48 protein-coding genes and 2 pseudogenes (2 of these 50 running past the window's edge) are annotated in these 57671 nt (G+C 50.0%); 23 read left to right on the plus strand and 27 right to left on the minus strand.

Features of this window, described 5'->3' with window-relative positions; all coding sequences use genetic code 11:
• Window positions 1-895, minus strand: a pseudogene (locus MKQ68_RS19435) (NADP-dependent malic enzyme); it reaches 1417 nt to the left of the window's first position.
• Between the two features lie 110 nt (window positions 896-1005).
• Here MKQ68_RS19435 and MKQ68_RS19440 point away from each other — a divergent pair.
• The gene (locus MKQ68_RS19440; RefSeq protein WP_264280556.1) at window positions 1006-1455 is read left to right on the plus strand and encodes a DUF4293 domain-containing protein; all 450 of its coding nucleotides are present in this window, start codon (window positions 1006-1008) and stop codon (window positions 1453-1455) included.
• 112 nt (window positions 1456-1567) lie between these two features.
• Here the strand turns inward: MKQ68_RS19440 and uvrA are convergent, their stop codons facing one another.
• On the minus strand, window positions 1568-4384 hold the full coding sequence (gene uvrA, locus MKQ68_RS19445) for an excinuclease ABC subunit UvrA (protein WP_264280557.1): 2817 nt from the start codon (window positions 4382-4384) through the stop codon (window positions 1568-1570).
• A gap of 876 nt (window positions 4385-5260) precedes the next feature.
• Here uvrA and MKQ68_RS19450 point away from each other — a divergent pair.
• Entirely contained in the window at window positions 5261-5848 is a 588-nt protein-coding gene (locus tag MKQ68_RS19450; protein WP_490715592.1) for a sigma-70 family RNA polymerase sigma factor, read from the plus strand.
• An 83-nt stretch (window positions 5849-5931) separates the two neighbouring features.
• On the opposite strand, the gene MKQ68_RS19455 is transcribed toward MKQ68_RS19450, so the two are convergent.
• Window positions 5932-7137: an acetyl-CoA C-acyltransferase gene (locus tag MKQ68_RS19455; protein ID WP_264280558.1), complete on the minus strand. Its 1206-nt coding sequence runs from the start codon at window positions 7135-7137 to the stop codon at window positions 5932-5934.
• Between the two features lie 155 nt (window positions 7138-7292).
• Here MKQ68_RS19455 and rlmN point away from each other — a divergent pair, with 155 nt between their 5' ends.
• The 3 genes from rlmN to MKQ68_RS19470 are packed head-to-tail and all read left to right on the plus strand — an operon-like array spanning window position 7293 to window position 10884.
• Window positions 7293-8363 (plus strand): dual-specificity RNA methyltransferase RlmN, encoded by a 1071-nt coding sequence (gene rlmN / locus MKQ68_RS19460; protein WP_264280559.1) that lies wholly within the window; start codon window positions 7293-7295, stop codon window positions 8361-8363.
• A 43-nt stretch (window positions 8364-8406) separates the two neighbouring features.
• The gene (locus MKQ68_RS19465; RefSeq protein ID WP_264280560.1) at window positions 8407-10110 is read left to right on the plus strand and encodes a pseudouridine synthase; all 1704 of its coding nucleotides are present in this window, start codon (window positions 8407-8409) and stop codon (window positions 10108-10110) included.
• Between the two features lie 51 nt (window positions 10111-10161).
• Entirely contained in the window at window positions 10162-10884 is a 723-nt protein-coding gene (locus MKQ68_RS19470; RefSeq protein ID WP_264280561.1) for an RluA family pseudouridine synthase, read from the plus strand.
• 93 nt (window positions 10885-10977) lie between these two features.
• Here the strand turns inward: MKQ68_RS19470 and MKQ68_RS19475 are convergent, their stop codons facing one another.
• Together MKQ68_RS19475 and MKQ68_RS19480 are read right to left on the minus strand one after the other, a co-directional pair.
• Entirely contained in the window at window positions 10978-11613 is a 636-nt protein-coding gene (locus tag MKQ68_RS19475; RefSeq protein ID WP_264280562.1) for a peroxiredoxin, read from the minus strand.
• Window positions 11614-12048: 435 nt separating this feature from the next.
• Window positions 12049-12636 (minus strand): hypothetical protein, encoded by a 588-nt coding sequence (locus MKQ68_RS19480; RefSeq protein ID WP_264280563.1) that lies wholly within the window; start codon window positions 12634-12636, stop codon window positions 12049-12051.
• A gap of 141 nt (window positions 12637-12777) precedes the next feature.
• Here MKQ68_RS19480 and MKQ68_RS19485 point away from each other — a divergent pair, with 141 nt between their 5' ends.
• Window positions 12778-13782 (plus strand): helix-turn-helix transcriptional regulator, encoded by a 1005-nt coding sequence (locus MKQ68_RS19485; protein WP_264280564.1) that lies wholly within the window; start codon window positions 12778-12780, stop codon window positions 13780-13782.
• Window positions 13783-13831: 49 nt separating this feature from the next.
• Here the strand turns inward: MKQ68_RS19485 and MKQ68_RS19490 are convergent, their stop codons facing one another.
• Window positions 13832-14554 (minus strand): LolA-like protein, encoded by a 723-nt coding sequence (locus MKQ68_RS19490; protein ID WP_244842454.1) that lies wholly within the window; start codon window positions 14552-14554, stop codon window positions 13832-13834.
• 79 nt (window positions 14555-14633) lie between these two features.
• On the opposite strand from MKQ68_RS19490, the gene ade reads away from it, so the two are divergent.
• Window positions 14634-16262, plus strand: coding sequence for an adenine deaminase (gene ade / locus MKQ68_RS19495; RefSeq protein ID WP_264280565.1), 1629 nt, complete (start codon window positions 14634-14636; stop codon window positions 16260-16262).
• A gap of 57 nt (window positions 16263-16319) precedes the next feature.
• Here ade and MKQ68_RS19500 read toward each other — a convergent pair whose 3' ends face one another.
• Window positions 16320-17456 carry an anhydro-N-acetylmuramic acid kinase gene (locus MKQ68_RS19500; RefSeq protein WP_264280566.1) on the minus strand — a complete coding sequence of 379 codons (1137 nt, stop codon included), beginning with the start codon at window positions 17454-17456 and terminating at the stop codon, window positions 16320-16322.
• An 88-nt stretch (window positions 17457-17544) separates the two neighbouring features.
• Between MKQ68_RS19500 and MKQ68_RS19505 the strand changes: the two genes are divergently transcribed.
• The 3 genes from MKQ68_RS19505 to MKQ68_RS19515 all read left to right on the plus strand — a co-directional run bounded on the left by MKQ68_RS19505 (window position 17545) and on the right by MKQ68_RS19515 (window position 21376).
• Window positions 17545-19452 (plus strand): vWA domain-containing protein, encoded by a 1908-nt coding sequence (locus MKQ68_RS19505; protein WP_264280567.1) that lies wholly within the window; start codon window positions 17545-17547, stop codon window positions 19450-19452.
• Between the two features lie 131 nt (window positions 19453-19583).
• The gene (gene upp / locus MKQ68_RS19510; protein WP_244842457.1) at window positions 19584-20237 is read left to right on the plus strand and encodes a uracil phosphoribosyltransferase; all 654 of its coding nucleotides are present in this window, start codon (window positions 19584-19586) and stop codon (window positions 20235-20237) included.
• A 122-nt stretch (window positions 20238-20359) separates the two neighbouring features.
• Entirely contained in the window at window positions 20360-21376 is a 1017-nt protein-coding gene (locus MKQ68_RS19515) for a PorP/SprF family type IX secretion system membrane protein (protein ID WP_264280568.1), read from the plus strand.
• Here the strand turns inward: MKQ68_RS19515 and MKQ68_RS19520 are convergent.
• Entirely contained in the window at window positions 21373-21996 is a 624-nt protein-coding gene (locus MKQ68_RS19520) for a DNA-3-methyladenine glycosylase (RefSeq protein ID WP_264280569.1), read from the minus strand. The genes MKQ68_RS19515 and MKQ68_RS19520 overlap by 4 nt on opposite strands.
• Before the next feature lie 82 nt (window positions 21997-22078).
• Here MKQ68_RS19520 and MKQ68_RS19525 point away from each other — a divergent pair, with 82 nt between their 5' ends.
• Together MKQ68_RS19525 and MKQ68_RS19530 are read left to right on the plus strand one after the other, a co-directional pair.
• Window positions 22079-22843, plus strand: a complete 765-nt coding sequence (locus MKQ68_RS19525; RefSeq protein WP_264280570.1) for an EI24 domain-containing protein — start codon at window positions 22079-22081, stop codon at window positions 22841-22843.
• Window positions 22840-23547 (plus strand): SAM-dependent methyltransferase, encoded by a 708-nt coding sequence (locus MKQ68_RS19530; RefSeq protein ID WP_264280571.1) that lies wholly within the window; start codon window positions 22840-22842, stop codon window positions 23545-23547. The genes MKQ68_RS19525 and MKQ68_RS19530 overlap by 4 nt, the downstream gene beginning before the upstream one ends.
• A gap of 213 nt (window positions 23548-23760) precedes the next feature.
• Here MKQ68_RS19530 and MKQ68_RS19535 read toward each other — a convergent pair whose 3' ends face one another.
• Window positions 23761-24150, minus strand: coding sequence for a hypothetical protein (locus tag MKQ68_RS19535; protein ID WP_264280572.1), 390 nt, complete (start codon window positions 24148-24150; stop codon window positions 23761-23763).
• A gap of 15 nt (window positions 24151-24165) precedes the next feature.
• Window positions 24166-25539 (minus strand): M20/M25/M40 family metallo-hydrolase, encoded by a 1374-nt coding sequence (locus MKQ68_RS19540; protein WP_264280573.1) that lies wholly within the window; start codon window positions 25537-25539, stop codon window positions 24166-24168.
• Window positions 25540-25752: 213 nt separating this feature from the next.
• Between MKQ68_RS19540 and bshA the strand changes: the two genes are divergently transcribed.
• Window positions 25753-26874 carry an N-acetyl-alpha-D-glucosaminyl L-malate synthase BshA gene (gene bshA / locus MKQ68_RS19545; RefSeq protein WP_244842465.1) on the plus strand — a complete coding sequence of 374 codons (1122 nt, stop codon included), beginning with the start codon at window positions 25753-25755 and terminating at the stop codon, window positions 26872-26874.
• A 67-nt stretch (window positions 26875-26941) separates the two neighbouring features.
• Here the strand turns inward: bshA and MKQ68_RS19550 are convergent, their stop codons facing one another.
• The 7 genes from MKQ68_RS19550 to porU all read right to left on the minus strand — a co-directional run bounded on the left by MKQ68_RS19550 (window position 26942) and on the right by porU (window position 36843).
• Window positions 26942-28342 carry a murein hydrolase activator EnvC family protein gene (locus MKQ68_RS19550; RefSeq protein ID WP_264280574.1) on the minus strand — a complete coding sequence of 467 codons (1401 nt, stop codon included), beginning with the start codon at window positions 28340-28342 and terminating at the stop codon, window positions 26942-26944.
• A gap of 105 nt (window positions 28343-28447) precedes the next feature.
• The gene (lolB1, locus tag MKQ68_RS19555; protein WP_264280575.1) at window positions 28448-29281 is read right to left on the minus strand and encodes a lipoprotein insertase outer membrane protein LolB1; all 834 of its coding nucleotides are present in this window, start codon (window positions 29279-29281) and stop codon (window positions 28448-28450) included.
• Window positions 29282-29315: 34 nt separating this feature from the next.
• A complete protein-coding gene (locus MKQ68_RS19560) occupies window positions 29316-31073 on the minus strand; it encodes a tetratricopeptide repeat protein (RefSeq protein ID WP_264280576.1) in 1758 nt (585 codons plus the stop codon).
• A 1-nt stretch (window position 31074) separates the two neighbouring features.
• On the minus strand, window positions 31075-31518 hold the full coding sequence (dut, locus tag MKQ68_RS19565) for a dUTP diphosphatase (RefSeq protein WP_244842472.1): 444 nt from the start codon (window positions 31516-31518) through the stop codon (window positions 31075-31077).
• A 44-nt stretch (window positions 31519-31562) separates the two neighbouring features.
• The gene (ispF, locus tag MKQ68_RS19570; RefSeq protein ID WP_244842473.1) at window positions 31563-32060 is read right to left on the minus strand and encodes a 2-C-methyl-D-erythritol 2,4-cyclodiphosphate synthase; all 498 of its coding nucleotides are present in this window, start codon (window positions 32058-32060) and stop codon (window positions 31563-31565) included.
• Between the two features lie 135 nt (window positions 32061-32195).
• The gene (porV, locus tag MKQ68_RS19575; protein WP_264280577.1) at window positions 32196-33353 is read right to left on the minus strand and encodes a type IX secretion system outer membrane channel protein PorV; all 1158 of its coding nucleotides are present in this window, start codon (window positions 33351-33353) and stop codon (window positions 32196-32198) included.
• A 112-nt stretch (window positions 33354-33465) separates the two neighbouring features.
• The gene (porU, locus tag MKQ68_RS19580; RefSeq protein ID WP_264280578.1) at window positions 33466-36843 is read right to left on the minus strand and encodes a type IX secretion system sortase PorU; all 3378 of its coding nucleotides are present in this window, start codon (window positions 36841-36843) and stop codon (window positions 33466-33468) included.
• 230 nt (window positions 36844-37073) lie between these two features.
• Here porU and MKQ68_RS19585 point away from each other — a divergent pair, with 230 nt between their 5' ends.
• Entirely contained in the window at window positions 37074-38630 is a 1557-nt protein-coding gene (locus MKQ68_RS19585; RefSeq protein ID WP_264280579.1) for an SUMF1/EgtB/PvdO family nonheme iron enzyme, read from the plus strand.
• Between the two features lie 557 nt (window positions 38631-39187).
• Here MKQ68_RS19585 and bcp read toward each other — a convergent pair.
• The 7 genes from bcp to MKQ68_RS19620 form a co-directional block, all read right to left on the minus strand.
• Window positions 39188-39649: a thioredoxin-dependent thiol peroxidase gene (gene bcp / locus MKQ68_RS19590; protein ID WP_244842483.1), complete on the minus strand. Its 462-nt coding sequence runs from the start codon at window positions 39647-39649 to the stop codon at window positions 39188-39190.
• A 7-nt stretch (window positions 39650-39656) separates the two neighbouring features.
• Complete coding sequence (locus tag MKQ68_RS19595; protein WP_264280580.1) at window positions 39657-41357, minus strand: peptidoglycan DD-metalloendopeptidase family protein; 1701 nt, start codon at window positions 41355-41357, stop codon at window positions 39657-39659.
• Between the two features lie 56 nt (window positions 41358-41413).
• Complete coding sequence (locus tag MKQ68_RS19600) at window positions 41414-42217, minus strand: ABC transporter ATP-binding protein (protein WP_264280581.1); 804 nt, start codon at window positions 42215-42217, stop codon at window positions 41414-41416.
• Window positions 42214-42999: an ABC transporter permease gene (locus MKQ68_RS19605; RefSeq protein WP_264280582.1), complete on the minus strand. Its 786-nt coding sequence runs from the start codon at window positions 42997-42999 to the stop codon at window positions 42214-42216. Before MKQ68_RS19605 ends, MKQ68_RS19600 begins: the two co-directional genes overlap by 4 nt.
• Window positions 43000-43049: 50 nt before the next feature.
• The gene (locus tag MKQ68_RS19610; protein ID WP_264280583.1) at window positions 43050-44816 is read right to left on the minus strand and encodes an OmpA family protein; all 1767 of its coding nucleotides are present in this window, start codon (window positions 44814-44816) and stop codon (window positions 43050-43052) included.
• A gap of 102 nt (window positions 44817-44918) precedes the next feature.
• Window positions 44919-45905, minus strand: coding sequence for a PspA/IM30 family protein (locus MKQ68_RS19615; protein ID WP_244842494.1), 987 nt, complete (start codon window positions 45903-45905; stop codon window positions 44919-44921).
• Complete coding sequence (locus MKQ68_RS19620; RefSeq protein WP_244842496.1) at window positions 45905-46567, minus strand: coiled-coil domain-containing protein; 663 nt, start codon at window positions 46565-46567, stop codon at window positions 45905-45907. The genes MKQ68_RS19615 and MKQ68_RS19620 overlap by 1 nt, the downstream gene beginning before the upstream one ends.
• A gap of 500 nt (window positions 46568-47067) precedes the next feature.
• Here MKQ68_RS19620 and MKQ68_RS19625 point away from each other — a divergent pair.
• The 8 genes and pseudogenes from MKQ68_RS19625 to MKQ68_RS19660 form a co-directional block, all read left to right on the plus strand.
• Window positions 47068-47489, plus strand: a pseudogene (locus MKQ68_RS19625) (ATP-binding cassette domain-containing protein); the annotation flags it as partial.
• Between the two features lie 18 nt (window positions 47490-47507).
• Complete coding sequence (locus tag MKQ68_RS19630) at window positions 47508-47972, plus strand: AAA family ATPase (protein WP_264283661.1); 465 nt, start codon at window positions 47508-47510, stop codon at window positions 47970-47972.
• 57 nt (window positions 47973-48029) lie between these two features.
• The gene (gene eno, locus MKQ68_RS19635) at window positions 48030-49322 is read left to right on the plus strand and encodes a phosphopyruvate hydratase (protein WP_264280584.1); all 1293 of its coding nucleotides are present in this window, start codon (window positions 48030-48032) and stop codon (window positions 49320-49322) included.
• An 85-nt stretch (window positions 49323-49407) separates the two neighbouring features.
• Window positions 49408-49722 (plus strand): FtsB family cell division protein, encoded by a 315-nt coding sequence (locus MKQ68_RS19640; protein WP_264280585.1) that lies wholly within the window; start codon window positions 49408-49410, stop codon window positions 49720-49722.
• 186 nt (window positions 49723-49908) lie between these two features.
• Window positions 49909-50109 carry a hypothetical protein gene (locus MKQ68_RS19645; protein WP_264280586.1) on the plus strand — a complete coding sequence of 67 codons (201 nt, stop codon included), beginning with the start codon at window positions 49909-49911 and terminating at the stop codon, window positions 50107-50109.
• Between the two features lie 95 nt (window positions 50110-50204).
• The gene (gene nth, locus MKQ68_RS19650; protein WP_264280587.1) at window positions 50205-50873 is read left to right on the plus strand and encodes an endonuclease III; all 669 of its coding nucleotides are present in this window, start codon (window positions 50205-50207) and stop codon (window positions 50871-50873) included.
• Between the two features lie 94 nt (window positions 50874-50967).
• Entirely contained in the window at window positions 50968-52188 is a 1221-nt protein-coding gene (locus MKQ68_RS19655; RefSeq protein WP_264280588.1) for a nucleoside permease, read from the plus strand.
• Window positions 52189-52291: 103 nt separating this feature from the next.
• A complete protein-coding gene (locus MKQ68_RS19660; protein ID WP_264280589.1) occupies window positions 52292-53482 on the plus strand; it encodes a Gfo/Idh/MocA family protein in 1191 nt (396 codons plus the stop codon).
• Here MKQ68_RS19660 and MKQ68_RS19665 read toward each other — a convergent pair.
• The gene (locus MKQ68_RS19665) at window positions 53479-54066 is read right to left on the minus strand and encodes a DUF6134 family protein (RefSeq protein ID WP_264280590.1); all 588 of its coding nucleotides are present in this window, start codon (window positions 54064-54066) and stop codon (window positions 53479-53481) included. The two genes, MKQ68_RS19660 and MKQ68_RS19665, sit on opposite strands and share 4 nt — an antisense overlap.
• 107 nt (window positions 54067-54173) lie before the next feature.
• Window positions 54174-56024 (minus strand): 2-oxoacid:acceptor oxidoreductase subunit alpha, encoded by a 1851-nt coding sequence (locus tag MKQ68_RS19670; RefSeq protein WP_264280591.1) that lies wholly within the window; start codon window positions 56022-56024, stop codon window positions 54174-54176.
• A gap of 401 nt (window positions 56025-56425) precedes the next feature.
• Here MKQ68_RS19670 and MKQ68_RS19675 point away from each other — a divergent pair, with 401 nt between their 5' ends.
• On the plus strand, window positions 56426-56743 hold the full coding sequence (locus tag MKQ68_RS19675; RefSeq protein WP_244842508.1) for a carboxypeptidase-like regulatory domain-containing protein: 318 nt from the start codon (window positions 56426-56428) through the stop codon (window positions 56741-56743).
• Between the two features lie 141 nt (window positions 56744-56884).
• Here the strand turns inward: MKQ68_RS19675 and MKQ68_RS19680 are convergent, their stop codons facing one another.
• On the minus strand, window positions 56885-57671 hold the 3' portion of the coding sequence (locus MKQ68_RS19680) for a 2'-5' RNA ligase family protein (protein ID WP_264280592.1). 614 nt of this gene lie beyond the right edge of the window; the window shows 787 of its 1401 coding nt (coding positions 615-1401); the start codon falls outside the window, past its right edge; the stop codon is at window positions 56885-56887.

The following is a 57671-nucleotide window of genomic DNA, read 5'->3' on the forward strand; positions in this document are numbered from 1 at the left end:
TGATCGCGGTTTCGTACGGAATTTCCGGATCGGGGTTCGCCATCGCGAACACGATCGGGTGTTTGGCCATCAGCTTCACCATTTCAGCGGTTACCACGTTACCTACCGATAAACCCACGAACACGTCGGCACCTTTCAGCGCTTCGGTAAGATTGGTCGCTTTGGAGGAAGTGGCAAACACCTGTTTCATTGCGTCCAGGTCGGTACGGGCCTTGTTCAGCACCCCGTCCTTATCAAACATAATGAAGTTCTCCGGCTTCGCACCCAGCGCTACGTAGAGTTTTACGCAGGCCATGGCGGCGGCACCGGCACCATTGATCACGAACTTCGCTTTTTCTATTTTCTTTTTGACGAGCTCCAGCGCATTAAGCAGGGCGGCCGAGGAAATGATGGCCGTGCCGTGCTGGTCGTCGTGCATGATCGGTATTTTCAGCTCCTGGCGCAGGCGTTCTTCGATCGCGAAACACTCAGGACTTTTAATATCTTCCAGGTTAATACCACCGAAAGTGGGCTCCAGCGCTTTCACAACCTGTACAAATTCGTCCACATTACGGCTGTTCAGCTCAATATCAAATACGTCGATGTCGGCAAATATTTTGAACAGTACACCCTTTCCTTCCATCACCGGCTTAGACGCTTCGGGACCAATATCCCCGAGCCCGAGTACAGCCGTTCCGTTACTGATTACCGCTACCAGGTTGCCTTTCGCGGTATACTTGTACACATTCTCCACATCTGCATGAATCTCTTTACAGGGCTCAGCTACGCCGGGAGAATAAGCGAGCGATAGGTCCCATTGTGTTTTGGTGTTTTTAGTAGGAATGACCTCAATCTTCCCTGGCTTACCGTTTGCGTGGTAATCCAGCGCATCCTGCTTGTTTAGTTTTCTTGCCATAAATTCCTAATTGGGCGTGCAATATACGAAGTCTGGCACTACCGCCCGTAGAACGTTCGTGCTGGTTCGTAATATTTATTTACTTTTACATTATTAACTAATTGGAGATAATGATACAACGCATACAAAGCCTTTATCTTTTGCTGGCCGCCGGAGCGGGCGCCGCTACCTGGTTCTACAACCTTTGGAAAGCGAATGTAAATGCAGGCACATCGACTTATGTAAAGTACTTTAACGCACAGGAGAGCTATCTTGTTTTCATCGTGTACATGGTAATTGTAGCGCTCGCGCTGCTTTGCATTTTCCTTTACAAAAATCGTAAGCTGCAATTCCGCCTCACCGTGCTGAATGTTTTCTTAACCGCGGCAGCGATCATTTTACAATATTTCAAGGTACAGGCCACTGCTAATGCACTCGAACAAAAGGGCCAGCAGATCATTTCTTCGTCGTATCTCCCGGCAGCTTTCCTGCCGGTACTGATGCTCATCCTGCTGATACTGGCAGCACGAGGCATTTACAAAGATGAGAAATTGATCAAGTCCCTGGATAGGTTGAGGTAAAAAATGCTAATGATTAGTCAAAAAGTGTTAATAGATACGCCCGGCAGTTGCTGCCGGGCGTATTTTTTGTGGGGGGAAACAAAACGGGCGGTGTTAACACCGCCCGCCTCTATTACAAAAACTTACCTGTATAACTTTCTTTCACCTTCTTCAACCCGTCGGGCACCCCGGCGTACAACAGCGTTCCACCGCCCTCGCCGCCTTCCGGCCCCAGGTCTATCACCCAGTCAGCCGACTTGATCACGTCCAGGTTATGCTCGATTACCAGGATGGAATGGCCCTGGTCGATCAACGCATTGAACGATGCCAGCAACTTACGGATGTCGTGGAAGTGTAAACCCGTTGTCGGTTCGTCGAACACGAACAGGATGTGCCCCTGCGCCCGGCCTTTACCGAGGAACGACGCCAGCTTCACGCGCTGTGCCTCGCCACCGCTCAAGGTATCGGACGATTGTCCCAGTTTCACATAACCCAAACCTACATCACTTAACGGGCGTATCTTATTCACTACATCTTTCTCCTCTTTGAAAAACTCGATCGCATCGTCCACGCCCATTTCCAGCACATCATAGATGTTTTTGCCTTTGTAGGTCACTTCCAGCACTTCCTCTTTAAAACGACGACCACCGCAGCTTTCACATTGCAGGTGTACATCTGCCAGGAACTGCATTTCCACGATCACTTCGCCTTCCCCTTTACAGGTATCGCAACGGCCACCATCCACGTTAAAGGAAAAATGTTTGGGCTGAAACCCACGCATCTTACTCACCGGTTGTTTGGAGTACAGGTCGCGGATCTCGTCGTAGGCTTTAATATAGGTTACCGGGTTCGAACGGGATGATTTACCGATCGGGTTCTGGTCTACCATTTCCACCTGCGTAATATCTTCAACATTGCCTTTGATCGCCCGGTGCTGACCTACCCTGTCGGTAAACTCGCCTTTCATTTTCATCAACGCGGGGTACAACACCTGCTTTACCAGCGTGGTTTTGCCCGATCCGCTCACGCCACTCACCACACACATTACACCTAACGGAAACTTCACATCGATGTTTTTCAGGTTGTGTTGACGCGCGCCTTCCACCTCGATAAACTTCTTCCACTTACGCACCTGTAACGGCGGCTCTATTTGTAAAGCACCGCTCATATATTTACCCGTCAGACTCTTCGCATCTTTCAGTATCTCATCGTGCGTACCGGCAAATATTACCTCACCACCCAAATGACTCGCCAGCGGCCCCATGTCGATAATGTAATCGGCTTCGGCCATCAGCTGCTCGTCGTGTTCTACCACCACCACCGTGTTACCGAGGTCGCGCAGTTCTTTCAACACGCCGATGAGGCGATGGGTATCGCGTGCATGCAGACCAATGCTCGGCTCATCCAGGATGTACAGCGAGTTGGTAAGGTTACTGCCCAGTGTACGCGTTAACTGTATACGCTGACTTTCGCCACCGCTCAGGGTATTCGCCACACGGTTCAGGGTAAGATAACTCAAACCCACATCCAGCAACGTTTTCAGCCGGTGATTAATTTCCAGCATAATACGTTTGGATACCTGCTGCTCGTATTCATTCAGTTCAATGCTATCGAACCATACTTTTAATTTTTCCACCGGCATTTCTACCAGCCTGGCGATATCGGTACCGCCCACTTTTACATATAACGCTTCTTTACGAAGGCGTGCCCCATTGCAGGTCGGACAAACGGTACGACCGCGGTAGCGGGCCTGTAACACACGGTATTGCACCTTGTACAGGTTTTGCTCTACCATTTTAAAGAACTCGTTGAGGCCGTAAAAATGTTCGTTGCCCGTCCACAACAGCTCATACTGTTCATCGCTCAGCTCCGCAATCGGTTTGTGGACCGGGAAGTTGAACTTACGCGCCACTTTGATGAGCGCCTCTTTGTACTCTCCCATCTTCTCCCCACGCCATGGCGCGATCGCGTTTTCGAAAACACTCAGGCGTTTGTCGGGGATCACCAGGTCTTTATCAAGCCCCAATACCTGTCCAAACCCTTCACAGGTAGGACAGGCACCGTACGGATTGTTGAAAGAAAACAGGTTCGGTACCGGCTCCTCAAATTGTAATCCGTCCAGTTCGAAACGATTCGAAAAACGAGGTTGCAGCTGCCCATCCACCTCGAGGTGACATTCCCCTTCGCTCTCATAAAAAGCCGTCTGCACGCTATCCGCAATACGATGTTTTTCATCGTCGTCGAACTTACGCACCACGATACGGTCGATCAGCACGTACGCATCCTTCGGCACCTTTGGCTTTTTATCCTCCAGCAATTCTTCGATACGTTGCAGCGAGCCGCCTTCCTTTGCGGGCAGGTAAAGCCTCGAAAAGCCTTTCTGCATCAGGATATTCAGTTCTTCAGACACCTCACGTTTCGCGTGATGCGGGAACGGAACGATGATATGCACCTTGCTGCCTTCCTTGAGTTTGCTGATGAAGTCCACCACGTCTGCCACCTCATGTTTTTTCACGAGATTGCCCGAAACCGGGCTGTATGTTTTACCTGCTCTTGCAAACAGCAGGCGGAGATAATCGTAAATTTCCGTCATGGAACCTACCGTCGAGCGCGGTGTACGCGTGATCACCTTTTGCTCGATCGCGATGGCCGGACAAATCCCTTTGATGTAATCCACATCCGGTTTGTTCATTCGCATGAGGAACTGGCGTGCATAAGCGCTGAGGCTTTCCGCGTAGCGGCGCTGGCCTTCGGCGAACAGCGTATCCATCGTCAGCGAGGATTTGCCCGAACCGGACACGCCCGTCACCACCACCAGCTTATTCCGGGGTATCGAAACAGTCACATTTTTCAAATTGTGCGTGCGCGCACCCTTGATCAAAATATGGTCCTGCGGACTAACTATCTCCTCATCAATTAATTGCTCCTGGGTCTTAACTTTTGTACGCATAGAAATACAAATGTAACGATTGTTCAGCTCACGAAAACATCCCCTTTTCTACTCTTTTTTCACCGACTGGAGCGCCCTCTTCAGCCCCCGTTGTGTCACTCACTTGTACGGCAGTTTCGCTAGTCGGCAAAGCTTTTTGAACAAAGTGAAGCCACCCTCGTGTTCAGTCTTCGCAGAAGTAGTTCATGGCTGCCCTTATTAGCGCGGAGACTGAAGCGGAGGTTCGCTTCCTGTCAGTCGCAATGACGGCGGAAGCGATGCTCATCCACTTCGTGGATTCGCCTCATCAGCACAAATTTAAAGATCACATACTTGTACGGCAGTTACCCTGGTCGCCAGCGCCGAAGTAGCCAGCATATAGCAAAGATAAGGCCCGACTTGCGCCAGACGATTGGGATCTGTCGCAAAGTGCCGCCAGATGTCGCAATGGTCGTCAGATGTCGCAATTGCCGCAAAAAAAATTCGGTTTAAGTTATGTGAGAGTTATCCGAGAGTTATGTGAGAGTTATGTGAGAGTTATCTGAGCCGTTGTGTCACGTCCTAAAATTGGTTTACACCCGTGTGAGATAATCCGGATTAGGGTTTACACCTGTATTTGTAATCCATAGACTCCCAGGCGAACACAGCCTACCTACAGCTGACTCGGCCATGGCAGGCGTTTTATGATATTTTCGTGTCATTTTTGCGCAACAGGGGGCAAATTTGACCGGATCGCTGTTGTTTTATTCAACAATTCCTTTATATTTGCATTGACTGTAATTTATTACTCAAACCTGTAAACAAGTACGCTTATAGCATAAACCTCTACTCAAAAGTCTTTTAAACACCTACAGACTGTTACTGGTCCGTACTATTTAATAACCGCTATTTGGGAGAATGTTTATGCAAGTAATGTACAAACTCAACGACGAACAACTCATTACACTGTTCCGCAAAGGGCACTCCTCCGCCCTTGAAGAACTGGTTTACAGGCACAAAGACAAGCTTTATACCTCTATCGTATTGCTCGTAAAAGATGCATTCCTCGCGGAAGACATCTTCCAGGACACTTTCATTAAAGTTATTGATACCATTCGTGCCGGCCGCTATACCGAAAAAGGTAAGTTCCTTCCCTGGGCTATGCGTATTGCGCATAACCTCTGTGTAGACCACTTCCGGAAAATCAAACGGACACCGCTGATCAAAACCAGCGACGATAAAGATATTTTCAATGTACTCAGCTTCTCAGAGTCCAGTGCAGAAGAAAAGATGATCACCCGCCAGAGCCACGACAGCGTGCGCAAAATGCTGGACATGCTGCCTGAGGAACAGCGTGAAGTGATTATCCTGCGCCACTACGCCGAGTTGAGTTTTAAAGAAATTGCTGACCTCACACAGGTGAGCATCAATACTGCATTAGGCCGTATGCGTTACGGTCTGATCAACCTCCGGAAGATGATGACGGAGAAACAGATTTGTTTGTAAAACCCTTTTGCTTGCCATCAACGGGCGGCCTGATGCAAATCCGACCGCTCGTTATTCTCTTTTCCAGGTACGCCTGTCAGTTTCTACACTTTCTCCAGCACAATCGCAGCCCCCTGTCCAACGCCCACACACATCGTGGCCAGCCCCAGCTTCGCACCCGCATTCCGTCTCATTTCATGTACTAACGTCGTAACGATCCTCGCCCCGCTGCATCCCAATGGATGCCCGATCGCGATAGAGCCGCCATTCAGGTTGATCTTCTGCTGATCCAGCTGCAATTCATGTATACAAGCCAGTGCCTGTGCCGCAAAAGCTTCATTTAACTCGATAATATCCAGGTCTTTCACGCCAATACCCGCACGGGCAAGCGCCTTCTGCGTAGCCGGCACGGGACCAATCCCCATGATCGCAGGGTCCACACCGGCCACCGCCATCGAGCTGATGCGTGCCAGCGGCCGTAACTGGAAACGCTGGAGCGCTTCTTCCGATACGATCAATACAGCTGACGCGCCATCGTTGATGCCGGCGGAGTTGCCTGCGGTCACAGAACCATCTTTTGCAAAGGCTGGTTTAAGGCCGGCCAGCTTCTCGAGCGAGGTGTCACGTGGATGCTCGTCCCGCGAAAAGATCACCTGCTCCTGTTTGTTAGGGGTAATCTCCACGGGAATGATTTCGTCCTCCCACTTACCAGCCAGCAGCGCGGCTTTGTATTTTTCCTGGCTGCGCAGGGCAAAGGTATCCTGGTCGGCACGGGCAATGTTCCACTGCCGGGCCACGTTTTCCGCCGTTTCACCCATGGAATAAGGATGATACATAGCGGCCAGCCGTTTATTGGTAAAACGCCAGCCGATAGTCGAATCGAATACCTCGGCCTGGCGGCTGAAAGCTCCTTCGGCCTTACCCATTACGAAGGGTGCACGAGTCATACTTTCTACCCCACCGGCGATGTATACGTCGCCTTCGCCACACATTACGGCACGGGCGGCATCCATAATTGCCTGTAATCCGGAAGCACACAGCCGGTTGACGGTATTGCCTGCCACAGAAACCGGGAAACCAGCCAGCAGCGCGGCCATACGGGCTACGTCGCGGTTATCTTCACCGGCCTGGTTGGTGGCACCGGCAATAATGTCTTCAATGGCTGCCGGGTCCAGCCCGGGATTACGGTTGGCAAGCGAGGAAAGCATCAGGGCCAGCAGATCGTCTGGACGGATGGAGCTAAGGGCGCCGCCGTAACGGCCTATGGGCGACCGCACCGCATCGGCGATGTAAACAGTTTTTCGTAACATGCTGCTAAAGGTAGCATTTCCCGGCAAAACGTGATCAAAACGACTAACTTCATATAAATCAGCCGGTTACCTGCCTCATCGTTAAATAAAGATTACATTTGTATTAACAGCCCATTCACGGGATATTCCTTTTTTAGAACTACCTTTGCAGCGAAATGAGGAAGCAAAATATACGTGAGCTGAGCCTGCAGCAATTACAGGAATACTTTGTACAGATCAACGAGAAGCCGTTCCGCGCCAAGCAGGTGTACGAGTGGTTGTGGCTGCGCCATGCCCGTGATTTTGAATCTATGACCAACATTTCCAAGCAGTTACGCACTGCCCTGGAAGAACATTTTGAGCTGCCTGCGATCAAGATCGACCTCACGCAGCACAGCAGCGACGGTACGATCAAAACGCGCTTCAAAACGCAGGATGGCCAGCTGGTAGAAGGGGTACTGATCCCTACCGAAAGCCGCCAGACGGCTTGCGTATCTTCCCAGGTGGGCTGTAGCCTCAGCTGCAAATTCTGCGCTACAGGCTACATGAAACTCCGCCGCAACCTCAACCACGACGAAATTTATGATGAAGTGGCACTGCTTAACCAGCAGGCGCTCGAATCTTCCGGTAAAAAGCTTACTAATATCGTATACATGGGTATGGGTGAGCCTTTGCTGAACTATAAAAACGTGTTGAAGTCCATCGAAAAAATCACGTCCCCGGATGGCCTGGGCATGTCGCCCCGCCGTATTACGGTATCCACCGCCGGCGTGGCCAAAATGATCAAACAACTGGGGGACGACCAGGTGCGTTTCAACCTGGCCCTGTCGCTGCACGCAGCCAATGACCAGAAACGTAGCGAGATCATGCCGATCAACGATACGAACAATCTCAAAAACCTGGTGGAAGCACTGAACTACTTCTACAAAGCCACCAATAACGAGATCACTTTCGAATACATTCTCTTCCACAATTTCAACGACTCGTTGAAAGATGCGGACGAGCTGATCAAAATATACCGCCAGGTGCCTGTGGACCTGGTAAACATCATCGAATACAACCCGATCGATAACGCACGTTTCCAAAAACCTTCGGCCGAAACGACGCAGCGCTTTATGGAATATCTCGGGAAAAATCGCGTGAATGCTCGTCTTCGCCGCAGCCGTGGTAAAGACATCGACGCAGCCTGCGGTCAGCTGGCCAACAAGGACAACCAGTCCATGGCCGCCGAAGGCGAACTGGCATAAACAAAATTCTTACTGCAGGAATGCAGCATGCTAAACATACAACATGAAGAAAAACAAACCAGGCATTTCCAAAAGCACCGGTAAGGGCTTTTCACCATTCAAGGAAAACAAGTCAGATGCCCGCAAAACGGATAGCGCACGTCCTTTCGCAAAGTTCGAGAAGAAGCCGAAAGAACAGTTCCGCGACAACGACAGCGATGATGCATCCGACAAAAAGCCTTTCAGAGGAGACCGTAAGCCGTTTGAAAAGAAAGCTTCCGGCGACCGCAAACCTTTCGACAAGAAGCCATTCGGCGACCGCGACAAGAAACCTTTTGACAAATCCCGCAAGTCATTTGGCGACGACGACAAACCCCGCAGATCTTTCGGGGACCGCGACAAAAAACCATTCGACAAAGACAGAAAGCCATTCGGCGACCGTGACAAAAAGCCTTTCGACGGCGAACGTAAATCATTCGGCGATCGCGAGAAAAAGCCTTTCGACGGTGAACGTAAATCGTTCGGCGACCGCGAGAAAAAGCCTTTCGACGGCGAACGTAAATCATTCGGCGATCGCGAGAAAAAGCCTTTCGACGGTGAACGTAAATCATTCGGCGATCGCGAGAAAAAGCCTTTCGACGGTGAACGTAAATCGTTCGGCGACCGCGAAAAGAAGCCATTCGATAAAGACCGTAAATCATTCGGCGACAAAGACAAAAAATCTTTCTCTAAAGATAAAGATGCACGCAAAGGCCGCAAAGGCGCTGATGATAAACCTAAATCCTTCTTCGATGGAATAGACATCTGGGCCAGCGACAAACCTAAACGTGACGATCTGCGCGAAGATCTTCCAGACTTCAGCAAAACGATAGACGATAACTGGACGGATGACGCGCCTTATGGCAAAGAAGGCGAAAAGGCAGAGAAAGGCCGTCGCCCTGAGGGCAAAGAAACGCGTGGTACTATTTCCCGCAGGAAGAAAACGGAAGACGATCGCAAACCTGGGCGCAAACGCATCGAAGTAAGAGATAAAAATGCGCCTAAAGAGAGCAGCGACGAAATGCCGCTGAACAAGTACCTGGCACACTCCGGCCTCTGCTCCCGCAGAAAGGCGGTTGATTATATTAAAGATGGTAAAGTAACCGTTAACGGTGTACAGGTGCTGGAACCAGCCACCAAAGTGACGCCGCGCGATCTCGTGAAACTGAACGAGAAGAAGCTAACCATCTCCAAGAACCTCGTGTACGTGCTGCTGAACAAACCGAAAGGTTACATCACCACCACGGATGATCCGGAAGGCCGCCAGACCGTCATGGAACTGGTTGCCGACGCTACCGATGAAAGAGTGTTCCCTGTTGGCCGCCTGGACCGCAACACCTCCGGCTTGCTGCTGCTCACCAACGATGGCGACCTCGCCCAGAAATTGGCGCATCCTAAACACAACATCAAAAAGATCTACCATGTAGGGCTGGATAAACCGCTCACCAAAGCGGACTTTGAAAAGATCCTGCAAGGTGTTGAACTGGAAGATGGTGTAGCCAACGTAGATGCATTGGGGTATGTCGATAACAAAGACAAATCACAGATCGGCATCGAGATCCACAGCGGTAAAAACCGCATCGTACGTCGCATTTTCGAACACCTGGAGTATAAGGTGGAGAAACTGGACCGTGTGATGTATGCCGGCCTTACCAAAAAGAATATCAATCGCGGCAAATGGCGCTTCCTCACAGAAAAAGAAGTGATCCTGCTGAAACATTTTAAATAATCGCTAACAGTCCCGGCCACACCGGGACTGTTTTTTACTACATATCTCCTTATGCGCATTGAAGATATCATCCTGTTTGAGAACGATGACTTTATAGCATTGAATAAACCGTCCGGACTACTCACCATCCCGGACAGGCACGACAATGAACTTTCGTCCCTGCAGGGCATGCTAAAGAAGAAATACGAACAGATCTACACGGTACACCGCCTCGACCGCGATACCAGTGGCCTGATCCTGTTTGCCAAACACGAAGCAGCCCATAAATTCCTTTCCCAGTTATTTGAATCGAGAGGCGTACAGAAGTTTTACCTGGGGCTTATTAACGGCGAGCTTCCAAATGATAAAGGCAGCGTAGACCAGCCGATTATGGAACATCCCGTACAAAAGGGTAAAATGGTGACCAATGCAAAAGGCCGCCCGTCGCTTACCGACTACGAAGTGCTGGAAAACTTCAGCCTTTACAGCCTGGTGAAACTGCAGATACATACTGGTCGTACGCACCAGATCAGGGTGCATATGAAATACCTGGGTCACCCCATCGCGGTAGATGAACTGTACGGAACAGCGACGCCCATTAAACTGTCGGCTATCAAGAAGAAGTTCAAACTGGGGAAACATACGGAAGAAGAACGGCCGATGCTGAGCCGCCTGGCCCTGCACGCTTTCGAGTTGCGGTTTAAAGACGCTCACGGAACGGATCATGCGCTGCAAGCCCCATTGCCAAAGGATATGCAGGCAGTGCTGCAACAGCTCCGTAAACACAAGGCATAAAAAAAACGGGGAAAAATCCCCGTTTCGTAAAATCAAAAACCAACCATTAAAAAAACAATTCAGGGGGTGTTACGCCCCAATATTTTGTAAACCTTATTTGTTGGGCTGAGGTGTTGTTCTCAGGTAAGGTTTAATAATTTTATGTCCTTTCGGGAAGCGGTTCGGAATTTCTTCCGTTGGTACCGCAGGTACTACAATCACATCTTCACCATCTTTCCAGTCGGCCGGTGTGGCCACGCTGTATTTAGCGGTAAGCTGCAGGCTATCGATTACTCTCAGCACTTCTACGAAGTTTCTGCCGGTAGAGGCAGGATAAGTGAGGGTAAGTTTCACCTTTTTATCAGGACCGATCACAAACAGGGAGCGAACGGTAAATGTTTCAGAAGCATTCGGATGGATCATGCCGTAGAGGTTCGCTACGGTACGGTCTTCGTCAGCAATGATCGGGAAAGTAACGTCGCAGCTTTGCGTTTCGTTGATATCGCCTACCCATTGTTTGTGTTTGTCGAGTGGGTCAACGCTTAATGCCAGCACCTTCACATTGCGTTTTTCAAACTCGCCGTTCAGGAGGGCCGTTTTTCCCAATTCAGTTGTGCAAACAGGTGTAAAATCTGCGGGATGAGAGAACAGGATACCCCAGCCTTCGCCCAGGTAATCGTAGAAATCTATTTCGCCATTAGTGGTCTGAGCCTTGAAATTTGGAGCTATATCACCTAACCTTAAACTCATGTCATATCAGTTTTACGGTATCAAAAATACCAATTTCCTATAAATATTATAGACTTATCAGCCTTTTTTTCCAGTTTTTTTTGATGAATGGAGCCATGATATTGCAGTGTAGCCAACCACCCCTTGCCAGCAGGGCGTTTCAGGGCGACTTCACCTCCAAAAAGGAGGTATTTCAAGCAAAAAAACTTTCAGATATTTTTATGGCTAATGCTTTCCCGAAAAAAGCGGCCCCGGACTTTGTAGCAGTAAAAAAAGAAGAATTTTGGGGTACGTTCATATGATCGTCCGGGGCCGGATAAGCTGATGATTGCGGAACGTGGTGGTCTTTAGAGGGCTTCATTGGGTAACAAACAAGGGCATTTTGGGGATGAACAAACAATGCCACGCACCGCAATCATGTTACTATTTTTAAGTTCTTTAGTGTCAGGTCAGCGATTAGTTCCCTTCCTGCTTCCAGGCGTAGTAAGCAAGGGTGAACTTCACATCGTCGGTCAAAGCGGCGTCCTGGCGGGCAGACGCTTCGTCAAACTCCAGTTCCAGGTAACCGAGGTACAGTGAATAACACTGTGCCAGCTGACTCATGCAGTTACCGATTTCCTCCGTGTAAGGTGCGGCAGGCGCTGGCAGTACTTCGGCACTGTCGATATAAAAACAATATTCATTTACATAATCAACCCACTCATCTTCGCGGGTATAGTGTGGTTTGGAAAGGCTGAAGCGGATGTTATCGAACACCACTGGTGCGCCGAACTGTGCTTCGAGATCGATCAGTTCAGGACCATCCTGCATTTGTTCCAGCTTCTGAACGATCGCCATTTGCACGGCTTCGCTCTTTTCTTCCATCGCGCGGAACATGTTATTGAGTACCTCGTAGTTGGTTACGAAATCACAACGCTTCCAGCCATCGGCTGTTTGCAGGTAACCCCATATCGTAAGATAATGGGAGTTGTCAAGTATGATCTGGCCTACAGAGATGGCCGCTGCTTCCTGAACCCTTGCTATTTGTGTTGTTACCTTTTTCATATTCATTTCGATTAAGAACAATACAAAAGTATAGGGTCGTTACGCACAGGATTTGCGTGGTAAATTCTCATCAGAAAAAATTGAAAAAAAATACGCTCCCGGTCAAATTGCCTTACTTTTAGACTTCAAATTTTAGCCTGTATGCCTAAAAACAAGGACGCCCTTTCCCGCTACAGATGGATAGACGAGCGCCTGCGCAACAAGCGCCTCCCCAGGCCTACCCTGGAAGACCTTATCAGGTACGTATCCGACAAAATGGATTCGGACATCTCTATGCGCACGATGCAGAAAGACATCCAGGATATGCGCAGCGACAGGGAACTCAATTACATGGCCCCTATCGAATACGACCGCAAAACCAAGGCTTATCATTATACAGATGACAGCTTTTCGATCAGCAGCATCCCTATCGATGAAGCAGATCTGCAGGGACTGGAAATCGCGATCGGCATACTGGAGCAATTTCGCAGTCTGCCCGTTATTCAACAGTTCGAAGACGCTATCCTGAAAATCGCCGCAGGCCTTAAAATGAACAGGGAGAACCTGGAAAACCAGGGTCTCATCAAATTCAGCCGCGCGAATCAATATAAAGGAGCCGAACACATCGCCACGATCGTGGACGCGATCAAAAACCTGGAGGTAATCCGCATCGCATACCAAAGCTTCGGCCGCAACGAACCGAAAGAACATTGGGTGGAACCATATCATGTTCGCGAATACCAGCATCGTTTCTACCTGATCGGTAAAAGTCAGAAAGAACGGGAAGGCGTATTGCTTACGTTTGCGCTGGACCGCATGGTAGAAATATGGCCGACGAACAAACACTTCGACCAGAAGAATTTCGACGACGCCAGTTATTTCCAGCACGCTATTGGCATTACGGTGCCTGTAGGCGCGCCCGAACTGATCGAGCTGTCGTTTACACCGTTGCAGGGTAAATATGTGAAGTCACAGCCTTTACATCCCACACAACAGACTACGATCGATAACGAGGAAGAATGCAGGGTAACGTTAAGTGTGGTGATTAACCCGGAGTTGCAGATGCTGCTACTCAGTTACGGGGCGAATGTGAAGGTATTGCAGCCAGCCTCGCTCGCACAGCGAATGGCAGCAGAAGCAGAAGCAATGCAGCAATTATACAAATAAAAAACGGCCGGTATATACACCGGCCGTTTTCATATCTATTTGTTCCAGCTTACGCAGGCTTCTTGAAGATAGCCTCGTCGATGGGTTTGTTGATTTCCACTTTAGAAATGTTGAAGTTAACCGCCGGACCTACAGACTCCTGTGTGGTTACGTAAGGAAACACATATCCTTCGGGTGTTTTGCGGTAGTCGCTGGAAGTTACTTTCAGCGTGATGCTCTGTCCACCGGCGCTGATGTTTGTTTCGCTGCGCACTACGTAATAAGTGCTGGCATCGATGAAGAAAGTAGTAACGGTGCCGTCGGCATCGGTAACTTTTAGTTTAAAAGCTTCCTGGCCGTTGGTGGTTTCTTTACCAAGCAGTTCTACCTTTTTGTTTTTCTCTTTGTAATCCAGCAGTTCACCGCCGAGTGACAGGCCGCGTTTGGCTATTTTGTGCTGATCGGCGGGCATGTCCATAGGTGAGGTCATGTTCTGCACGGGCAGCAGCATCCAGCCGCCATCGGCTGTTACTACCTGTATATTTTCCGTACCGTTGAATTCAAAATCGATGCGCATCGCCTTATTGTTGATCTGGCGAAGTTTAAGCGGCAGTTCTGCGCCGGGAACTTCCATGTTACCTTCGAAATAAACGGAGTTCAATGCTTTCAATTTTTCAACGCCGCCCATTGCCTGGAGGTTTTTGGCAATCACTTCGTCGGCGGTCTGTGCTTTTGCTCCGATCACCGTAGTTAGTGTTACCAGCGAAAGGGCTAACATTTTAAGAGCTCTCATAAATTCAATTTTAGAATGGTTTAATCAGGATGACGATGGCCATCCTGTTAAAGATAAGCAAAACCATTAGATTTACGCCATGAACACTTTTACGCTTACCGCCAACCTGGTGGACATTCCGGGAAGAAAAACCTATCCTGCCCACATCTCCGTTGAAAATGGCCTGATCCGCCATATTACTGCAGCAGAAAGTGCGACGGGATATGTATTGCCCGGCTTCATCGATGCGCATGTACACGTGGAAAGCTCTATGCTCATACCGTCGGAATTTGCACGTTTGGCGGTGGTGCATGGCACGGTAGCCACCGTATCGGACCCGCATGAAATAGCAAACGTACTGGGCGTAAAAGGCGTGGAATATATGTTGGAGAACGGTAAACAGGTACCTTTCAAATTCTGGTTCGGCGCACCTTCCTGCGTACCGGCTACCACCTTTGAAACCGCCGGCGCGGCAGTAACATCGGCGGATGTAGACGCGCTGCTGCAGCGGCCGGACATCGTTTATCTTTCGGAAATGATGAATTTCCCTGGTGTGTTGTTTGGCGACCAGGAAGTGATGGCCAAGATTGCCTCCGCAAAAAAGTACGGCAAACCCGTAGACGGCCATGCACCCGGATTGCGTGGCGAAGACGCCCGTAAATACATCTCCGCCGGCATCAGCACCGATCATGAATGTTTTACTGCCGAAGAAGCGCTGGACAAACTGCAGCACGGCATGAAAATACTGATCCGCGAAGGCAGCGCCGCCCGCAACTTCGAGGCATTGATACCGCTGCTGGATGAGCACTATGCCAATATCATGTTTTGCAGTGACGATAAACACCCGGACAATCTCGAAGAAGGACATATCGACGTACTGGTAAAACGTGCGCTGGCCAGGGGCAAAGATGTGTACAAGATATTACAGGCGGCCTGCATCAACCCCGTTAAACATTACCAACTGGACGTAGGCCTGCTGCAACCCGGCGACCCGGCAGATTTTATCGTGGTAGATGATTTACAACAATTCAACATCCTATCTACTTACATCAACGGACAAAAGGTGGCCGAAGCTGGCAAAACGCTCATCAACAGCGTGCCTTCGGAACCTGTCAACTACTTCGACGCGAAGCCGCACCAGCCGTCTGACTTCATCCTATCCGCCACAGGCGAATGTATCAAGGTAAAAGTAATGGAGGCTCTGGAAGGGCAGCTGATCACCAATTCGCTGGAAGCCACGCTGCCTGTCATCAACAATGCCATCATCTCAGACGTTACACAGGACGTGCTGAAGATAGCCGTCGTGAACCGCTACAAACCTGCGCCTGTCGCACTCGGCTTCATCCGCAATTTCGGTTTGAAAGAAGGGGCCATCGCGTCGTCGGTGGCGCACGACAGCCATAACATCATTGCAGTGGGTACGAACGACGAAGCGCTGTGCGAAGCTGTAAACGAGATCATTCGTTGCCAGGGCGGTATTACGGCTACAGGCGGCGCATCTACCCAAACACTACCTTTGCCGGTAGCCGGGTTAATGAGCAACCTGGACGGGTACGAAGTAGCGCGCCGGTACAGTGAGCTGGACAAAGCCGCCAAACAACTGGGCAGCACGCTGGACGCACCTTTTATGACATTGTCGTTCATGGCGCTATTGGTAATTCCGCACCTGAAACTCAGCGACCTCGGGCTGTTCGATGGCGATAAATTTGCCTTTACACCCGTGTATTAAAATAAAACCGGGCTGCGGTTTAATCCACAGCCCGGCTACTATTAATTTGTTATGTAATCAGGATTGCCCCATCCACAAAGCACCGCCCACACTGCTGCGTGATGCACCTGTCACGGATGACAGCACATTTTCCTCCTGCCTCCAGCGTAATGCGCCGATAAGGGCCATGATGATGGCTTCCTTGTAAGCGACCGTCTGTTCGTCCGGCACCACCACATCAATGCCCAATTGTTCCAGTTTATCGTGGATCCGTTGTACCAGGAAGGTGTTAAATGCACCGCCGCCTGTAATCAGCAGTTTCCTGGCTGGCGTGGCAGGCGTTATACCTGGATGCACTTTCAGGATAGCTTCGTATACCTGTTGCGCGATATGCTCCACGTAGGTGCGCAGTTTACCTTGTATGGAGATCGAATGCTCCGCGATCATGGGCAGCACTACGTCTGTCCCGAACTCGTTGGCGAGCGATTTAGGGTAAGATTGTCCGTAATAAGGCAAGGCATTCAGGCGGGCAAGCAAGGCTTCATCTACCACCCCATTTGCTGCCAGTGCGCCATTCTCGTCGTAAGCACGGCCGAGTTGCGACGCCAGGGCATTCAGCACCCGGTTAGCCGGACAAATATCAAAAGCAACAAAGTCGCCTACAGCTGTTTCGGAAGATATATTGGCGATACCGCCCAGGTTCAGCCAGGCGGCAAAGCCGGGCAGCAGCAGCTTTTCACCGATTGGAACGATAGGCGCACCTTGTCCGCCCAGCGCTACGTCCATCGCACGCAGATCGCTGATAACAGGCAGGCCGGTTACCGCGCTGATCGCCGCACCGTCGCCCAGTTGGGCCGTCATGCGTTGAGCGGGTTGGTGAAAAGTGGTATGGCCGTGCGAAGCGATGAAATGTACCTGGTGGTCCAGCTGATGTTGCTGAATGAAGGCGTTTACCTGCTCGCCCAGGTAGTGACCGTACGCGCTGTGCAACAGCATATAGTCCTGCGCCGGCAATTGCGTGGCGTTAGAAAGGCGTTGCAGCCATTCGGGGGAATAAGGCAGGCAGTCGGCTGCCAATATCTGGTAAGTCCATTGCCCGCGCACTTCCGTCAATTCTGCGAATACCACATCTAATCCATCGAGCGAGCTGCCAGACATTAAACCGATCACCTTATATACCATTACTGTTCTTTTTTGTGGCAAAGGTAAATTCATTGGCGGAAGAAAGTTTGAAAAAAATGACCACGGTTTATGGAATACGCCCTTTCGCCTGCATCCTGCTCACAGATCAAAAGAACATTCCATGAAAAAGTTACTCGCCACCCTGCTGGTCATCAGTGCTGCCTGCGCCTCTTTTGCGCAAAGCCGTCCTGCTGCCAATACCTCGCAACCGCTCACTCGCGTAGTGACGGGCATTGTTTACGACGAACTCGGGCAGCCTATAGCCGGCGCTTCGGTGCGCATTAACGGCACACAATCGGGTTCCACTACCAGTCCGACCGGAGGGTACAAACTCACGGTGCCACGGAAACGCACCATCCTGGATGGCACTTTCCTCGGTTATAATACGCAGTCCATTACGTTGCCAGACGGTAAGCGGGATACCACGATAAACTTCACACTCAGCCCTGCCACCCAAATGTTGCAGGATGTGGTGGTGGTAGGCTACGCCACGCAGCCCAAAAGGGCGATCACCGGCAGCGTAAGCACTATCGCAGCCGCGGAAATGAGCCACAGCCGCAAGAGTAAACAAATGGCGCCCCCCGCGCCGAGGTTTAATACAGAAGATTACAGCGGCATCCAGGAAAACATCTTTCACCAGGTGAAGAAGCAACCATTAAGCACCTTTTCGTCTGATGTGGACAGGGCATCCTATTCCAACGTTCGCCGTTTCCTGAACCAGGGCATGATGCCACCTATAGATGCGGTGCGCACCGAAGAACTGATCAACTATTTCGATTACAAATACACGCCTCCCACCACCGCCGATCCGGTAGCGATCCATACAGATATGGCTATATGTCCGTGGAACAGCGACAACCGCCTCGTGCGCATTGGCATACAGGGCAAAATTGTAGATGTAAAAGCGCTGCCTGCCTCCAACATTGTATTCCTGCTCGACGTATCCGGCTCCATGTCGGACCAGAACAAGCTGCCGCTGGTGAAACAGGCGTTGACCGCGCTGGTAGGACAATTACGCCCGAAAGACAAAGTGGCGATCGTCGTGTATGCCGGGGCGGCCGGGCTGGTATTGCCTTCGACTTCCGGTGACGAAAAGATGAAGATCCTGGATGCATTGAACCGGCTGGAAGCAGGCGGCTCTACCGCCGGTGGCGCAGGTATCGAACTCGCTTACAAAGTAGCAGTCGAAAACTTTATCGAAAAAGGGAATAACCGCGTAATCATCGCGACCGACGGCGACTTTAACGTAGGTGCCTCCAGTGATGGAGAGATGCAGCGACTGATAGAGGCCAAACGGGAAACCGGCATATTCCTGTCTGTACTGGGCTTAGGCATGGGCAATTACAAAGACAATAAGCTGGAAACCCTGGCGGACAAAGGGAACGGCAACTATGCCTACATCGATAACTTCGAAGAAGCACGTCGCATTTTCGTTACAGAGTTTGGGGGTACACTGTTTACCATTGCGAAAGACGTGAAACTGCAGGTGGAGTTCAACCCGGTGATGGTACAGTCGTACCGCCTCATTGGCTACGAAAACCGCGTGTTGCAGGACGAAGACTTTAACAACGACAAAAAAGATGCGGGTGATATGGGGGCAGGGCATACCGTTACGGCCTTATACGAGATCGTGCCCGCCGGGGGCAGAGTGGCACCGAATGAAATTGACCCGCTGAAGTACCAGGAGTACATCCCCACGAAAGCCAGGGACGCCAGGAACGAGGTGCTGACTGTAAAGGTGCGTTACAAACAACCAGAAGGGCGTAAAAGCATCCTTTTAAGCAAAGTACTCACCAGCAATATGCAAAGGATAGACGCTGCACCGGCAGACTTTCGCATGGCGGCAGCAGTAGCCGAGTTCGGGATGCTGTTGCGTAACTCCGAATTTAAAGGTAAATCAAGCTACGAACATGTGCTGCAGCTAGCTACCACGGCCAAGGGCGAGGATACGGAGGGATACCGTGCCGAGTTTATTCAGCTGGTTAAAAAGGCCGCTTTGCTGAAACCAACAGTGGCCATGGCAGATTAACTTTTTCCGTTAGGATGTGTCTTCTATATACCGGGGCGGCCTTCAGGCCGCTTCTTCTTTTTAAAACAACACGTATTTTGCAGCCGAATTGGCAATAAAGTGGTATTTTGAAACGGTAAAACGGTGTTAGCATGATCATTAATCTCAGCGAATTAAACTCTCTCGTAGGCGACTGGCTGGCAGATATACGCGATGTAGAAGTACAAAATGACCGGATGCGGTTCCGCCGCAACCTGGAAAGACTAGGTGAAGTAGCGGCCTATGAGATCAGTAAGATGCTGACTTTTGTGGACAAGGAAGTGCAGACGCCGCTAGGCACTGCCAATTGTATGGTCGTAAAAAATCAGCCGGTAATCGGTACAATATTACGGGCGGGGTTAGCGTTACATCAGGGTTTAGTAAATTATTTCGACCGTGCCGACCACGCTTATATTTCTGCTTACCGGAAACACAACCGCGACGGCTCCTTCGATATCAGCCTGGAATATGTTTCGTGCCCGGCTTTAGATGATAAAGTACTTATTCTTTCGGACCCTATGCTGGCGACCGGCGCCTCACTGGTGAAAACGATCGAACACCTCACCGTTTTTGGCAAACCGGCTCATATTCATATTGTTACCGCCATTGCGTGTACTATTGGCATCGAATACGTACAAAGAAATGCAGATGTGCCTTTAACTATCTGGGCAGGCGATGTGGATGATGAATTAACGGCTAAGGGATACATTGTTCCCGGACTGGGTGATGCAGGTGACCTGGCATTCGGGTCAAAAATGCAGCAGTAAGAGCCAATTTTTAGTATAAAAATCGAAGCGTATTATATAATTTTAATTTGAAATATGACATTATTCGTGTAATTTCACATTGTATAGTGTCTAAGCGTGTCTACCCTATACGAATAACCTGTATGAAACGATTACTACTATCTTTAGCCATAATCTTTTTCCTGATACGGCCTGCCAGCGCACAGGACCCTCACTTTACGCAATTTTTTGCGTCGCCGCTGACATTTAACCCGGCCTTTACGGGCTATTTTTCCGGAGACTTCCGTTTGGCGGCCAACTACCGCTCCCAGTGGCGTAGTATTGCCTCCCCTTTTATCACAGGCACAGTATCCGCCGACTTTTCTATTCTAAAAGATGTAATTGCCTATAACGACATCTGGGGCGTTGGGGTGATTGGTTTGTACGATAAAACCGGGGCCGGCGCACTCACGTCGAACTACATTGGTTTAAGTACAGCATACCATAAAGGTCTTGATCCGGAGGGACTGCATACATTGGGACTGGGCGTACAGGTGGCCTGGGTATCCAAACGAATAGATCCTTCCAAACTGATTTTTGAAAACCAGATTGATAATACCGGTTATAATCCAACGATTCCCAGCAACGAAAATATTCCGAACCCGAGCATCAGCTACCCCGATTTTAACGTGGGCCTGCTGTACAACGGCCTGGTGGGTGAAAACTCTAACCTGTACCTTGGTGCTTCTTATTACCATATTACACAGCCTACTGAAACTTTCATGAGCCAGAACAACAATCGCCTGAGTTACCGTTACACGTTCCAGGCGGGCGGTTCGTTCCCGGTAAATGGCAACAACCGTATTCACATGAGCGGTCACTACATGCGCCAGAACGAAGCAACGGAAACGGCCTTCGGCGGTGCTTACGGCTTTTTGCTGAACGGCATGCCCGAAACGCCCACCACTTTTTATATCGGCAGCTGGTATCGTTTGAAAGATGCGATCAATCCTTACGTAGCGTTGGAGCTGAATGGTCTTACAGTTGGCATGAGCTACGACCTGAACGTATCTACACTTAAGCCCGCTTCACAGTACCGCGGTGGTTTTGAGCTGTCACTCATTTACATTCGTCGACACAACGAAAACGCTAAGTATAAAACATTATGTCCACGCTTCTAAAGCGGAAGACTGTCTAAGCCTTTGCCCCTGCTAACCCAGGGGCTTTTTTTTACGGAGAAACGATAGGGCAGCAGCGCATCTTCCTTTGCATAGGCAACGCCAACGCGGGTGCCGGCCACTATTTGAGAGGCGGGCAGTTTTGACGGGCCGTCTTCTATCCAGATCTCATTGCCGGTTAAATCTATGCCTGTATAATTCGTTCGGATGCCAAGCGCTTTCGTAAGACTACCGGGGCCGGCCGTAAGCGTGTAATCCAGCTTATTTTTACCACATCTTTCCAGCATGATGTCGATACCTTCTACCGGTTCGAGCGCGCGTACCAGCACGGCATGCGGCACATCCTGTTTATTGGTGACTACGTTAAATAAGTGGTGAATGCCGTAGCACAGGTATACGTAAGCTACGCCGCCCGCCGCATACATGATCTCCGTACGCGCCGTGCGACGGGCGTTATAAGCGTGCGAAGCTTTGTCTTTCACACCGGCATAAGCCTCGGTTTCCACGATGATACCAGCTGTTCGCATACTGTTAAATTCTGTTACCAGCAGCTTTCCCAATAATGATTTTGCTATCTTACACACGTCCTGCTGTTCGTAAAAGTCGCGGGCGATTTTAGCCATCCTGAAAAAATGATTTAATTTAGAATACTGATCTAAGTTACTGGTAATGCACATTATGTCACATATAAAAATTTAATCGGTTTTGTTTTCGTTTAGAGAGTTCCTGGGCGCGTTGCAGGCTTATGGCAAGGCGCATCAATTTATCATTAAGCACAAGCTGTGGAAGTGGATCATCATTCCCGGTGTGATCTACTGTTTGCTGTTCATACTGGGTATTATTTTCGTGTGGAGTTACTCCGGCGACTTCGTGGAGTTCCTGTTTAACCTGCTGCCGTTAAAGATGTGGATGGCCGAGCTGGAGAACAGCTGGGTGAATTTTATATTCCTGCTGCTGGGCTTTTCGGTGCGTATTATCCTGCTGCTACTTTACTTTTCCTTCTTCAAATATTTATTCCTGATCGTCGGCTCGCCGGTATTTGCTTACCTGTCCGAAAAAACGGAAGCTATCATACAGCATAAAGATTTTCCTTTTAGCTGGAAGCAGTTGCTCGAAGACATTGCACGCGGTATCCGTTTATCGTTCCGTAATCTCTTGTACCAGAGCATGTACATGGCAGCGATATTCCTGCTGGCGTTTATCCCGGTAGTAGGCTGGATTACGCCGCTGGTCGCGCTGATCATCGAATGTTATTATTTCGGATTTTCGATGATGGACTACAGCTTCGAACGCCGCCGCTGGAGTATGCGGCAGAGCATTGTGTATATCGGTCAGCACCGGGGCATGGCCATCGGGAACGGGCTGGTATTTTATATCATGATGTTCGTACCCATTATCGGTTGGATCGTAGCGCCCTGTTATGCGGTGATTGCTGCTACTATTCACTTACAACAACAACGCCTGCCATGAGTACTATCGGAAAAGTATACCTGCTGCCTACTGTGCTGAGTCCTGATGCATTATTTTCCATTCCTCCATACATCACGGAGCGCGCCAGGCAGATCAAAGTGTTTTTTGTAGAGAACGAACGTACAGCCCGCCGCTACCTGAAAGCGCTGGACCGCCAGATCAATATCGATGAACTGGAACTACACCTGATGCACGAGAACCATCCACCCGACCTGAACGTTGCGAAGAAAGCATTACAGGCCGGTAAAGATGTAGGCATCCTGAGTGAAGCCGGCTGCCCCGCTATTGCGGACCCGGGCAACCTGGTGGTACAGGCGGCGCACAGCATTGGCGCCACCGTTGTTCCCATGGTAGGCCCCAGCTCGATCCTGCTGGCGTTGATGGCCTCTGGCATGAACGGGCAGAACTTCCAGTTTACAGGCTACCTGCCGGTGAAGTCACCGGAAAGGGGAAAGGCCATTAAGGAACTGGAACTGCAATCACAGAAGAACGGGCAAACGCAGATATTTATCGAGACACCTTACCGGAACGGGCAGATGTTGAAAGACGTACTCGCTAGCTGTAAAGACCAAACGATGCTCTGCATTGCTGCGGACCTTACCGCTCCGGAAGAATACATTCGTACCATGTCGGTAGCCGCCTGGAAGAAACTGCCGGAGCCACCGTTGCATAAGCGGCCGGCGATATTTTTGCTGATGGCGTAGATGTACTGGTGGAAATATTTTACTATAGCAAAGACAGTTGCGGAGGTTTGCTCCCTGCGGTAGCAATGACGGGCCTTTGATTGCTTCGTTTACGCCTACAGGTGATGATGGAACGTGATCCACCAATTGTTATTGCGAATGAAATGAAGCATACTTCCGCATCAGTTTGCACGCAAGATGCTCCAATTCATTCGCGACAAATCCATAATATAACTAAGGCAATGTTGTACCCGTCGGCGAATTGCTCACACTGATCACACTATCCACCACATACCTGCTCATTCCCCGCCACGGCAACGCCCCTTTGTACTCGCGGTAATGCACGTTTACCCATTTGCCGCTGTTGGCCATGAGTTGCCGGGCTACGCGCTCGTCCTCCACCGAAAACTGGAACTCGTTAGACTGAAAGGAACCTGAGCCCCCTTTGAAGCCAACCTGTATGATCTTGGCTTCGTAGGTCTTCCAGACGTAGCCTTTTTTCATGATGTAGTTAAGCTCGCCGGCGCGGGGGCCTTCGCCGAATACGAAGAAGAACTGGAACCACCCCCAGCTCACGATGGCCAGTACAATGACGGCTGCGATAATAAAAATGAAACGACGCATATAATGGCAAATGGTTTAAAGTCCGTGTTGATCTACCAGGTACAACAATGCTGCCATCGCCACGGCACCCAGCTCCAGCTCGCGTTTATTTACGGCTTCGAACACGTCGGACGCGGCATGATGTACATCAAAATAACGTTGCGAGTCGGGTGAAAGTTCACCCATGGGTGTTCCTATCGCGCGATGCAGGAAACCTACGTCCACACCGCCACCTGCTTCGTCAAAGTCATACAGGCCGTAAGGCAGCAACAGCGGTTTCCAGGAGATGATCTTCGCCCTTTTTGCAGGCTCCATTTCCAGCATAAAACCGCGCGGCGTAAAGCCACCGGCATCACTTTCGAGGGCAAATACATGCTGCTCATTTTTTGCCTTGGCTTCATCTGCGTATTTAGCAGCACCGCGGGCGCCGTTTTCTTCGTTGGCAAACAATACGACGCGCAACGTACGTTTGGGACGAATGCCTAGTGCTTTGTAAGCTCGCAGCACTTCAATAGACTGTACACAACCGGCTCCATCGTCATGTGCGCCTTCGGCCAGGTCCCAGCTGTCGAGGTGACCGCCCACTGTGATGTATTCATTCGGGAACTCACTGCCGCGGATGATGCCGATCACGTTATGGCCGATCGTATCGGGCAGCTTCTGACAATTGGTGTGCAGCGCGAGTTTCATGGACGGATCATTGGCGATGCGTTTACTGAAACGGTCGGCATCTTTCAGACCAATCGCCACTGCGGGTATCTTTGGCGCATCTTCCGCGTAATTGACAGAGCCAGTGTGCGGATGGTTATCGGTGCTATGCGTCATGGACCGCACCACTACGGCCACCGCGCCATACTTCGCGGCCCTGCTGGCACCCTGTCCGCGATACTTCACCGCATCGCCATAGGAATTAAAAGTTTTAACGTGTGTATCGATGAAGGGATAATTATAAAAGACGATCTTCCCCTTTACTTCGACTGCGCGCTGATCGAGTTCCTCGAAGGATTTCACTTCTATCACCGGCGCTGTAACACCCTTGGCACCCGTACCTACCGAGTTTCCCAATGCGGCGATGTTCAGCGGGGCCACCATGTCGCGGCGGTTGGAGATAATGCGGGCCTGCTCTTTTGTGCCCCTGATCCAATGAGGCACCATACATTCCTGCAGGTACACCGAATCGGCACCGGCGGCTTTGAGTGCGTTCACGCCCCATTTTTCGGCCTTCACCATGCCTTGTGAGCCTGCCAGGCGAGCGCCAATGGTTTTAGTGAGTACCCTTAAATCATCATAAGCTTTACTGTTGGAGAGAATTTCGTTGGCAATCCTTCGTATGTCCACGGAGTCCTTTGTTTGTGCAAAACTAAACTGGAAGGAACCGCAGGCCAGGATAAGTAATAAGTGCTTTTTCATTCAGCTGGTCCGGATTTTAAATTAAAGCTAATTAATTACCGCTGCTCCTGCAAATAGGGGCGATTTGAATTTTGTAGTTTACCTTCGCAGGCGAAACAGCAATTGTTGAGCGGCCGTATGCGGCCGACCGGAAAGGAACCAGCCAGAGCGATGTTTCCACGAAAGGCCGGCCTTGTGGGGCCGCAATTGTGTAATTATCTTAAAAACAACTTCATGCGTATAGGTATCGTGTGTTATCCGACCTATGGAGGAAGCGGGGTGCTGGCAACAGAACTCGGAAAGGCGCTGGCAGATAAGGGGCATATGGTGCACTTTATCACTTACCAGCAACCAGTACGTCTCAACGCCTTCCATGCGAATATTTACTATCACGAGGTACAGGTGCCCACCTATCCTCTTTTCGACTTCCCACCTTATGAATCTGCGCTTAGCAGCACCATGGTGGATGTGATCCTGAACCAGCAGCTGGACTTACTGCATGTACACTATGCCATTCCGCACGCCTCTACCGCATACATGGCGCAGCAGATCGTGGCCAAGCAAGGCAGACAAATACCGTTCATCACGACGCTGCATGGTACAGACATTACACTGGTGGGCAAGGATAAGACCTACGCCCCCGTAGTTACCTTCTCCATCAACGAGTCTAATGCCATTACAGCCGTATCCAACAACCTGCGCGAGGAAACGTTTAAGTCATTCCCGATCGATAAGGACATTGAAGTGATTTACAACTTCGTGGATACCGCGCGTTTTAAACGCCGCGAGCTGCCGCACTTTCGCCAGGCGATTGCGCCCAATGGTGAAAAGATACTGCTGCACGTATCCAACTTCCGTAAGGTGAAACGTGTACCCGATGTAGTGAAGATCTTTAAACAGGTACGTGAGAAGATGCCTGCCAAGTTATTACTGGTGGGTGATGGGCCCGACCGCCCGATGATCGAGTGTATGTGCCGCGAAATGAATCTCTGCGACGATGTACGTTTTGTAGGTAAACAGGAACAGTTGGAAGATGTGATGTCGATCGCCGACCTGTTCATCCTGCCTTCTGACTACGAAAGCTTTGGCCTGGCCGCACTGGAAGCCATGGCTTCTGAGGTGCCGGTTATTTCTTCCAATGCAGGCGGTTTACCGGAAGTGAACATCCACGGACAAACTGGTTATACTGCCGCTGTTGGCGATGTAGACCGGATGGCCGCGCACGCGATAGAAGCATTGCAGAACGAGGACTTATTGACTCGGCTGCGTAAGGGCGCGCTGGAACAGGCACTTCGTTTCCACATCGATAATATCATTCCGCAGTACGAGAAATTGTATGAAAAGCTGATCAGCTAATCAGCCTGCGTTAAAATAAAAATCCCGCAACGTTTACCGTTGCGGGATTTTTTATGTCGTTTATATCTTATCTCGGTGCGAGCCATGAACGTGGGTTCAGGCTGTTCTCACCGCTGTCTTTATAGATCTGGAATTCCAGCAGGTTCTTATTTTCTTCTGCATTGAACTGCACTGTTCCGAGCGACTGGCCGGTTTTTACCTTGTCGCCTTTCTTTACGGAATAAGAACTTAAGTGTACGTAGTTAGTGAAGTAACGGCCGTGTGAAATGATCACACTCCAGCCACTGCCTCCTCCCGCATTGTACACTGCCAGCACCTCACCATCGAAGGCGGCACGTACCGCGGCACCTTTCTGCGTAACGATCTGGATACCCATCGACTTCATCCTGATCTTCAGCTCATCTACCTGCTGCTCGCCCCACTCCGCTACTACTGTGCCCGAGGTCACCGGCCATGGCAGTTTACCGCGGTTATCTTCGAAGCGCCCCGAGAGATTAGCGAACTCGGAACCATCATTAAACATCGTAACCGGCTTTTCTGCAGCGGCAGGTTTAGCTGGAGGCGGTGTGGGTGTTGCCGGTTTCGCCGGTGGATTAGCGGCGTTATTGTTTTCAGTCGCATTGTTATTAGCGGCGGCAGCGGCGGCTTTGCGGGCAGCTTCCTCCGCAGCGGCACGTTTACGGCGCTCGGCTTCCGCGGCTTTACGGGCTGCTTCTTCCGCGGCGGCACGTTTACGCGCTTCCTCCATCTCACGATTGATGATCGTTCGAATGTTGGCCTGTATCCGTTGTTGCTCCTTTTTACTTTTTGCGATATCGGCGTTCAGTTCTTTTTCCTTACCGCGCAACTGGGTCACCAGCTCATTTTTCTCCTTACGGTCACGCTCCAGCACTTCGCGTTGCTCCTGCTCCGTTTTAAGCACTACGGCACGTTTACCACGCTGCTCTTCCAGGTTCTTCACTTTCAGTTTCAACTGCCCGGTGGTTTGCACAATATTGTCGGCCTGGCGCTTGCGGTATTCGCGGTAACGCTTCATGTACTCATAACGGCGTACGGCATCGTTAAAGCTTTGGGCAGAAAATACGAAGTTGAGCATGCCGTAGGTACCGCGGTTCTTATACGCGTACACTACCTGTTGTGCATATTGTGCCCTAAGTGTATCCAGGTCGCGCTCCAGCGTTTTTACATCGCGCAGGGCAGTATTGATATCCCCGTTTATAAAGTTGATCTCACCATTGATGTTGCGGATCATGCCTTCCCGGGTCTGTATCTTTTTACGCAGCGCGTTCAGCTGCATCAAACTTTGTTTGGAAGATTTTTTCGTTTCATTCAGTGCCGCCTGGGCTTCGGCCAGCTCCTGTTGCAGTTCCCTTTTCTGGCGTTCAAGTTCCTCCCGCGTTTGTTGTGCGTACACAATAGCAGGAACGGTAAAGGTGAGCAGCAAGATAAATGGGATAATTCTTTTCAATTGCAACATGATAAATTTAAAATGAGCCCGGTAAACTGTTATATAAACGATAAATATACAACGTTAATAATTAAAATTGATTGCCCACGAATAGCCGTTGACGTTTTATTCTTTGGTATAGTTGGCCGGTACACGGAACGGAATGGACACAGGCGAGTCAAACTCAATCTTATCTTTAAAGTCCATCGCGATCTTTAAAATGTTCTTCTCTTCTATATAAATGCGGCGCTGGGTGGGAAATTTGCGCCCCTGAACGTTCTTATATTCACCATAGGTGAGCTCGCAGGAACGGCCTGCCGCATCCTTGTCGGTGACTTTACTCTGCTGCAAGCCAAAATCATCGGCAAAAACATTGAACAGGCTCACCAGTTCCGGGTGCTGACAGGTAAACGATACCACGGAGTTGGTTTTTACGATATTGCTGATCGAGTCATTAAAATAGATGGCATTACCTACGAGCAGGTCCTGCAGGGTATTGAAGTCGAACGGAATGTTCAGGGTTTCGCGGGCCTGTGCAATGTCGCGCAGCATCACGGTCTTGTCTTTCCTGTTCACCAGTTTCAGACTGTCTTTCGTGATCATACAACGCACGACGTCATCCAGGATCAATACAGAAGCTGAGATCCAGATCACACTATCTTTGATCATACGAATGTTCACGCGGATATTATTGAAAGAGGTGCCTTTGTCGTTGGCGTAATCCACTTTCAGCTTTGCTTCAAATGTTTTGAAGTCGATGTGATTGGCCTTCATTTTTTCTACGATGCCTGCCGCCAGCGCGCGATCGGCTTCATTGGTGGCAGCAGAGGAATCTTTTTTCACAACGCCGGTCGTATCGGAAGGAAAGCTGGCCCGCGTAATCTTTTTAGCGGAACCGCAGGATAATAGCGCCAGGCTCAGGATGGCAACAATGCTTTGTAGTAAGACAGTTCTTCTCATGATTAAATTAGTTCGCTTAATGCCGGGGGCTCAGTTATTGCTGCGATGCAGCCCCTGGTTTAATATATCGTTTCTCTGCAATTTTCCTGGCCAGGCTGATGGACGATGCGCCCTTTTCTTTTGCCTGCTGCCAGTACATCACTGCTTTTTCTTCTTCTTTCAGGTTGAACAGGATATCGCCATAGTGCTCCAGCACGTCCGGGTCCTGTTGCGCCTGTGGGTGTTGTAATGCCTTTTCTATCCACTGCCGTGCCAATTCGTACCGGCCCATGCGGAATAATATCCAGGCATAGGTATCGAGGTATACCGGATTGTCGGGCCGCAACTCCAGGGAGTAGCGCGACATCTGCTCGGCCTTTTCCAGCTTTTCGCCGCGCATCGACAGGTAATAGCTGTAGTTATTCAGTACTACATCATCCTTCGGACGAATGGCCAGTGCGTTATCGTAACTACTGTCCGACAGGCGGTGCTGCCCCGTCGCGTGGTACACATCGCCCAGCAGGGCATATACGTCCGCACGATAACGCGGTTCGCCTGCGCCGATCTGTAAAGAGCGATTGAGCGATTTTACGGCCTTATCGTACTGCTGCTTAAAGTAGTTCGCCATGCCGTTGAAGTAGAATCCCATAAACTCCTGCGGGAATAACTGGGTGGCGGTTTCGCTCACATGTAACAGCGAATCTGCCTGGTCGTTGCGGGAGTATAACCACATCAGCTGGTACCAGACGGTAAACCGCGAGCTATCCAGCGTTACCGCCTTGCGATAGTTCACCAGCGCACTGTCAATGATATCGGCCTGCGAAAACATATCTGCACGCAGGGCAAATGCTTTTGCTTCCTCCGGATGGGCATTGATGATCAGGTTACTGAGCAGCAGGCCTTCTTCCAGTTTGGCACTGTCCAGGGACTGCATTTGCAGGTATGGAAAAACATACGCTACTTTTTCATCGATGCTGTAGTCGGGATTAGCGAAGGCGCGGGTCAGGAACTTCCAGTAGTCGTCCATCCGGCGTTCCTTTTTAGCGTACGTGGCAAATGCGATCAGCGCACGCGGATGGTAAGGATCTTTCTGCAGGATGGTATCGTACATGGCTTTCGCCTGGGGAATCATGTCGTTGGCGTCGTACAATTCGGCGAGCAAAAGGTAATAACGCGGCTCGTCCGGATTCAACTCTACCAGTTTGTGGATTTCGGCCGCGGCTTCATCCAGGCGGTTTAGTTTGACGAGCAGCTTTTGCCGCTGGTACACTACCTCTTCAACGGGACCGGTTTTTTCTTCCAGCTTCGTGAAAACGTTCAGCGCCTCGGTCAACTTATCTGCCCGGGAAAGGAAGGCGCCATGGTTAAACTTGTAGTCGTCGTTTTCGGGGAACTGGCGGCTTAATGTAGCGTATACGAGGGCAGCACTGTCGAACATTTCGTTTACGGCGAAGGCATCTGCCAGCGCCATTTTGAACCATTTGTTCGTACTGTCCAGCACTACGGCTTTACGCGTGAAGCCCAGTGCATATTGCGCGTTACGCAGCTCCATGAACAGGCGGCCTACTTCGTAATAAGCAGTGGCATTGTCCGGGTCGAGGCGAAGACAATCGGAGTAGTGGGTAATAGCGGTGCGATAGTCCCCCAGCATTTTAGATCGTTGTGCGGCATAGAAAAAGCTGTCCGCACGCTGTTGCAGCAGGCCGGGGTCTCTGATAACAGACACGCGGCCACGCTGTGCGTTTTTGCCGGACTTGCAGGCGGCAGCCCACAAACCGGCCATGATCAATATGATGCTAAGGGTCGTACGCATATTACGATTTCCCGGTATGACCAAAGCCGCCTGCGCCACGTTCCGTATCGGTCAGTTCGGCTGCTTCGGTTATTTTCACCTGTACTACCGGCGCAATCACCATTTGTGCAATGCGGTCGGCATGCTGAATGGTTTGCGGTTCGTTAGACAAGTTGATGATAATTATTTTGATCTCTCCCCTGTAATCTGCATCTATCGTGCCGGGCGTGTTTAACAGGGTAAGACCTTGTTTGATGGCCAGACCGCTGCGTGGGCGCACCTGCGCTTCGTAACCGGAAGGCATTTCCATGAACAGGCCGGTTGGTACCAGCGTACGTTCCAGCGGTTGCAGGGTGATGGGTGTTTCGAGGTTAGCGCGAAGGTCCATACCAGCCGCGTCGGACGTAGCATAAGCCGGCAATGGATTGTCGGACTTATTAATGAATTTGACTAAAATATCTGCCATTTAACAAAGGTATTGTGATTCACTCATTATCAGAAAGAAAAAGCCTATCGTACGCTGCTCTGCTGCTTTTCGAGCAACACGGTAGCATAGGCGACTACGCCTTCTTCCCGGCCCACAAATCCCAGCTTTTCGGTGGTGGTAGCTTTAATGGATACTTCGTCTGTCGTAAGCTCCAGCAGTTTGGCAATCACCTCCTGCATCTGCGGCACGAACGGTTTTATTTTAGGTGCCTGCAGGCAAAGCGTTGCGTCCATATTCACTACGCTGAAGCCTTTCTCTGCGATCAGTTCCATACTGCGCTTTAACAGGATCTTACTGTCAATGTTTTTGTAAGTCTGGTCCGTGTCGGGAAAATGTACACCGATGTCGCCCAGCGCAGCTGCGCCCAGCATGGCATCACAAATTGCGTGTAACAAAACGTCTGCATCACTATGACCTAATGCGCCTTTTTCATGCGGCACCAATACGCCACCTAACCAAAAATCCCTGCCCTCTACCAATTGGTGAAAGTCTACACCAAAGCCGATTCTTAAATTACTCATCCTTATAATTGCTTAATAATAATGTTAATACGACTGGCCGCTAAGTTAGGCTTTAAAAAGTTAAAAGCCTGTTTAAAAGGAACGTCCCCCGCAGCAGTACTACGGGGGACGTTCACCCTATATCTTCAGTAATAACTACTCGTCGCGGGAAAGATCGAAAGTAAGCGTGAAGCGCAGTGTGTTAGACAGTGGGTTCTTCTGAATGCCTGTACCAGAAGGCACCAGGTAGGAGAAGTTAAGCCCGAAGATGTCGTATTTCACACCTAAACCGGCCGTGAAGTACTTGCGGTTACCTTTCGTTCTATGCTCGCTGAAATAACCGGCCCTCACCGCAAACTGGTCGTTGTACCAGTATTCCGCACCGGCAGAGTACATCAGCTCATGTAATTCTTCTTTGAAAGATGCGTCGCCGAAGGAGCTGAAAATAGCGCCCACTGCGTCTTTATCAGGATACTGACCCGTTGCGGTATCTGGTGTAGGTACCAGCAGTTTGTTGATATCCAGTGCAAGAGAGATCTTATTGTATTCGTCGATACCGAAGGTATAAGCAGCACCCAAACCGAGGTTAGTAGGCAGGTAATCCTTTTTGTCGGCGGCGCGGGTGTAGGAGATCCTGCTACCTACGTTGGTAATGGCAAAACCCAGGCTGAGGGCGTTGTTGGCAGAACCATCTTCTTTCTCGTATTCTTTGGTATAGTAACCCGAAACGTCGGCTGCAACGGCGCGGCCCGGACGAATATTCTGCCCGTCGAGGTTACCGGAAGCCAGGTTAGAGTTAATGAAACGTAAAGCCACGCCCATACCGAAGTTTTCACTCAAACGACGCGCATAACCTGCGTCGATCGCGAACTCGCGGGGGCGATAGTTACCGAGCGAGCCACCGGTAAAGTCGGTAAACTCGATGGTACCCAGTGAAAAATAACGCAATGAACCCGATACGGCGGAATTCTCATCCAGTTTTGTATATCCGCTCACCGTAGCGAGGAACACGTCGTTCACCAGCTCTTTCAGCCAGGGAGTGTAAGTAACGGCTACTGCGGAGTTTTTGGAAGCAAATGGCACCTTTGAAAGGTTCCAGAAAATGGAGTTGGCATCCGGCGAAATGGCGATCCCAACGTCGCCCATCGCACCGCTTCTGGCATCTGGGGAAATACGGAGAAAGGGAACGGCAGTATTAATAGCATTCATTCTTCCGTCGAGCCTGCCGGTGGAAAGTGTATCCTGAGCAAAAGCTTTTTGGGTAAGGGATAAGGAAAGAATACATGCTACAGCCGTTATTATCCTTCGATACATTGCAATATTTGATTTAATGTGAGTTTATCAGATGTAAAAATAATATCTAATTTGTATTATTCAAGCAAAGAGATATTTAAACGACTAGTTCCACTTGCCTTTAATATGTAATTTATAATAATATGAGCTTCCCGCCAAACTTTTTTGATTTGCCCTGTCTGTTGTCGATTAATAGCTCATACACATATATTCCATGGGGCACTCTAACTCCCGAGTCGGCTCTTCTGTTCCAAATAATGCCATCATAACGGCCGCCGGAACTATTTATTGTATGCTTCAGGGTGCGTACCAGCTGGCCCTGAAGACTAAAAATCCGTACAACTATATCAAGGTCAACATTTTGTTGGTTATGAGAAAAAAAGAACTTTGTTTCCTCTCTCACCGGGTTGGGATAGTTCCCCACCTTTTCCACTGCCAGGGCCTTACTGTTCCGCACCGTGAACCGGATCTGGATGGTACCTGAGTTATTATGGGTATCCCAGGCGCGGATGGTTAAGGTGTGCGTGCCTTCCGTTAACCCGCTGATAGGGTAACGAATAGTGCCCTGCCGGTAATCGTCTTTCGTGGCTTCGTAAAAGTCGTTAAGTACGAAATACCTGCTGCTGTCGTCCAATATGGCTACAATGTCATGTCCAATACCCCGGCCGGTCGTGTTGATCCCGTTTTCGTCCGAAAGATGGATGAGCAGTACGGCGTTTTCGCCGGTGAGCCCTCCGTTAGTGAAGCTAAAATCGTTCATCCAGGCTTTAAGCGAGGGGCCCTGCTGATCGTTGGCTGATGAAGCGGCGCCACTTATCGTTACACTATTATAAAAACCCGCTCCGTCCTGTTGTTTGTTATAAGTATAGTAGCTGATTCTTCCTGTACCAGGCTTATAATCAATGTCTGCCGGCACTACAAAGGTATGACTAAACCTTCCATTTACCACACTTGCGCGGCCTTTAAATAAAATATTATGCTCCTGCATAAAGGGCGTTACACTACTGCCCGGGTCGTTGCCGCGTGTCACCAACTGCTCGGGCTTATCGTAAATCGTTACTTCCAGGTCGCCATTGTAACCCGCCGCCAGCTGACCGTCCACATTGGTTACGCTCCCGCTGAAGGTATACTTGCCCAGCGCCTTTAACGTATCAGTAGCGCCCACGGGCACGCCATTGATCGAATCTGCCCGCACCTTCAACCCGGGGAAAGCCAGTGTAAGCGCCGGATCGCCCAGCAGCTGGAACTTACGGTTGTTCACTACATCGGTAAAACTGCTGTAGGTAAAGTTCTTCGCCAGCATGGCCGCCCGTCCCAGGCTGGGCATGTTCCCGTCCACGTCCGGCGCAAAGGCCAAACGGATATAGTTGGCGTTCATCACCAGGTTGGAATAAGCGAATACGGCACGGGTAGTGGTCATCAATGCGATGGCACCGCCCTTTTCGCGAAGGATCATCTTTTCGCCCAGTGAAGTATAAGCTGGATTATCGAAGGGCGCAAAGTCGCAGGTAGCGGTGATCATCAGGGGCAGGCGGTGTTCGTTGTTCCAGGTGTCCATCATACTTTCGTCGAGCAGCACTTCTTCACCGAGACGTAAAAAGCTGCCATGGCCGGTGTAGTTCCAAACGAGCGTACCGTTGAACATACCGGCGTTGATGGCATCATTCACGGCCGGATAGCGGGTACCGCCGGCCAGCGATGCCTGCGGATAGGCATCTGCATAAATCTTCTGCACGCCGAACTGGGGGCTTTCCTGTACGATAATATTGCTCACGGTTTCGGCATCTTCGAGGTGCAGGTTGCCATCCTCATCGTCGGCCACGAAGGTCATGCGATTGCGCCAGGCGCCAAAGGCCTGGGGGCTATGGTAACCGATGATCTTATCTACCATAACGCCGGCCTCCGCGGGTGTTTTGGCGGGCAGGCGGCCGATGGCAATATCTAACAGGCTGATGGGCGACCAGGTGTTCACGTCGTCGTTATCATCCAACAAGCCGAAGAAGTCGTCGGAAGCGTAGGAATTGATCTGATCTGCCGAAGCGGGACTTTGCCAGGTAGGCACCAGGTTGGTGTTGCCCGTTACCCGGTTTTTATAATCGTACGATGCATCGCCGAACAACAACAGGTACTTCGGAGCCGGACCTTTATCATAGCACATCTTAAGGAAGTCGCGGATGGCAGATGGGTCCTGCCGGCCGGAAGCAAACTCGTTATAGATCGTCGCGGGCGTTACGACGAGACTACTTAACCCATCGCGTTGCTGGTGGTAAGCTGCCAGTCGTTGCGCCTGCGCCTGTAATTCGGGCGCTGTAATAATCACCATACCTGGCGCCGTTTCCCCGTGCAAGTCCTGGTTGCCGACTGCACCAATGAACCGCGGTGCGGGCAAACTGGCCGCCTGGAAGGCAACATACTCGCGCAACACACTGCAGTCGCGGATAAAACGCAAGGTATCTGCCGAAAAGCTGGCATTTACCTGCACCGGCTCCAGGGCATTGGTCACGTCCCACACCTGTGCATTCACACCGGCCAGCTTAAAAAGCCCGGTGCTGCCGGCGGCAACGCTTTGCCGGTCGCGGAACAGCATTTGACCTTCAGAAGGAGCGGCCAGCTTCGCGCGGCCATGTAGTTCTATAAAGTCTACCCAGCCCTGCGCACCACCTGCCGGAACAAATTGTACGCCCACAGTGGCGGAATTGGCGGTGCCGGTTACGGGCAGCAGGCTATTCACCGAGGTTACCTGGGTTTCGAATACGTTACCGCTGATCGGGTCGGGGTACAGGGCCTGCACCTGCGATTGGTTCATGAGTATGTTGAAACGGCTGCTGCCCACGCTTTTCGCTGCTACGGAAGCACGAATAAATACATTGGTAAGGCCACCCGCAGGCACTGTAAACGGGTAATTACGGCTGGACGCATTGGCGTTCATTTCCTCATCCAGCCAGCGTTGCCCACTACCCAATACATTCACCTTATCGTTTTCTGTATAAGCACGGAAGTCGTAAGTGGTAATCGTTTTACCGGCAGCCGGCTGACCGTTATCCAACACCACCCGCTTACCTGTTCCGCCGATTTTCAGGAAATAATAGGCAGTGTCCGCATACAGATGTGACTGATGCTGAAAATGTTGTGCGTTAGGCTGCCATGCTTCATTGCCGGACGTATAAAATAAAATGTAATCGTTGCCGTTAATAGTACCGTCACCTCCGTCGTGTATGTAGATCGCGTTTTCAGGAATATCATCGAAACGGGGGCTGGCATTATCTTCCGGCAGCATAGCGCCACCGTATCCAAACAATCGTACGGAGGCGGAAGAAAGATTTAAAGTATTAATTCCCATACTATTAAGCAGGGAAATGTCTATCTTGTACACGCCCGGACCGGTAACCGCCAGTTTATAGCAGCTGCCGTCGGCCAGTACGGAATGGGAAGCATAAGTTCTTTGGGCATAAGCTTTGATGCCTGTGCAAAGGAATAAAATGAGCAGGAAGGGAACACGGGATATCGCCATTGCAAATGCAGCCTGGTTTTTACAAACCTACAGTAAGCAGTGGATATTCCAAACCCCGGAGTGTGGAAAATAAGTGTAAAACGGGGTAAAAACCCTAAACAAGGCACTGATCTTTAATCGGAAGCATGACCTATCAGGCATGCATTTACAGATTAATTATTTTTGCTATGAAATAAAAAATATTACATTTGCGTTTACCTATTGAAATATCTTATAAAAAGCTGAATTACATGCGTAGATTAACCTCCTTATCACTGCTCGTAGGCGCCGGAATCATACTCGGCGGTGCTACCTCTTGTAATAAAGACGGTGGCGGCGGCCTGTTCGGGAAAAAGAAACAATCTTCTTCTGCCACAGGTTGGGCTTACAACGATAAAAAAATGGGCGGCTTCAGCGTCGCTAAGAACGTGGACCAGCAAACTGGTCCTGGTCTCGTTTTCGTACAGGGCGGTACTTTCGCCATGGGTGCGACCGAGCAGGATGTGATGATGGAATGGAACAATATCCCCCGCAGGATCACGGTTTCCTCCTTCTACATCGATGAAACGGAAGTTTCCAACGTACACTACCGCGAGTACCTGTACTGGCTTACCCGCATGTACAACGAATCATTCCCCGAAGTCGTGCGCAACGCCCTCCCTGACACCCTGGTCTGGCGTAGCGAGCTGGCTTACAACGAGCCACTGGTAGAGTACTACTTCCGCCACCCGGCTTATAATGATTATCCGGTAGTAGGCGTAACCTGGAAACAGGCCACCGACTACGCTAAATGGCGCTCTAACCGCGTAAACGAAAAACTGCTGATGGATGCAGGCCTGCTTTCTAAGGCAGACATTACCAACCAGGCAGATGATAATACATTCGACAGTAAGTCTTATATGGCCGGCCTGTACGAAGGCACGCCGGGCAAAATGTCCAAAGGTGCTAAAAAGCAGTTCCAGAACCCCGATGGTACGCCGCGTGGCGCACAGTTCGAAGATGGTCTGATGCTGCCGAACTACCGCCTCCCGACAGAAGCTGAGTGGGAGTACGCTGCCCTCGGTTATATCGGCCAAAACCCGAACCCTTCCAAAAAAGAAGGCAACAGGGGTGAAGAGTTGATCATGAACAAACAGATCTACTCCTGGGGAACTAACAACTCCGGCCTCCGCGACATCCGCCGCGGTAAATGGCAGGGTGAGTTCCTGGCGAACTTCAAACGTGGCTCCGGCGACAACATGGGTATGGCAGGCGGCCTGAACGACCGTGCCTCTATCCCCGCCGCCGTTAGCACTTACTTCCCGAATACTTTTGGTATCTATAACATGTCTGGTAACGTAAGCGAGTGGGTACAAGACGTTTACCGTCCCCTCACGGCGATCGACGGCGACGACTTTAACTACTTCCGTGGTAACAAATTCCAGACGGTATACCTGAACTCAGAGAACGAACTGGAAAAAGACAGCCTGGGTCAGCTCCGCATGCGTGACGTAACGGATGAAGAGAGCGCCAGCCGCCTCAACTACCAGAAAGGTGATGTAATCAACTACCTCGATGGTGACTCCCTGTCACTGGTAGAGTATGGTTACGGTATTACCACCCTCATCAACGACAAATCCCGTGTGATCAAAGGTGGTAGCTGGAACGACCGCGCTTACTGGCTGTCCCCGGGCACCCGCCGCTTCATGCAGGAAGACATGGCCACTAACACGGTAGGTTTCCGTTGCGCGATGGACCGCGTGGGTAGCCCCGAAGGCAACAAGTTCAAAACCGGCAACCTGTTCCGCAAACAGCGCCAGAAAAGATAATTCAGCTTAAACTACGCTATACAAGGGCTGTATCCTCGGGATACGGCCCTTTTTCTTTTTTGTAACCCGGCATTTGTTCCCCTTCTCACCCGCCGTCGCACGCTTCAACCATTGAGCACTCGTGGCCAAGCACCTATTGACACAATCGTCCGGGGCGCACTTTCGCCCCAGGCCGCGAATCGCCAGCGCCAAAAGTTAAAATACCATCACCGCAAACACCTCTTTTTTTCCCAAATCGCTTCCTCCGACAGGCATCCTTCTACATAAGAAGCTGCATCCTTATTGAATCCTAGGTAGATCCTTCGTAAATACTTCGCAAATAATTCGTATATCATTCGTATGTATACGAACCATATACGAAGGATGTACGAACCATATACGAAGGATGTACGAAGGATGCATGGAGGATGTAGCCAGGATTCTTATACTATATTACCGGGTTGAGGGGAGGACTGCTGTTGAAGGGAGCGACGCAACGGCGGATGGGGAGAAAGGCTGAAGCTGGTGACATAAAAAAAAGCGCCCCGTAAAGAGCGCTTTCCTATAGTTGACAGGACTTATTTCCACATCTCCAGTATCTCCTCGGTGTGCCGTTTACTTTGCGGCTTGCGAATGATCTTGTGGATGATGCCTTTTTCGTTAATCAGGAAGGTGGTGCGGTGGATGCCGTCGAAGATGCGGCCCATGAATTTCTTTTCTCCCCACACGCCGTACTGGTTAAGAATGGTGCGGTCTTCGTCGGCCAGTAAGGTGAAGGGCAGGCTGTTTTTCGTGATGATCTTCTGGTGGCTCTTTTCTGAGTCGGCGCTTACGCCTACCACCTCGTAGCCCTGCGCGGTAAGATCCGCGTAGTTATCACGGAGGTTGCAGGCCTGCACGGTGCAGGTGGCGGTACTGTCTTTCGGATAGAAATAAAGCACTACTCTTTTGCCTTTAAAATCATTGAGCGACACCTTCTTTCCGTTCTGGTCGATCCCTTTAAATATGGGCGCTTTGTCGCCTTCTTTCAAATGAAACATCTGTGCTTTATCGTTTGAATTTAATCGTATAGGTAGCCTCGTTGCCGGCAATGTCGTAGGCAGTTACTACCAGTTCGTGATTGCCTGGCAAACAATGCTCATCGAAGGTATAAGTGATCGTATTGCCTTTGCGGGAGCACAACAGCCATTTGCCATCCAGGTCGGCGCGATAGGATTTGATACCGCTGGCATCGCTGAGGGTGAATGACATCCTGGTGAGCGCCCCTGCGTTCATGCCGGTCTTAACACCACCTACCGGCGTGATCTTTGGCTTCACGGTATCAATCGCGAGCTGGAAATCACCAAAATCGCGGAAAGACGCTTTGAACCAGCCATCTTCATAAGTGGCGGCGGCCACACTGCTGCCCAATCCACTGCGTTTCATCACCATCTTACTTTGCAGGTGAGCGGGAACAGCTTTCGTAGGCCTTATGCGCACGTTAAAGTTGCTGTGGACCGGCACCAGCGCGGTGTGCAGGCGATACGTGTTGGAATACGCCCCGGCAGTTGCATTTGCCAACTCTGTATAGCGGAAACAAATGCGGTCGTAGATCGAACCTTCTTCCAGGAAAAACTCCACCTGGTTGTTCTCGAATATGTTACGCGAATCGGTGAACATGGTGTTGGCACAAGCCCCTTCGGCAGGCGACTTGCTTTCCTGTTGTAAGGAAAAGCTTACAGTCGAGGTATTACCATTTGCATCCTTCACTTCCACTTTCATGGCGTGCGGTCTACCGTCCGATAAATCAACCATACCGTTTTCGCCACGCAGGTCGTGGTAAATGCCAAGCGGGTTACCGGGCAGGGCGTACATGAGCTGCACATACGGGCCACCACCTTTCTTCATCTTGTAATCCACGTGCGCATTGAGGTAGCGGGTTTCGTCGTAGCCAATATCATCGAGCAGGAAACCGCTTAAGGGCACATTATTATCGTACACGATCGCCTGGAAAATACCGTTCGGGTTATCCGAATTACTTTGCCTGTCCAGCGCACCAATGGCCACGCCGGCTTTGTCGGTATTCACTTTTACCAATGGTTTGGCGGCTACGTACTGACCGGCCTTATTACGCGTCACCGCTACCATTACAGGCGTTTGCTCGTACAGGCTGCGGTTGCGGTCGTAAATAGCGATACGTTGTATTTCGGGCGCACGGGTATCGGGCACGCCGAAGCCGAACAGCAGGCCGTTCAGGGGCTTTTCTGTCTTTGTATCTCTTATTTCAAAGTGCAGGTGCGGACCTGCAGAGCCGCCAGTGTTACCGCTCCAGGCAATGAAATCGCCCTTCTTCACGGGGAAGAGGTGCGCGGGAATCACCAGGTCGATGGCCCAGCTTTGCTGGTCGTATTGTTTTTGCTTTACGTATTGCTCGAGGGTTGGAAAGAAACGGTTGAGGTGGGCGTACACAGTCGTATAGCCATTTGGGTGCGTGATATATACCACGTTACCAAAGCCGGTGTGCGATATGCCGATGCGGCTTACGTACCCTTCGGCGGCGGCCAGTACTCTCAGGTTCTCACGTTGCTGGGTTTTAATGTCCAGGCCGGAGTGAAAGTGATTGGGACGAAGTTCACCGAAGTTGCCCGCCAACAGGATGGGAATTTCGAGTGGATTGCGGAAATACCCTTTGGGATAGCTCTTCACGGGAAGGTCCTGTGCAAATGCCAATGCCGGTGCTAAAAGAAAAAGGCCGATTAATTTCTTCATCCTGCAAATGTAAGGATAAAGGAATAACCGGCCTTTCCGCTTATAAATGCGCATGGCTACAAACGTCGGCGTATATCGGCCAGCAGCTCTACAAAAGCCATGTTTTCGCGGATGTGTGGCTCCCAGGCCAGGCCCATCGCGCAAAGATCGTACTCCTTTACGATGGTGGCGCCGGGCTTACCTTCTTCTGTACCTAAGATCCACACCATGTCTGATATGGCAGCGGCGTTCTCAATATCGTGACTTACGATGATGAGCGTATTGTGTTCATTGAGCGTAGATATCTTTTGCAGCAGCGCCGTTACGCGATCGATCATGAGTACGTCCAGACCCGAAAAGGGCTCATCCAGCAATATAAAACGGTTGCCCGTAAGCACCTGCTGTATGATACTCACCCGCTGCCGCTGGCCACCGCTCAGCTGCGCCGGGTATTTTTTCAGGTGTTCCTGCAATTCAAAAGCCTTCGCGTATTCATCAATCAGCTTTCTTTTGGCGGCGTCATTTAATCCACCCCCTGCACTGTCCACCCCGATCTTTAAGTTTTGATAGATCGTGCGGTGATTGAACAGCATGTAGTTTTGCGGCACGATGCCTACTTCTCCCGGCTTCACGATATGCTGATCTTCATCGATGCGCACCGTGCCGGTAACAGGTTGCAGCAATCCGGACAGGATGCGGAACAGTTGTGTTTTGCCGATGCCGCTGCGACCTACGAGCGACACCACCTGCCCCTGGTGCAAACCTTCGCGGTGAATATCGCGGATAGCAAAGTTTACATCGCGCAGTACAACCTTGTCGCCATACTGCATGCCTATATTTTCTGCGCTCAATAACACTTCGTGTTTGGTATATGCACTCATCGGCGTACGGTTAATTTAGTGTAAGGAAATAGCCAGTGCCGCAGCGCGCCCAGCAGGTAATCGAACAGTAAACCAATGATGAAGATGATGACGAGCGTGCCAAATACCACATCAAGCTGCACGTATTTGTTCGCACGAATGAGCATGACGCCCAGGCCGCCTTCACTCATACTTAGCCCTTCAACAGAGGTAATCATCAGCCAGGCGATCGCAAAGTTCTGTCGCATTACTTCAAACACCTGATCGAGCCGGCCGACGATCACCACCTCCCAGAGCGACTTCCAGCTGTTCATGCGAAGGGTGGTACATAGTTCAAATTCCTGCGCGTGAATGTTGTCGATCACACTTAACAGCGAGGTCACAAAAAAAGGAACGATACCGAATATGAGCAGGCTTAATTTAAGCTGGTGGCCATTTTGCGTAAGTAATGTAAACAGGAAGATCAACCCTGTCAACGTGAGGTAACGGCACTTGATCACGAATCGGGCAAAAGGCTGAAACACGGGTACGATGGACAAATAACTGATCAGCAAAGCGATCACGATACTGATGCCCATACCTTTGATAGTGAGGGCCAGACTGGCGAACAGGTTGTCTGCGAAGTCGGGCATCTGTATAATATGTCCTAATGCAGCCATTACTTTGGCTGGCGTGGGAATGAGTCCGCCGCCGGTTAACTGCCAGGCTACCAGCGCCAGCAGCACTTCCGTCACGATCAGCAGCGTGAGCGTACGTTTATTCAGTATCCGCAGCGGCTCAAAGAATTGTCGTAAACGTTGCATGTTAAAGGATTTAAGAGCATGCTGCACTTACGGGCGCAGCATGCTAAGGGTTAGTTACCTAATACGATCTGCACACGACGGTTCTTGGCGCGACCGGCAGCGTTATCATTATCGGCAATGGGTTTGGTAGCGCCGTAACCTTTGGCTTCTACCCGGCTGGATGAAAGGCCCTTGCTCTGCAGGTACGTTTTTACTGCGGTGGCCCGCTCTTCGGAGAGCAACATATTCGACTGATCGTTACCTACGTTATCGGTGTGGCCATATACGCCGAGCTTCAACCCTTCGGCTACCACGGCGCTTTGCAGTATCTCGTCGAGCACGGGGTACGATACTTTCCTGATCTGCGCGCTACCGGTTTCGAACTGTATCTCGTACGACTTCGACGACACTTCCTTGGTGATCTCACCTGCGTATTCTTCCTTCATCACACTACCTTCCAGCAGTTCGGGGTGATTGGAGACCACGGAGGTAATAAAAGATTTATCCACCACTTTGCTGTACACCGGGTACGCTGGTACCAGCTCCGGGTACATTTTTACGAGGATGTCGCCGAAGGTGTTGTACACGATCTTGTAACGGTCAATTCCATCTTTACCTAAACCGAACATGTTCGCCGCATCGGCCAGGTTGTAGGCCATGGAGCCACCGAGGTGTACCTTCAGTCCCTGCGCGTCTTTTTCTTCTACGCCGTTATAGTATTTCAGCCAGTACGCGCCATCCTGCTCGTTGTACACTTTGGCGGATACGTCTGCCGCAAAGGCTTTCGCCTCGTTGAAGGAGCGCACCTGGTCACCGGCCTGCGAAAGCGCCATGATCAGGTTTTCCATATCGGTGCGGTGATCGTAGGCGAACTTCTTGATCGTGATGGTAATGTTCGGCATCTGCGCGCTGTACTCTTTGGTAGATGCGATGTTTACGAGTCCGCCGCGCTTCTGCGCAATGTTCACGTCGCCGGGCGTCCAGGTGCTTACGGCATCTACACCTACCGTGGTGTCCTGGCTCAGTTTTTTACCATCTACCACCAGTTTGCGCGATTCCTTGTAACCGGTGATGTATTTGTTCGCGGCATCCAGGAAGTCGTTCGCTGCGATCAGGTTGATGGCATTACGATCATAAGTCGTTTCATCCGGGTTTACCCGAAGCCCATTATCGCCGGCCCACTTTACGAGAATGTTCATATCACCGTCGCGCAGCACGCAGGACACAGTTTTGCCGATCGCATTATTCGGGTCGCGTTGCCAGTCTATAGGGCCCATCAGTTTATCTTCCCCATAACTTTTACCCATGGTGTAAAAAGCAATAGGCTGGTAGTCCGGGCCAAGCGGCTCCAATTCCTTTACCAGTGCGGCGAAGAACATCGGCATACCATCGCCCATGAAGGAGGCGAACACACCGGGAGCGTTCGGATTGTTCTTATACTCCTGCGCAAACTTTACCATATCGGCGATAGACTTGTTACAGTCGTCCTGCCGTACGATTTCCAGCTGCAGTTTGGCTTTGTCGAGCAGGGAGCCCTTTGTCGTATTGGCACCGCCGTTCGCGTACATCAGCGGGAACTGCGAGTTCCAGGCCATGATGCGCCAGCTGATCTTTGTACCGCCGTTCATGGCTTCTTCGGTGCCAGGCAAAGGCAGCATGACTGCATCTTTACTTAAAGAAGCTTCAGGTGCATCGGGTAACTTAACTTTACCTATTTCTGCAGATGCCCTTGCCTGTTGGGGACGTTTATCCCACCAAAATACTTTCGCGGCATATATACCGCCTAATACGAGGATGATACCTAAAATTTTACCGCCGGGTTTTACTTTAACTGACATTGTTGTGTGTTTTTAGCGTGATAAAGTGTGTTTTAGTTCAGGGCATAGCTCCGCCTGGACCGCCTCTCTGTGCAGCCTTTCGGGGCGGGTGCTATGCTTATTTTAACTTAAGAGATCGTTGTAATTATCTTTCGCTACTGTACCAGGTTTACGTTCCACATTCGAAGGCTCCCATTTCTGTGTGTTCAGTTTAAACTCCTTATCAGGATCGAACGACTCCAGCATTTGCAGGCCTTGTAATTCATAAGTCGCATTATCGAGGTCGATAGAGCGCATAAAGTCGTTCGAGTAATTGATCGCCTTCTTCATACTCGACAGTTTGCTGGCGATGTCTTCCTTCAAAAATTCCATGGACTGTTCCACCATCAGTTTCTTTTCGGGATCGCCTTTAAATATTTTGAGCGCGGAGCTGAGCGCCCTGTTGCCGGACGTCACCGACTTATACAGGTCCTTCTTCAATTCCAGTTCATTGCGCGCATCTTCAATCAGGTAGGCACTGTTTTTATGCACCTTGGTGAGATAGTCGCCAATGCGGGCGAGATTATCGCGGATGGGCGTCAGCTGCATCACGTACTCTTTCAGTCGTGCGATCTGCCGCGTAGCGTTGCCTAGTTCAGGCAGCATGTTATTACTTTGTGCTGCCTTTGCCCGGCCGATGAGGTGGCCCATCTCCCTTTCTTTATCCACGATTTTCAGGTCGATCTTTTCCTTTTGCGCATCCACATCCACCGACTGTTTATACAGCTTTTCCCGCTGTTCTTCCATGTCGTTGATGTAATCTTCTGCGATCAGGAACGGGTCCAGTTCTATCACTACGCCGATCAGCTTTTTCATGAGCCATTCGTAGAAGTAGAACAGTGCGAGCCGCAGTTTACGATGCGTGACGGCGTACAGGAATATGCCCAGGCACACCAGTGCGATGCCGAAGTTGACGGTATTCCAAACCACTTGTGTGAGGATGGGAATAACGTAGTAGCCGATGAGGACGAGCAGGCCAAGACCAATGACGATACCGAACTTACCACCGGGCCTGTTCCAGTACGACTTTAGTTTTTGATCGGATGCTGCGGGGAAGAATTGTGTTTCCATTACAGTGATGTTTGAATTTTTTGAATGTCAGTAATAATTTTATTGATCATTGCTTCACTCGCCACCTGGTAGCCCTGCCGGCTTACGGCGATCTTCCTTTCGTATTCTGTCACTTCCGTTCGAAGTGCATTCGCATTATCCTTTGCCGCCTGTATTTCCTGCGTCAGCTTTTGGATAAGGGCCGCATTATCAGCGATCGCTTTTTCCAGGTCCGCCAGCTGGTGTTTACGTCCTTCGATCTCCTGCGAAGCTTTGTCGCCCGCAGCTTTATCGAACTGTTGCCGGTCCTGCTCCACGATCATTTTGTATTGCGCGGCGGTTTGCAGCAGCTTGTCTTTTGTAAGTCCCTGCACGCCGAGTGTTGCGAACACCGCCGACATGCGGGCTTTTTCTTCGGGCAGATGCGATTCCAATGTTTCCATCATCTTCCAGAACTCGAAATAATCCGGTCCGGGCAGATTACTTTGTTCGAACAACCGTAAAAAGTGTTGCTCAAACTTGTCGACATCCTCGGCCGACATGGCCGCCGCTGTTGCCTTCAGTGGCGCGTCCTGTACTTGCGGAATATAAGCGGCAGTATTACTGCCTGGTGAGGGCGCACTATTCCCATCGGGCTCAAATTCCACGAAGAGCCCTAGCGCCTTTTTGAAAAGGTTTGCCATTGTTTTTAGTATAAAATGGTGACAAAAGCGGGTAGGCATAGCGATCGCACGTGCACTTGCGAGGCCATTGGCGTACCATTGATGATAGGTGACACGACGTCATCTGGAAAGCATGTACAGAATAGCAGTACGCGATGTTGCGCGCTACATTCGGAGCTTACCTGGCGGCTGGGTTTCTATATTACCAATCGGGGGAAGGTTGTACAAATATTCCGTAATGCTTTACAGAGTATTCATATCATTTGAGAGAGTGTTGTTTTCTACATTGTCATTTATCATATTGACGACGTAAAATTATAACAAATTCAACATCTGCAAAATTCCGGAGGTGTGCTGCGGGTGCAGTGATTTTAAATATTTAAAAGCTTTTGGGCATAGATTTTAACATTTCATTAAAGCGGACGTCGCTGCGATTTACAACCTATACCTGCAGGCGGTGCGGATTAAAGGAAAACTATATTTTAAAACTTTACTACTTTAGCTATCCAATAAAGCACAGCATGTCTATCACGGTAACAAATCTTCATAAAGTATATGGCGAGCAGCAGGCCGTAAAAGACGTATCGTTTCAGCTGAACAAAGGAGAGATCGTTGGCTTCCTGGGGCCTAACGGCGCAGGTAAAAGCACCACGATGAAAATCATCACCGGATTTTTACCCCTACCTCCGGCAAGGCTGTAGTTTGCGGGTTTGATGTGGCTCAACAGCCCATGGAAGTTCGTAAGCGCGTAGGTTACCTGGCCGAGGCTAATCCTTTATATTTCGACATGTATGTGCGCGAGTTCCTGGAGTTTGTGGCGGGTGTACACAACCTGGGCGCTCAGACGACTGGCCGCATTAATGAGATGATAGAGCGCACCGGCTTAAACCCGGAGCGGAATAAAAAGATTGGTGCGCTGTCAAAAGGCTACAAACAACGCGTTGGCCTGGCGCAGGCGTTATTGCACGACCCGGAAGTACTGGTACTGGACGAGCCGACCTCCGGCCTGGACCCGAACCAGCTGGCGGAGATCAGGCAGCTGATCAAAGATGTGGGACAAAATAAAACCGTGATGTTGAGCACCCACATTATGCAGGAGGTGGAAGCAATGTGCAGCCGTGTAATCATTATTAACAAAGGCAACATCATCGCCGACGACTCGATTACCAATCTACAGCAGATGGGACAAGGGTTTGTAGAGGTTAGCTTCGGCGAAATCGCCACCAAAGAGGAGTTAGAAAGTTTAGGCCAGGTAAACCGGGCATTGGCGCGGGATAACAATACCTGGCAGTTATACTCCGACGACCTTGAGGCGGTACGGAAAAACCTATTACAATTCGCTTTGATAAATAACCGAAACATCCTTTCTTTGCGAAGCAATTCGCAATCACTGGAGGATATTTTCAGAGAAAAGACCCAGAAGTGATAGAATTTGTCTAAGTAAATGAGGAAAAACAGAAAAACCTTTCAATAATTTATCATTATGAGCATTATTTCACAAATCCATGCCAGGCAGATCCTTGACAGCCGCGGCAATCCTACTGTAGAAGTAGACGTTACCACTGAAGACGGTCATTTTGGACGCGCAGCCGTACCATCCGGCGCCTCCACTGGTAAACACGAAGCGGTAGAGCTGCGTGACAATGACAAATCCGTTTACGTTGGTAAGGGCGTATTACAGGCTGTTAAGAACGTGAACGAGATTATTGCGCCCGAGCTGGAAGGTTGGGACGTAACAGACCAGGCAGGAATTGATAAATTGCTGATCGAGCTGGACGGTACCGAAAACAAAGCCAAATTGGGCGCTAACGCAACCCTGGCGGTGAGCATGGCTGTAGCGAAAGCTGCTGCTGAAGTAGCTAACCTGCCCCTGTTCCGTTACCTGGGTGGTGTTAACGGCTCCGTACTGCCAATGCCGCTGATGAACATCATCAACGGTGGTGCGCACGCCGACAACAAAATCGACTTCCAGGAGTTCATGATCGTGCCAGTTGGCGCTGACACCTTCTCTGAAGGGCTGCGCTGGGGCGTTGAAATCTTCCACACCCTGAAGTCTGTACTGAAAAAGAAAGGTTATAGCACGAACGTAGGTGACGAAGGCGGCTTTGCTCCTGACATCCAGAGCAATGAAGAGGCGATCGAAACCGTTATTCAGGCGATTGAGGCTGCTGGTTACAAACCAGGTACCCAGGTAGCGATTGCACTGGACGCTGCTAGCAGCGAAATGTACAACGAGGCCGATAACACTTACAAATTCTACAAAAGCTCCGGCAAATCTATCTCCAGCGACGAGATGGTAGCTTACTGGGCTGAGTGGTGCAAAAAATACCCCATCGTTTCTATCGAAGACGGTATGGCCGAAGACGACTGGAACGGTTGGAAAAAACTGACAGAAGCAGTTGGTGCCAACGTACAGCTGGTAGGTGACGATCTGTTCGTAACGAACGTTAAACGTCTGAAACAAGGTATTGACCAGAACATCGCTAACTCTATCCTGATCAAAGTAAACCAGATCGGTACAGTTACAGAGACCATCAATGCAGTGAACATGGCGCACAAAGCTGGTTTCACTTCCATTATGAGCCACCGTTCCGGCGAAACAGAAGATACAACGATCGCTGACCTGGCGGTTGCATTGAACTGTGGTCAGATCAAGACTGGTTCTGCTTCCCGTACAGACAGGATGGCGAAATACAACCAGCTGATCCGTATTGAGGAGCTGCTGGGTGAGACCGCCATTTATCCGAAAAATTCCGTTACATTTGGTAAGAAATAACCAATTATAACGTTATTTAGTGGTCAACACATCGAGACATTAACCGGGGGCCCGCAAGGCTCCCGGTTTTTAAAATCTGCCCTTCATGTTTAAACAGCCATTTAAAATACCAGCACTTGTCCGCAACAAATATGTTGTGACCACTGCGGCATTTATTCTGTGGCTGGCCTTCCTCGACCGTAACAATATGCTTTCACAGTATGAGCTTACGGCAGAGGTAAACAAGATGGAGGCGCAAAAAGAGTTTTACCGCGAGAACAACGACGCTACCCGCAAAGAAAGCCAGGAACTGCTCTCCAGCATGGAAAAGCTGGAAAAATTCGCCCGCGAGCAGTATAAAATGAAGAAAGACAACGAAGACGTGTTTCTTATTATGCCCGAAAAGCCTAAAGAAGACTAGGCTACACCCTGTAAATCAATCCGTTCCGCTTATCCTTCCCCACAACCGGCCGCCAGCGCCATCCATCCTTTTATCTTGCAAAAGCGAATTTTTTGGTCTAATTTGACAATACGTTAGTCCTGTTCCACGTTATTTACACGTTAGCTTATTAAAACATCAGGCCATTTAACCAAAAACAGTATTTGCATGAGCAATTCTACACTACCACTTTTTATAACTTCACACGCTACTACCGACAAAAAAAACAGGCATATGAATGAGATGAAGAAAATGCAACGTGAAGAAAAAGCATTGATCGCCATCACCGCGGAGTCACTGAAAACGATCCAGTATGCACCGCGCACCAGCACCTTAGACGCCATCTTCGAATACGCAAAGAAGAAATAGGCGTTCCCGTTAATTGTTTACGGTAACTATTCACACAACTATTGCGCACGTTCGCGCCTGTCCGTAGTATGCGGTTTTCGCGCTATATTTACGGCATGACCAAAAAAGAACGTTTCGCGTATGTAATCAGCTATTTCGAGCAACATGCTCCGAATGCTGAAACGGAACTGATATACGATAATCCTTATCAATTACTCGTTGCCGTTATACTCTCGGCCCAATGCACCGACAAACGGGTGAACATGACCACACCGGCCATTTTTGACCAGTACCCGGATGTATATTCACTCAGCAAAGCCACGTTCGACGATCTCTTTCCACTCGTCAGGAGCATATCTTATCCGAATAATAAAACCAAACACCTGATCGGCATGGCCAACATGGTGGTCGATGACTTTGGCGGAGAGATTCCGTCAACCGTACCAGAGCTGGTAAAACTCCCGGGCGTTGGGCGCAAAACGGCAAACGTTATCACATCCGTGGTGCATCATCAACCCAACATGGCGGTGGACACCCACGTATTCCGCGTATCGGCCAGGCTTGGTCTGACCACGAACGCAACTACGCCGTTACAAACAGAAATGCAGCTGCTCAAATATATTCCGAAAGAGAAAGTGCATGTGGCGCATCACTGGCTGATACTGCACGGTCGCTACATATGCCTGGCGCGCAGTCCGAAATGTGAGGAGTGCGGGTTGAGACCGGTTTGTAAATACTACCAATCAATCATCCGCGGAAACCAGCTGAGTTTACCGAAGTACTGATATTAAAAATATAACCGATCCTCCCTGTTATTGGGATTTTCGAAAAGATTTTACTTATCTTTTCCGTTAAAAGCAATAAAGTCTAAATATCGTTATGAAGTCAATTACGAGAATACAGTTGTCGTTTATGATGTTCCTGGAGTTTTTTATCTGGGGCGCGTGGTTCGTTACATTAGGTACATTTTTAGGCAAGAACCTGGCAGCAACCGGTTTGGAATCGGCCAGTGTGTTTTCGACCCAATCATATGGTGCGATCATCGCTCCTTTCATTATTGGTTTGATCGCGGATAAATATTTCAATGCAGAAAGGATTCTGGGCATCCTTCACCTGATAGGTGCTGCGCTGATGTTCATGATGTACAAATCTGAAAGCGTAGCTACTTTTTATCCTTATGTATTTGGATACATGGTAGGCTACATGCCAACACTAGCGCTTGTTAACTCTGTTTCTTTCCGCCAGATGAAAGATCCGGAGAAAGAGTTTTCCAATATTCGTGTATGGGGCACCGTTGGTTGGATCCTTGCAGGTCTTTCTATCAGCTACCTGTTCCATTGGGATTCAGAAGAAGCAATCAGAGCCGGTGCATTGAAAAACACCTTTGCCATGGCCGGTATCGCATCATTGATCCTGGGCCTGTACAGCTTTACCCTCCCCAAAACACCACCGATCAAAGACGGGAAAAAGAACGACAGCATTGCTTCCCTGCTTGGCCTGGATGCTATCAAACTGCTCGCGAACAGGAACTTCCTGATCTTCTTCGTATCCGCCATCCTGATCTGTATTCCGTTGGCTTTCTACTACCAGAACGCGCACCCTTTCCTCGAGGAAACCGGTTTGCCCAATGTGACTGGTAAAATGGCTATTGGCCAGATATCCGAAGCACTGTTCATCCTCGCTTTACCTGTTTTCTTTAAGCGTTTCGGCTTCAAGAAAACGATTCTGGTGGGTATGCTGGCCTGGGCGGTACGTTACACCCTGTTTGCTTATGGCAACTCCGGCGAACTGGCGTTTATGCTCATTCTCGGTATTGCTTTACACGGTATCTGTTATGACTTCTTCTTCGTTTCCGGCCAGATCTATACCGATCAGCAGGCGGGCGAACAATATAAAAGTGCTGCACAGGGCCTGGTAACGCTGGCCACCTATGGTGTAGGCATGCTCATCGGGTTCTGGATCGCAGGTATTATCAGCGATACTTACAAAGAGGCGGCTAACAAATGGCAGATGATCTGGATGATACCTGCAGGCATTGCGCTTGTTGTGGCCATCTTATTCACCTTGCTGTTCCGCGACACTAAAAAACAGGCGGCGTAAACTTCCGCTTTTATATACCACTCCGCAGTGATTGCCCTGTACCAACCGGCCTTTTGCTGCGGAGTTTTTATTTGTACTATTTCACCACGTCAAAATAAATACTATGCAACGTATTGCCATGTTAGGCTCGGGCTTCATAGGCCGTTTTTACGCTGATTCGCTGCAGGGACAGCGGAGCCGCGACAAAATTGTAAGCATCTATTCCCGCCGCGAAGAAAGCGCTAAAAAGTTCGCGGAAGACTACCAGGTAGATCATTGGACCACCGACATGGAAACCTCGATCGCACATCCGGATGTAACCGTTGTATGTATCTCGCTGCCCAACAACCTGCACGAAGCGGCCGTTAACCTTTGCTGTAAACACAAAAAAGCAGTGATCTGCACCAAACCTTTGGGGCGTAATGCAGAAGAGGCTAAACGTATGTTAGAAGCCGTAGAAAAGGCCGGCATCTTCCACGGTTACCTGGAAGACCTGGTGTATACACCGAAGTTCCTGAAAGCCCTGCAAAGCGTGAAGAGCGGCGCTTTAGGCCGCATCCTGTGGGCAAAAAGCCGTGAAACACATCCTGGCCCCCACAGCGAATGGTTTTGGGATAAGGAGCAGGCAGGCGGTGGCTGTATTCTCGACCTTGGCTGTCATTGTGTGGAAATCGCGCGCAGTTTTATCGGCAAAGACATCAAACCGGTAGAAGTAATGTGCTGGGCCGATACCCAGGTAAAACCTATCGATGCGGAAGATCATGCGATCGGCTTAGTTAAATACGAGAACGGCGCCATCGGTCAGTTTGAAGTAAGCTGGACTTTCCGCGGCGGCCTCGATCTGCGCGATGAAGTGATGGGTTCCGAGGGCACAATCTGGTTAAACAGTTTCCTGCGTACTGGTTTTGATATGTTTACTACCGGCAAAGGCGCCGAGTATGTAGCAGAGAAGGCAGAAAGCAACACCGGTTGGTTATTCCCCGTAGGTGATGAACTGAACGAACTGGGCTACAATCATATGTTTGCGGATATGTTCCGTGCGATGGAAGAAGGCCGTGAGCCGGCAGAATCTTTCTACGACGGATACGTGGTAAACGCGGTTTTGGACGCCGCCTACAGATCGGCTGCGAGCAAGCAATGGGAGCCTGTAAAACTGGATGTATGGCGCGGACAGGAAGGTGTGGAGAAGATGCGCCCGCAAACGGATTACAACGAACAATATTACCTGATCAAAGAAGAGACGACGCACTACGGCGCTAAAAAACTCATCTTAAAAGATAAGAAAACCGGGCAGATCGTCGAGCAGACTATCTAGCCTTCCACTCTGCGGAAGATCGCCTTGCCGATGACGTGGTTTACCTCGGCTTCGGCAAGCTTTCCTCCCGAGTAGCGGTAAATATTCTTCTTGCCGTCGGGCATAGATATTTCATATTTCTCCTGACCTAATGGCCGTACCGGCAGTAGCTTACCCAGTGTTTCGGAGTAAACGAATTTCGCGGTCTTAGGTTCGGTAATATACAAATCGGTTACGGCATAAATGATTTTCGCCTCGGGTAACGTGGCGGCTTTGCCCTGACGAACGACTTTATAGTCATTTGCCTGCTTCTGCGTAGTCGTTTCTTTGCTATCGTTTCCCAATCGCACCGCTTTTGCCTTCACCAGCACATTCCCTTCGTATTCATTCGCGATGTCCGTATCGACGCTGATACTGGCAATTAATTTGATTTTTACGCGGCTCTCCAGCGTAACGGAGCGGTTGGTCCCATTTACACGTTGGTTCACCTTGATATCGCCCACCACTTTGTTGTTGAAGAGTACCTCGTACTTAAAAGATTGTGCGCCTGCGACCAGTGGCAACAGGAAACAGAAAAGGGTTTTGAGCAGGATCATCTTATTCATGCGTTAAAAATCATTGCAGGTTTAAAAGGCGCTTATGATCATCAATGTACGAAAAAAATCCTGCCCGAAAACGAGCAGGATCTTTCCATGATATATTTCGTTGACGGTTAGGCCAGCATTTCTTTGATACGGATCACCAGCTCACTTTTCGTGATCGGCACGCCCATAATCTTATTATAACCTTGCGCATTGATGAGGAACTCGTCGCGGATAATACGGATCAGTTGACCGTTATTGATTTCCGGGATCAGCACCTGGTCGTAGCTATGCAGGATCTCTGCGAGGTTTTTCGGAAACGGACGCAGGTGACGAAGGTGTGCGTGTGCTACCTCATGACCTTCGTCGAGCAGTTCCAGTACGGCACTTTTGATCGCACCATAAGTGGAACCCCAGCCTAACACGAGCACCTTACCTTTTTCAGGACCCAGCTCTATTTTCTGCAAAGGAATATGATCGGCGATGCGGTCTACTTTCTCCTGGCGGATCTTCACCATCAACTGGTGGTTCTCAGGATCATAACTTACGTTACCGGTAATATTTTGTTTTTCAAGACCACCGATACGGTGTTCGAGTCCGGGTGTGCCGGGTACCGCCCATGGACGTACCAGGTTTTCATCACGCTCGTAGGGATAGAAGTGTTCCTCTCCTTCTTCGAGACCCGTTTTGAATGTAACCGGGATCTCCGGCAGATCGGCACTTTTCGGGAAGCGCCATGGTTCGGCGCCATTCGCGATATAACCGTCGCTCAGCAAGATCACTGGCGTCATATGTTTCAGTGCAAGGCGCACCGCTTCAAAAGCCACTTCGAAACAGTCAGAGGGCGTAGAGGCGGAGATGACAGGCATCGGGCACTCGCCGTTCCTGCCGTAGTAAGCCTGCAGCAGGTCCGATTGTTCTGTTTTAGTAGGCAAACCGGTGGACGGGCCGCCACGTTGAATATCTACGATCACCAAAGGAATTTCAAGCATCGTTGCCAGGCCCATTGCTTCTCCTTTCAGCGCCATACCCGGACCAGAGGTCGTAGTAATACCAATATGGCCACCATAAGACGCACCGATCGCGGAAGTAATACCGGCAATTTCGTCTTCCGCCTGGAACGTACGCACGCCGAAGTTTTTATAGCGGCTCAGTTCGTGCAGGATGTCGGATGCCGGCGTGATGGGATAAGTACCGAGGAAGATAGGCAACTTGGCTTTTTGCGCCGCGGCGATGAGGCCGTATGACAGCGCCGTGTTACCGGTAATGCTGCGGTAGGTACCAGCCTCCATGCGCGCCTTTTCTACGACGTAACGCGTAGTAAAAGCTTCTACCGTATCGCCAAAGTTATAACCGGCGTGCAGCACCTTCAGGTTACTTTCCAGTATCTCTGGTTTCTTACCGAATTTATCGCGGAGAAAGTTTTCTGTACTTTCCATATTACGGTTGTACAGCCAGTAGATAAAGCCGAGCACGAACATGTTTTTCGCACGGTCTTTTTCCTTCATGCCCAAAGTAGTTTCCTTCAGGGCTTCGCGGGTAAGTTTGGTAACGTCGATCGTATGCAGCTCGTAAGCCTTCAGCGAATCGTCTTCCAACGGATTAACACCATCGGGATAATTAGCGAGACGCAGGTTCTTAGAATCGAAGCCATCGGTGTTCGCGATGATAATGCCGCCCTTTTTTAAGCCTTTAAGATTAGCCTTAAGAGCAGCTGCGTTCATGGCCACTAATACGTCGCAGGCGTCTCCCGGCGTAAATATGCGGTTAGAGGAGAAGTGCAGCTGGAATCCGCTCACACCGGCAAGTGTACCTTGCGGGGCGCGTATCTCTGCAGGGAAGTCGGGAAACGTACTCAGGTCGTTTCCAACGAGTGCTGTATTATTCGAAAACTGGCTACCAGTCAACTGCATACCATCACCACTATCGCCTGCAAATTTGATTACAACGTCTTCTACCTGTTGTATGGATGTATTTGACATTTCAGATCTGTTCTAGTATTTAAATGTAAAATTAGTCAATCGCCTTTAGTTTTTGGCGAAGCCCGTCGAATATTAGCGATTTCGTGACCAAAAGTACACAAATATGGTAGACTTTTCTCACTTTGTTCCGCGCGTAATCGAGGGTGCAATATATTTAATTACTGGTCCAAGTAGTAATCAAAAGCGGAAATCATAAAACGGGGATGGGTTATGTTAAAGCTTGTGTAAAGAAATGTTAAATGCTTTTTGAACAGATAATCTGGCAGTTATGGGGCATGGTAGTTGTTTTATCCTTGTTACATGAGATGATAGCAGACGATGCGAAAACCTAACTAAGTCATTCATTTTAACCATATATACTTAACCATTCTTTATTCGTAAACCATTTAAAATTGTATGCTATGAAAAGGACAAAACTGAGCATGTTAGCGATAGCCGCCGTTGCATTTGGTGCGTTTGCATTTAAAAGCTTTGATGGTGGTGCTATTTCCGGTAAAGTAACACCAGCCGACGGTGCAACCGAAGCCTGGGCTGTTGCTGGCGCTGACACGCTGAAGGCAGCCATTTCTGATGGAGCATTTTCATTCTCCAACGCTAAAGCCGGCACCTATACTATTATAGTAGATGGTAAAGATCCGTACAAAGATGCTACGATCACTGATGTGAAAGTAGAAGACGGTAAAGCCACCGACCTTGGCGATATTAAATTAGAGCAATAGTTGGTTTTCATAGGGGTTAATCAAAGCCGGCACATGCTAAAGCATGGCCGGCTTTACTTTTTTGTTGATTAAAATAGCGCATAAAAAAAGCACCACAGCCTGAACGACTGTGGTGCCTTATTATTTTTGGGCGAAGGCTGATTAAGCGCCGCCAAGTTTGCATTTCTGCAGTACTTCCCATGATTTACCGTTGTGACGGAGGAAGTACAGGTTGCTTACTTTGAAAGTAGCCTGGTACTCTTTGTTTTCGTATTCGGGCCAAGCCTTTTCGAACTGTTCGTCGTCGAGGTCTTTGAAGGCCACGGTTACGTGTGGAGTGAAGCCGGTGCGTGCGAGCATGGTGCTGAAGCCAAATTCCTTACGCAGGAAGTTGATCAGCTGACGATGCATAGCGCTCATGGTTTCGCTTTTCTCAACATTGATGAAGAGTACACGGTTTTGTTTGTTCGGGAAAGTACCGAAGCCATTGAGGCTTACTTCGAAAGGCGCCTGTGTTTTAGCGAACTCTGTGAGTTCGTCGCAGAAGGATCTTTCGAGGGCCGGATCGGCTGTGAAAGGAACCTGGAGCGTGATGTGCGGCAGTACTTTCAGCGCGTACATCGGACCATAGTTCTCAGCAAATTCCTGTTTTATTTTGATGATCTCTTTACCTACTTCTGCAGTTGGGAGCAGGGCGATAAAGTAAATCTTGTTATCGACTCTTGGTTCACGGGGACCGCCAAAGCCGCCTGGTCTGCGTTGAAAGCCGCCACCGCCGCCGCGATTACCACCGCCATAGCCGCCACCGCCACGGTTTCCACCGCCGTAACCGCCACCACCGCGATTTCCACCGCCGCCGTAACCACCGCCACCGCGGTTATTGCCACCATAGCCGCCACCGCCGCGATTGCCGCCGCCGCCGTAGCCACCACCGCCGCGATTACCACCG

The sequence above is a fragment of the Chitinophaga horti genome (assembly GCF_022867795.2).
Lineage (GTDB): Bacteria > Bacteroidota > Bacteroidia > Chitinophagales > Chitinophagaceae > Chitinophaga > Chitinophaga horti.

Bases quoted from the DNA above. Each gene is read 5' to 3' on its own strand.
- MKQ68_RS19490 (WP_244842454.1), bottom strand. From the start codon at position 14,554: ATGAGAGCTCTTAAAATGTTAGCCCTTTCGCTGGTAACACTAACTACG.
- MKQ68_RS19440 (WP_264280556.1), top strand. From the start codon at position 1,006: ATGATACAACGCATACAAAGCCTTTATCTTTTGCTGGCCGCCGGAGCG.
- MKQ68_RS19515 (WP_264280568.1), top strand. From the start codon at position 20,360: ATGAAACGATTACTACTATCTTTAGCCATAATCTTTTTCCTGATACGG.
- rlmN (WP_264280559.1), top strand. From the start codon at position 7,293: ATGAGGAAGCAAAATATACGTGAGCTGAGCCTGCAGCAATTACAGGAA.
- MKQ68_RS19535 (WP_264280572.1), bottom strand. From the start codon at position 24,150: ATGCGTCGTTTCATTTTTATTATCGCAGCCGTCATTGTACTGGCCATC.
- MKQ68_RS19560 (WP_264280576.1), bottom strand. From the start codon at position 31,073: ATGCGTACGACCCTTAGCATCATATTGATCATGGCCGGTTTGTGGGCT.
- nth (WP_264280587.1), top strand. From the start codon at position 50,205: ATGACCAAAAAAGAACGTTTCGCGTATGTAATCAGCTATTTCGAGCAA.
- MKQ68_RS19585 (WP_264280579.1), top strand. From the start codon at position 37,074: ATGCGTAGATTAACCTCCTTATCACTGCTCGTAGGCGCCGGAATCATA.
- bcp (WP_244842483.1), bottom strand. From the start codon at position 39,649: ATGTTTCATTTGAAAGAAGGCGACAAAGCGCCCATATTTAAAGGGATC.
- MKQ68_RS19615 (WP_244842494.1), bottom strand. From the start codon at position 45,905: ATGGAAACACAATTCTTCCCCGCAGCATCCGATCAAAAACTAAAGTCG.
- MKQ68_RS19675 (WP_244842508.1), top strand. From the start codon at position 56,426: ATGAAAAGGACAAAACTGAGCATGTTAGCGATAGCCGCCGTTGCATTT.
- MKQ68_RS19530 (WP_264280571.1), top strand. From the start codon at position 22,840: ATGAGTACTATCGGAAAAGTATACCTGCTGCCTACTGTGCTGAGTCCT.
- MKQ68_RS19465 (WP_264280560.1), top strand. From the start codon at position 8,407: ATGAAGAAAAACAAACCAGGCATTTCCAAAAGCACCGGTAAGGGCTTT.
- MKQ68_RS19520 (WP_264280569.1), bottom strand. From the start codon at position 21,996: ATGGCTAAAATCGCCCGCGACTTTTACGAACAGCAGGACGTGTGTAAG.
- MKQ68_RS19670 (WP_264280591.1), bottom strand. From the start codon at position 56,024: ATGTCAAATACATCCATACAACAGGTAGAAGACGTTGTAATCAAATTT.
- bshA (WP_244842465.1), top strand. From the start codon at position 25,753: ATGCGTATAGGTATCGTGTGTTATCCGACCTATGGAGGAAGCGGGGTG.
- MKQ68_RS19455 (WP_264280558.1), bottom strand. From the start codon at position 7,137: ATGTTACGAAAAACTGTTTACATCGCCGATGCGGTGCGGTCGCCCATA.
- MKQ68_RS19500 (WP_264280566.1), bottom strand. From the start codon at position 17,456: ATGAATTTACCTTTGCCACAAAAAAGAACAGTAATGGTATATAAGGTG.
- dut (WP_244842472.1), bottom strand. From the start codon at position 31,518: ATGGCAGATATTTTAGTCAAATTCATTAATAAGTCCGACAATCCATTG.
- MKQ68_RS19645 (WP_264280586.1), top strand. From the start codon at position 49,909: ATGAGCAATTCTACACTACCACTTTTTATAACTTCACACGCTACTACC.
- MKQ68_RS19655 (WP_264280588.1), top strand. From the start codon at position 50,968: ATGAAGTCAATTACGAGAATACAGTTGTCGTTTATGATGTTCCTGGAG.
- MKQ68_RS19475 (WP_264280562.1), bottom strand. From the start codon at position 11,613: ATGAGTTTAAGGTTAGGTGATATAGCTCCAAATTTCAAGGCTCAGACC.
- MKQ68_RS19620 (WP_244842496.1), bottom strand. From the start codon at position 46,567: ATGGCAAACCTTTTCAAAAAGGCGCTAGGGCTCTTCGTGGAATTTGAG.
- MKQ68_RS19600 (WP_264280581.1), bottom strand. From the start codon at position 42,217: ATGAGTGCATATACCAAACACGAAGTGTTATTGAGCGCAGAAAATATA.
- MKQ68_RS19605 (WP_264280582.1), bottom strand. From the start codon at position 42,999: ATGCAACGTTTACGACAATTCTTTGAGCCGCTGCGGATACTGAATAAA.
- MKQ68_RS19470 (WP_264280561.1), top strand. From the start codon at position 10,162: ATGCGCATTGAAGATATCATCCTGTTTGAGAACGATGACTTTATAGCA.
- uvrA (WP_264280557.1), bottom strand. From the start codon at position 4,384: ATGCGTACAAAAGTTAAGACCCAGGAGCAATTAATTGATGAGGAGATA.
- lolB1 (WP_264280575.1), bottom strand. From the start codon at position 29,281: ATGAGAAGAACTGTCTTACTACAAAGCATTGTTGCCATCCTGAGCCTG.
- MKQ68_RS19665 (WP_264280590.1), bottom strand. From the start codon at position 54,066: ATGAATAAGATGATCCTGCTCAAAACCCTTTTCTGTTTCCTGTTGCCA.
- eno (WP_264280584.1), top strand. From the start codon at position 48,030: ATGAGCATTATTTCACAAATCCATGCCAGGCAGATCCTTGACAGCCGC.
- MKQ68_RS19485 (WP_264280564.1), top strand. From the start codon at position 12,778: ATGCCTAAAAACAAGGACGCCCTTTCCCGCTACAGATGGATAGACGAG.
- MKQ68_RS19540 (WP_264280573.1), bottom strand. From the start codon at position 25,539: ATGAAAAAGCACTTATTACTTATCCTGGCCTGCGGTTCCTTCCAGTTT.
- MKQ68_RS19450 (WP_490715592.1), top strand. From the start codon at position 5,261: ATGTTTATGCAAGTAATGTACAAACTCAACGACGAACAACTCATTACA.
- porU (WP_264280578.1), bottom strand. From the start codon at position 36,843: ATGGCGATATCCCGTGTTCCCTTCCTGCTCATTTTATTCCTTTGCACA.
- MKQ68_RS19480 (WP_264280563.1), bottom strand. From the start codon at position 12,636: ATGAAAAAGGTAACAACACAAATAGCAAGGGTTCAGGAAGCAGCGGCC.
- ade (WP_264280565.1), top strand. From the start codon at position 14,634: ATGAACACTTTTACGCTTACCGCCAACCTGGTGGACATTCCGGGAAGA.
- MKQ68_RS19640 (WP_264280585.1), top strand. From the start codon at position 49,408: ATGTTTAAACAGCCATTTAAAATACCAGCACTTGTCCGCAACAAATAT.
- ispF (WP_244842473.1), bottom strand. From the start codon at position 32,060: ATGAGTAATTTAAGAATCGGCTTTGGTGTAGACTTTCACCAATTGGTA.
- upp (WP_244842457.1), top strand. From the start codon at position 19,584: ATGATCATTAATCTCAGCGAATTAAACTCTCTCGTAGGCGACTGGCTG.
- MKQ68_RS19505 (WP_264280567.1), top strand. From the start codon at position 17,545: ATGAAAAAGTTACTCGCCACCCTGCTGGTCATCAGTGCTGCCTGCGCC.
- MKQ68_RS19610 (WP_264280583.1), bottom strand. From the start codon at position 44,816: ATGTCAGTTAAAGTAAAACCCGGCGGTAAAATTTTAGGTATCATCCTC.
- MKQ68_RS19595 (WP_264280580.1), bottom strand. From the start codon at position 41,357: ATGAAGAAATTAATCGGCCTTTTTCTTTTAGCACCGGCATTGGCATTT.
- porV (WP_264280577.1), bottom strand. From the start codon at position 33,353: ATGTATCGAAGGATAATAACGGCTGTAGCATGTATTCTTTCCTTATCC.
- MKQ68_RS19660 (WP_264280589.1), top strand. From the start codon at position 52,292: ATGCAACGTATTGCCATGTTAGGCTCGGGCTTCATAGGCCGTTTTTAC.